This is a genomic window from Shewanella sp. GJ50-10 (assembly GCF_055808815.1).
This window is the reverse complement of the sequence record NZ_JBVVSS010000001.1, coordinates 922,745-980,415: the sequence shown is the minus strand read 5'-3', so window position 1 is coordinate 980,415 and position 57,671 is coordinate 922,745. Positions and strand designations below refer to the sequence as shown.

General features: G+C 40.8%; 53 protein-coding genes and 7 tRNA genes (2 of these 60 running past the window's edge). 32 read left to right on the top strand and 28 right to left on the bottom strand.

The genetic code is table 11. The features are described 5' to 3' along the window. A protein-coding gene (locus AC0L4E_RS04040; protein ID WP_473678112.1) for a ribose-phosphate pyrophosphokinase crosses the window boundary here: on the top strand, window positions 1-617 show its 3' portion. The gene continues 331 nt to the left of window position 1, outside the view; the window shows 617 of its 948 coding nt (coding positions 332-948); its start codon lies off the left edge, out of view; its stop codon occupies window positions 615-617. An 85-nt stretch (window positions 618-702) separates the two neighbouring features. Here the strand turns inward: AC0L4E_RS04040 and AC0L4E_RS04035 are convergent, their stop codons facing one another. The 11 genes from AC0L4E_RS04035 to AC0L4E_RS03985 all read right to left on the bottom strand — a co-directional run bounded on the left by AC0L4E_RS04035 (window position 703) and on the right by AC0L4E_RS03985 (window position 5,763). Then, entirely contained in the window at window positions 703-1,191 is a 489-nt protein-coding gene (locus tag AC0L4E_RS04035; RefSeq protein WP_473678111.1) for a GNAT family N-acetyltransferase, read from the bottom strand. A gap of 216 nt (window positions 1,192-1,407) precedes the next feature. After that, window positions 1,408-1,482, bottom strand: a tRNA-Gln gene (locus tag AC0L4E_RS04030). Window positions 1,483-1,539: 57 nt separating this feature from the next. Then, a tRNA-Leu gene (locus AC0L4E_RS04025) sits at window positions 1,540-1,624 on the bottom strand. A gap of 108 nt (window positions 1,625-1,732) precedes the next feature. Continuing rightward, a tRNA-Met gene (locus AC0L4E_RS04020) sits at window positions 1,733-1,809 on the bottom strand. Between the two features lie 5 nt (window positions 1,810-1,814). Next, window positions 1,815-1,889 (bottom strand) — tRNA-Gln (locus AC0L4E_RS04015). Between the two features lie 26 nt (window positions 1,890-1,915). Next, window positions 1,916-1,990: transfer RNA gene (locus tag AC0L4E_RS04010), tRNA-Gln, on the bottom strand. Window positions 1,991-2,037: 47 nt separating this feature from the next. Continuing rightward, a tRNA-Leu gene (locus AC0L4E_RS04005) sits at window positions 2,038-2,122 on the bottom strand. 124 nt (window positions 2,123-2,246) lie between these two features. Then, window positions 2,247-2,323: transfer RNA gene (locus tag AC0L4E_RS04000), tRNA-Met, on the bottom strand. Between the two features lie 215 nt (window positions 2,324-2,538). Beyond that, window positions 2,539-3,630 carry a redox-regulated ATPase YchF gene (gene ychF / locus AC0L4E_RS03995; protein ID WP_299568714.1) on the bottom strand — a complete coding sequence of 364 codons (1,092 nt, stop codon included), beginning with the start codon at window positions 3,628-3,630 and terminating at the stop codon, window positions 2,539-2,541. Between the two features lie 103 nt (window positions 3,631-3,733). Beyond that, a complete protein-coding gene (pth, locus tag AC0L4E_RS03990; RefSeq protein WP_473678110.1) occupies window positions 3,734-4,321 on the bottom strand; it encodes an aminoacyl-tRNA hydrolase in 588 nt (195 codons plus the stop codon). Between the two features lie 218 nt (window positions 4,322-4,539). Further along, window positions 4,540-5,763, bottom strand: a complete 1,224-nt coding sequence (locus tag AC0L4E_RS03985) for an FAD-dependent monooxygenase (protein WP_473678109.1) — start codon at window positions 5,761-5,763, stop codon at window positions 4,540-4,542. A 196-nt stretch (window positions 5,764-5,959) separates the two neighbouring features. Here AC0L4E_RS03985 and AC0L4E_RS03980 point away from each other — a divergent pair, with 196 nt between their 5' ends. From AC0L4E_RS03980 to AC0L4E_RS03950, 7 genes are all read left to right on the top strand, one after another. Continuing rightward, entirely contained in the window at window positions 5,960-6,511 is a 552-nt protein-coding gene (locus AC0L4E_RS03980; RefSeq protein ID WP_473678108.1) for a hypothetical protein, read from the top strand. 93 nt (window positions 6,512-6,604) lie between these two features. After that, the gene (gene miaB / locus AC0L4E_RS03975; RefSeq protein WP_220751407.1) at window positions 6,605-8,032 is read left to right on the top strand and encodes a tRNA (N6-isopentenyl adenosine(37)-C2)-methylthiotransferase MiaB; all 1,428 of its coding nucleotides are present in this window, start codon (window positions 6,605-6,607) and stop codon (window positions 8,030-8,032) included. A gap of 143 nt (window positions 8,033-8,175) precedes the next feature. Further along, complete coding sequence (locus AC0L4E_RS03970) at window positions 8,176-9,267, top strand: PhoH family protein (RefSeq protein WP_473678107.1); 1,092 nt, start codon at window positions 8,176-8,178, stop codon at window positions 9,265-9,267. Between the two features lie 7 nt (window positions 9,268-9,274). Next, entirely contained in the window at window positions 9,275-9,757 is a 483-nt protein-coding gene (gene ybeY, locus AC0L4E_RS03965; protein WP_473681506.1) for an rRNA maturation RNase YbeY, read from the top strand. A gap of 50 nt (window positions 9,758-9,807) precedes the next feature. Next, the gene (gene corC / locus AC0L4E_RS03960; protein ID WP_220751402.1) at window positions 9,808-10,686 is read left to right on the top strand and encodes a CNNM family magnesium/cobalt transport protein CorC; all 879 of its coding nucleotides are present in this window, start codon (window positions 9,808-9,810) and stop codon (window positions 10,684-10,686) included. A gap of 46 nt (window positions 10,687-10,732) precedes the next feature. Then, the gene (gene lnt / locus AC0L4E_RS03955) at window positions 10,733-12,262 is read left to right on the top strand and encodes an apolipoprotein N-acyltransferase (protein ID WP_473681504.1); all 1,530 of its coding nucleotides are present in this window, start codon (window positions 10,733-10,735) and stop codon (window positions 12,260-12,262) included. Beyond that, the gene (locus tag AC0L4E_RS03950) at window positions 12,259-12,753 is read left to right on the top strand and encodes a prepilin-type N-terminal cleavage/methylation domain-containing protein (RefSeq protein WP_473678106.1); all 495 of its coding nucleotides are present in this window, start codon (window positions 12,259-12,261) and stop codon (window positions 12,751-12,753) included. Before lnt ends, AC0L4E_RS03950 begins: the two co-directional genes overlap by 4 nt. Window positions 12,754-12,867: 114 nt before the next feature. On the opposite strand, the gene AC0L4E_RS03945 is transcribed toward AC0L4E_RS03950, so the two are convergent. Beyond that, window positions 12,868-13,368, bottom strand: a complete 501-nt coding sequence (locus tag AC0L4E_RS03945) for a zinc ribbon-containing protein (protein ID WP_220751398.1) — start codon at window positions 13,366-13,368, stop codon at window positions 12,868-12,870. A 120-nt stretch (window positions 13,369-13,488) separates the two neighbouring features. Here AC0L4E_RS03945 and leuS point away from each other — a divergent pair, with 120 nt between their 5' ends. The 14 genes from leuS (at window position 13,489) to lipA (ending at window position 28,054) form a co-directional block, all read left to right on the top strand. Beyond that, complete coding sequence (gene leuS, locus AC0L4E_RS03940; protein WP_473678105.1) at window positions 13,489-16,068, top strand: leucine--tRNA ligase; 2,580 nt, start codon at window positions 13,489-13,491, stop codon at window positions 16,066-16,068. Between the two features lie 182 nt (window positions 16,069-16,250). After that, window positions 16,251-16,745, top strand: a complete 495-nt coding sequence (locus tag AC0L4E_RS03935; protein WP_473681502.1) for an LPS-assembly lipoprotein LptE — start codon at window positions 16,251-16,253, stop codon at window positions 16,743-16,745. Beyond that, on the top strand, window positions 16,745-17,776 hold the full coding sequence (holA, locus tag AC0L4E_RS03930; protein ID WP_473678104.1) for a DNA polymerase III subunit delta: 1,032 nt from the start codon (window positions 16,745-16,747) through the stop codon (window positions 17,774-17,776). Before AC0L4E_RS03935 ends, holA begins: the two co-directional genes overlap by 1 nt. A 47-nt stretch (window positions 17,777-17,823) precedes the next feature. Next, window positions 17,824-18,531 (top strand): nicotinate (nicotinamide) nucleotide adenylyltransferase, encoded by a 708-nt coding sequence (gene nadD, locus AC0L4E_RS03925; RefSeq protein WP_473681500.1) that lies wholly within the window; start codon window positions 17,824-17,826, stop codon window positions 18,529-18,531. Between the two features lie 99 nt (window positions 18,532-18,630). Next, complete coding sequence (rsfS, locus tag AC0L4E_RS03920; protein ID WP_102528089.1) at window positions 18,631-18,960, top strand: ribosome silencing factor; 330 nt, start codon at window positions 18,631-18,633, stop codon at window positions 18,958-18,960. Then, window positions 18,960-19,430 (top strand): 23S rRNA (pseudouridine(1915)-N(3))-methyltransferase RlmH, encoded by a 471-nt coding sequence (gene rlmH, locus AC0L4E_RS03915; RefSeq protein WP_055025767.1) that lies wholly within the window; start codon window positions 18,960-18,962, stop codon window positions 19,428-19,430. Before rsfS ends, rlmH begins: the two co-directional genes overlap by 1 nt. Before the next feature lie 94 nt (window positions 19,431-19,524). After that, the gene (gene mrdA, locus AC0L4E_RS03910) at window positions 19,525-21,381 is read left to right on the top strand and encodes a penicillin-binding protein 2 (RefSeq protein WP_473678103.1); all 1,857 of its coding nucleotides are present in this window, start codon (window positions 19,525-19,527) and stop codon (window positions 21,379-21,381) included. After that, window positions 21,378-22,490 (top strand): rod shape-determining protein RodA, encoded by a 1,113-nt coding sequence (rodA, locus tag AC0L4E_RS03905; RefSeq protein ID WP_473678102.1) that lies wholly within the window; start codon window positions 21,378-21,380, stop codon window positions 22,488-22,490. The genes mrdA and rodA overlap by 4 nt, the downstream gene beginning before the upstream one ends. A 107-nt stretch (window positions 22,491-22,597) precedes the next feature. Next, on the top strand, window positions 22,598-23,608 hold the full coding sequence (gene mltB / locus AC0L4E_RS03900; protein ID WP_473678101.1) for a lytic murein transglycosylase B: 1,011 nt from the start codon (window positions 22,598-22,600) through the stop codon (window positions 23,606-23,608). A gap of 16 nt (window positions 23,609-23,624) precedes the next feature. Beyond that, window positions 23,625-24,449 (top strand): septal ring lytic transglycosylase RlpA family protein, encoded by an 825-nt coding sequence (locus tag AC0L4E_RS03895; RefSeq protein WP_473678100.1) that lies wholly within the window; start codon window positions 23,625-23,627, stop codon window positions 24,447-24,449. A gap of 280 nt (window positions 24,450-24,729) precedes the next feature. Continuing rightward, entirely contained in the window at window positions 24,730-25,914 is a 1,185-nt protein-coding gene (locus AC0L4E_RS03890) for a serine hydrolase (protein WP_473678099.1), read from the top strand. 162 nt (window positions 25,915-26,076) lie between these two features. Then, window positions 26,077-26,343, top strand: a complete 267-nt coding sequence (gene ybeD, locus AC0L4E_RS03885) for a DUF493 family protein YbeD (protein ID WP_220751381.1) — start codon at window positions 26,077-26,079, stop codon at window positions 26,341-26,343. 93 nt (window positions 26,344-26,436) lie between these two features. Then, window positions 26,437-27,087: a lipoyl(octanoyl) transferase LipB gene (lipB, locus tag AC0L4E_RS03880; RefSeq protein WP_473678098.1), complete on the top strand. Its 651-nt coding sequence runs from the start codon at window positions 26,437-26,439 to the stop codon at window positions 27,085-27,087. 1 nt (window position 27,088) lies between these two features. Continuing rightward, window positions 27,089-28,054, top strand: a complete 966-nt coding sequence (gene lipA / locus AC0L4E_RS03875) for a lipoyl synthase (protein WP_220751377.1) — start codon at window positions 27,089-27,091, stop codon at window positions 28,052-28,054. Between the two features lie 199 nt (window positions 28,055-28,253). Here lipA and rimI read toward each other — a convergent pair whose 3' ends face one another. The 9 genes from rimI to AC0L4E_RS03830 form a co-directional block, all read right to left on the bottom strand. Further along, window positions 28,254-28,673, bottom strand: coding sequence for a ribosomal protein S18-alanine N-acetyltransferase (gene rimI / locus AC0L4E_RS03870; protein ID WP_473681498.1), 420 nt, complete (start codon window positions 28,671-28,673; stop codon window positions 28,254-28,256). A gap of 59 nt (window positions 28,674-28,732) precedes the next feature. Further along, window positions 28,733-29,077, bottom strand: coding sequence for a hypothetical protein (locus tag AC0L4E_RS03865; protein WP_473678097.1), 345 nt, complete (start codon window positions 29,075-29,077; stop codon window positions 28,733-28,735). Between the two features lie 221 nt (window positions 29,078-29,298). After that, complete coding sequence (locus tag AC0L4E_RS03860; RefSeq protein WP_473678096.1) at window positions 29,299-30,987, bottom strand: tetratricopeptide repeat-containing diguanylate cyclase; 1,689 nt, start codon at window positions 30,985-30,987, stop codon at window positions 29,299-29,301. A 90-nt stretch (window positions 30,988-31,077) separates the two neighbouring features. Then, the gene (locus AC0L4E_RS03855) at window positions 31,078-31,338 is read right to left on the bottom strand and encodes a hypothetical protein (protein WP_473678095.1); all 261 of its coding nucleotides are present in this window, start codon (window positions 31,336-31,338) and stop codon (window positions 31,078-31,080) included. A 104-nt stretch (window positions 31,339-31,442) separates the two neighbouring features. Continuing rightward, window positions 31,443-32,228, bottom strand: coding sequence for an SAM-dependent methyltransferase (locus tag AC0L4E_RS03850; protein ID WP_473678094.1), 786 nt, complete (start codon window positions 32,226-32,228; stop codon window positions 31,443-31,445). 152 nt (window positions 32,229-32,380) lie between these two features. Continuing rightward, complete coding sequence (locus AC0L4E_RS03845; RefSeq protein ID WP_248983249.1) at window positions 32,381-32,878, bottom strand: GNAT family N-acetyltransferase; 498 nt, start codon at window positions 32,876-32,878, stop codon at window positions 32,381-32,383. Window positions 32,879-32,942: 64 nt separating this feature from the next. After that, complete coding sequence (locus AC0L4E_RS03840; RefSeq protein WP_473678093.1) at window positions 32,943-34,676, bottom strand: pepsin-like aspartic protease; 1,734 nt, start codon at window positions 34,674-34,676, stop codon at window positions 32,943-32,945. 312 nt (window positions 34,677-34,988) lie between these two features. Then, window positions 34,989-35,399 (bottom strand): TetR/AcrR family transcriptional regulator, encoded by a 411-nt coding sequence (locus AC0L4E_RS03835; RefSeq protein ID WP_473678092.1) that lies wholly within the window; start codon window positions 35,397-35,399, stop codon window positions 34,989-34,991. Window positions 35,400-35,542: 143 nt separating this feature from the next. Then, window positions 35,543-36,373: a diguanylate cyclase domain-containing protein gene (locus AC0L4E_RS03830; RefSeq protein ID WP_473678091.1), complete on the bottom strand. Its 831-nt coding sequence runs from the start codon at window positions 36,371-36,373 to the stop codon at window positions 35,543-35,545. Between the two features lie 281 nt (window positions 36,374-36,654). Here AC0L4E_RS03830 and AC0L4E_RS03825 point away from each other — a divergent pair, with 281 nt between their 5' ends. The 3 genes from AC0L4E_RS03825 to AC0L4E_RS03815 all read left to right on the top strand — a co-directional run bounded on the left by AC0L4E_RS03825 (window position 36,655) and on the right by AC0L4E_RS03815 (window position 40,415). After that, window positions 36,655-38,310 carry an amidohydrolase gene (locus AC0L4E_RS03825; RefSeq protein WP_473678090.1) on the top strand — a complete coding sequence of 552 codons (1,656 nt, stop codon included), beginning with the start codon at window positions 36,655-36,657 and terminating at the stop codon, window positions 38,308-38,310. A gap of 190 nt (window positions 38,311-38,500) precedes the next feature. After that, window positions 38,501-39,232 (top strand): oxidative stress defense protein, encoded by a 732-nt coding sequence (locus AC0L4E_RS03820; protein ID WP_473678089.1) that lies wholly within the window; start codon window positions 38,501-38,503, stop codon window positions 39,230-39,232. Between the two features lie 250 nt (window positions 39,233-39,482). Then, window positions 39,483-40,415 (top strand): dihydroorotate oxidase, encoded by a 933-nt coding sequence (locus AC0L4E_RS03815; protein WP_473678088.1) that lies wholly within the window; start codon window positions 39,483-39,485, stop codon window positions 40,413-40,415. A 102-nt stretch (window positions 40,416-40,517) separates the two neighbouring features. On the opposite strand, the gene AC0L4E_RS03810 is transcribed toward AC0L4E_RS03815, so the two are convergent. Next, the gene (locus tag AC0L4E_RS03810; protein ID WP_473678087.1) at window positions 40,518-41,714 is read right to left on the bottom strand and encodes a leucine-rich repeat domain-containing protein; all 1,197 of its coding nucleotides are present in this window, start codon (window positions 41,712-41,714) and stop codon (window positions 40,518-40,520) included. A 225-nt stretch (window positions 41,715-41,939) separates the two neighbouring features. Here AC0L4E_RS03810 and AC0L4E_RS03805 point away from each other — a divergent pair, with 225 nt between their 5' ends. The 3 genes from AC0L4E_RS03805 to AC0L4E_RS03795 all read left to right on the top strand — a co-directional run bounded on the left by AC0L4E_RS03805 (window position 41,940) and on the right by AC0L4E_RS03795 (window position 47,910). After that, window positions 41,940-44,108 carry a cation:dicarboxylate symporter family transporter gene (locus AC0L4E_RS03805; RefSeq protein WP_473678086.1) on the top strand — a complete coding sequence of 723 codons (2,169 nt, stop codon included), beginning with the start codon at window positions 41,940-41,942 and terminating at the stop codon, window positions 44,106-44,108. Between the two features lie 376 nt (window positions 44,109-44,484). Continuing rightward, window positions 44,485-45,642 carry an N-acetyl-alpha-D-glucosaminyl L-malate synthase BshA gene (bshA, locus tag AC0L4E_RS03800; protein WP_473678085.1) on the top strand — a complete coding sequence of 386 codons (1,158 nt, stop codon included), beginning with the start codon at window positions 44,485-44,487 and terminating at the stop codon, window positions 45,640-45,642. Between the two features lie 33 nt (window positions 45,643-45,675). After that, window positions 45,676-47,910 carry a cation:dicarboxylate symporter family transporter gene (locus tag AC0L4E_RS03795; RefSeq protein WP_473678084.1) on the top strand — a complete coding sequence of 745 codons (2,235 nt, stop codon included), beginning with the start codon at window positions 45,676-45,678 and terminating at the stop codon, window positions 47,908-47,910. 204 nt (window positions 47,911-48,114) lie between these two features. Here AC0L4E_RS03795 and AC0L4E_RS03790 read toward each other — a convergent pair whose 3' ends face one another. Genes AC0L4E_RS03790 through AC0L4E_RS03780 form a run of 3 tightly spaced genes read right to left on the bottom strand, consistent with a single transcriptional unit; the run spans window position 48,115 to window position 51,286 of the window. Further along, complete coding sequence (locus AC0L4E_RS03790) at window positions 48,115-48,609, bottom strand: GtrA family protein (RefSeq protein ID WP_473678083.1); 495 nt, start codon at window positions 48,607-48,609, stop codon at window positions 48,115-48,117. Then, the gene (locus AC0L4E_RS03785) at window positions 48,609-50,102 is read right to left on the bottom strand and encodes a phospholipid carrier-dependent glycosyltransferase (RefSeq protein ID WP_473678082.1); all 1,494 of its coding nucleotides are present in this window, start codon (window positions 50,100-50,102) and stop codon (window positions 48,609-48,611) included. The genes AC0L4E_RS03790 and AC0L4E_RS03785 overlap by 1 nt, the downstream gene beginning before the upstream one ends. Further along, a complete protein-coding gene (locus AC0L4E_RS03780) occupies window positions 50,099-51,286 on the bottom strand; it encodes a glycosyltransferase family 2 protein (protein WP_473678081.1) in 1,188 nt (395 codons plus the stop codon). The genes AC0L4E_RS03785 and AC0L4E_RS03780 overlap by 4 nt, the downstream gene beginning before the upstream one ends. Before the next feature lie 130 nt (window positions 51,287-51,416). Between AC0L4E_RS03780 and AC0L4E_RS03775 the strand changes: the two genes are divergently transcribed. Next, the gene (locus AC0L4E_RS03775; RefSeq protein ID WP_473678080.1) at window positions 51,417-52,091 is read left to right on the top strand and encodes a response regulator transcription factor; all 675 of its coding nucleotides are present in this window, start codon (window positions 51,417-51,419) and stop codon (window positions 52,089-52,091) included. A 2-nt stretch (window positions 52,092-52,093) separates the two neighbouring features. Continuing rightward, window positions 52,094-53,431, top strand: coding sequence for a sensor histidine kinase (locus tag AC0L4E_RS03770; RefSeq protein WP_473678079.1), 1,338 nt, complete (start codon window positions 52,094-52,096; stop codon window positions 53,429-53,431). Between the two features lie 298 nt (window positions 53,432-53,729). On the opposite strand, the gene AC0L4E_RS03765 is transcribed toward AC0L4E_RS03770, so the two are convergent. After that, window positions 53,730-55,019: a metal-dependent hydrolase family protein gene (locus AC0L4E_RS03765; RefSeq protein WP_473681496.1), complete on the bottom strand. Its 1,290-nt coding sequence runs from the start codon at window positions 55,017-55,019 to the stop codon at window positions 53,730-53,732. 330 nt (window positions 55,020-55,349) lie between these two features. On the opposite strand from AC0L4E_RS03765, the gene AC0L4E_RS03760 reads away from it, so the two are divergent. Both AC0L4E_RS03760 and AC0L4E_RS03755 read left to right on the top strand, forming a co-directional pair. After that, window positions 55,350-55,652 (top strand): NINE protein, encoded by a 303-nt coding sequence (locus AC0L4E_RS03760; RefSeq protein ID WP_473678078.1) that lies wholly within the window; start codon window positions 55,350-55,352, stop codon window positions 55,650-55,652. A 15-nt stretch (window positions 55,653-55,667) separates the two neighbouring features. Next, window positions 55,668-55,913, top strand: coding sequence for a TM2 domain-containing protein (locus AC0L4E_RS03755; RefSeq protein WP_473678077.1), 246 nt, complete (start codon window positions 55,668-55,670; stop codon window positions 55,911-55,913). Between the two features lie 96 nt (window positions 55,914-56,009). Here the strand turns inward: AC0L4E_RS03755 and AC0L4E_RS03750 are convergent, their stop codons facing one another. Both AC0L4E_RS03750 and AC0L4E_RS03745 read right to left on the bottom strand, forming a co-directional pair. Further along, a complete protein-coding gene (locus AC0L4E_RS03750; RefSeq protein ID WP_473678076.1) occupies window positions 56,010-56,579 on the bottom strand; it encodes a hypothetical protein in 570 nt (189 codons plus the stop codon). A gap of 274 nt (window positions 56,580-56,853) precedes the next feature. After that, a protein-coding gene (locus AC0L4E_RS03745) for an acyl-CoA dehydrogenase (RefSeq protein ID WP_473678075.1) crosses the window boundary here: on the bottom strand, window positions 56,854-57,671 show its end. The gene runs 1,420 nt beyond the window's last position; 818 of the gene's 2,238 nt are visible here — the last part of the coding sequence; its start codon lies off the right edge, out of view; its stop codon occupies window positions 56,854-56,856.

Here is a 57,671-nt window from a genome sequence, read left to right as displayed (position 1 = left end):
AAGTTGTTGCTGACTTCCTTTCAAGTGTTGGTGTTGACCGCGTACTGACTTGTGATTTACACGCAGAGCAAATTCAAGGTTTCTTTGATGTGCCTGTTGATAACGTGTTTGGTAGCCCAGTGCTACTAGAAGACATGTTAGGTAAAGAACTTGATAACCCAGTTGTGGTTTCTCCAGACATTGGTGGTGTAGTACGTGCTCGCGCCGTAGCTAAACTACTTGATGATTCTGACTTAGCCATTATCGATAAGCGTCGCCCACAAGCGAACGTTGCTCAGGTAATGCATATTATTGGTGACGTACAAGGCCGTGACTGTATCATCGTTGATGACATGATCGATACTGGCGGTACTTTATGTAAAGCTGCAGAAGCATTAAAAGAACATGGCGCAAACCGTGTTTTCGCTTACGCAACTCACCCAGTATTTTCAGGCAACGCAGCGGCTAACATTGCAGAATCAGTAATTGATGAAGTGATTGTTACTGACACTGTGCCATTAAGCCCAGAAATGCTTAAAATTGAAAAAGTGACCCAACTGACTATGTCAGCTGTACTTGCAGAAGCTATCCGTCGCGTAAGCAACGAAGAGTCTATCTCTGCAATGTTCCGCCACTAAGTGTTCCGTCACTAGAATCTGAATATACAGGCTTATTTATTGAGTCTGGATTAAAGATTAAAACGCACTCAATTGAGTGCGTTTTTTATTGTCTATTTTTAAATTCAAGCTTCATCACCTTGGCATTTAGGCCATAACTTTCATTAGCCACTTGCTCATCATCAATCTTAAAGCCCATTTTTTGCCAAAAAGGTACCGAACCTTGAATAGCAACCAACTGTATTTGCTGATAATGGTTTTGTTTAGCCACTAAAATTAACTGCTCAACCATTTGTTTACCCACGCCAGAGCCATTTAATGAAGCTGATACCGCTAAATCATGTAAAAACAGCTTGGTATTATATGTTTGCTTAAAAAGTGGCTGATAGAGCTTAGGGGGCGTTTTATCATCCCATGTATGCGCCAATAAGTACGCGCCGACATTATTATCCAAATAAACAAAACAGCAATGGGGCGAATGTAACCACTTACCTCTTAGCACTTCAAGTGACTCAGGTTCTATATCAACATAAGCACGAGACTGCAGCGTAAATATCTCAGGCCACAATGATTCAATAATGGGTTTAATTGGCATAAAACGCTTGCTCTTAAGGATGAATGGCATCGCCATCTTAAAATTATTAAAGTTAGTCTAACAGACTCATTTGATATTTAAGATCTAGTGACACACTAATATGACTGATTGGTATTGGGGTTTAATACTAAAGTACAGCTAGGTGGAAACGCTGGATTTCAGGCAACAAAAAGCCCGTCATAAGACGGGCTTTTGCTTTAACCGTGAGGCTAAATTTGGCTGGGATACCAGGATTCGAACCTGGGGATGCCGAGATCAAAACCCGGTGCCTTACCACTTGGCGATATCCCAAAATTTGGATATGTATAACTTAAACTAGGAAGATGTACATATTGAAGAAAAATTTGATGGTACGGGAAGAGAGACTTGAACTCTCACACCTTACGGCACCAGAACCTAAATCTGGCGTGTCTACCAATTCCACCACTCCCGCATCAAATTTTTACCAGAATAAACTCATTTACATCATGAGTAAACTCTGTTTCTTGCTCTTTTCTAACTAAGTAGTAAAAGGATGACCCTCTATTCTACCTTCAAAATATGGTAGCAATGGCGGGACTTGAACCTGCGACCCCAGCATTATGAGTGCTGTGCTCTAACCAGCTGAGCTACATTGCCGAAGATGGCTGGGATACCAGGATTCGAACCTGGGGATGCCGAGATCAAAACCCGGTGCCTTACCACTTGGCGATATCCCAATAATCTTTTACTACTTACTTTAAAATGGCTGGGATACCAGGATTCGAACCTGGGGATGCCGAGATCAAAACCCGGTGCCTTACCACTTGGCGATATCCCAATCTAAAGTTTTTTAGAAAACCCGCTATAAGCCAGCTTTCTTAATAATGGTACGGGAAGAGAGACTTGAACTCTCACACCTTACGGCACCAGAACCTAAATCTGGCGTGTCTACCAATTCCACCACTCCCGCACTGACTCTGTTTAACATCCAGAACACGATGCTCATTTAACCTTGAGAAGGTAGCTAGTCATATTTCTAAAATCAAATTGATTTTAACTAACTAGCAAATCTCATCTTTTACATCTTGAGAAGATGGTAGCAATGGCGGGACTTGAACCTGCGACCCCAGCATTATGAGTGCTGTGCTCTAACCAGCTGAGCTACATTGCCACTTCATTCTTACTTGCCCTCGTCGTGAGGACGGGGCGTATTATGCTTATTCAGAGTATCGAGGTCAACTGCTTTTTTTAGCTATTTTCATCAATTGTTGTTGTTCGGCTATAAGTTCACCAAACTGAGCGTCAAATCGACAAAATATCCCAATAAAGCTAACCTCAATACTCCATATCGGTGTTCTTCAGACTATTATAGTTTGAAAATACCGACTAAACGTTAAATAGGAAATGCATAACATCGCCATCTTTAACGATATAACCTTTACCTTCGACACGTAATTTACCCGCATCTTTAGCGCCGGCTTCACCTTTAAACTCGATAAAGTCATCATAGCTCATTACTTGAGCACGAATAAAGCCACGTTCAAAGTCAGTATGGATCACACCAGCAGCTTGTGGTGCACTCGCGCCTACTGAAACAGTCCAAGCGCGAACTTCTTTTACGCCTGCAGTAAAGTAGGTTTGTAAATCAAGTAAGTCGTAACCTGCGCGGATCACGCGATCAAGACCTGACTCTTCAAGGCCAAGGTCAGCCATAAACTCAACACGGTCATCTGCATCCATTTCTGCAAGTTCTGATTCAATTGCAGCACAAACTGCAACAACCACTGCATTTTCTGTCTCAGCAATCGCTTTAACAGCATCTAAATGCGGGTTATCTTCAAAACCATCTTCAGCAACGTTAGCAATGTACATAGTAGGCTTAAGCGTTAAGAAGTTAAGGTACGCAACTGCGGCGATTTCTTCTTTGCTTAACTCTAATGAACGCAACATTTGGCCTTCATCTAAAGTTGGACGCATTTTTTCTAATACTTCAACTTCAAACTTAGCTTCTTGGTCGCCACCTTTAGCACGCTTTTGTTGACGGAAAATAGCACGTTCTAAGCTATCTAAGTCAGCAAGGGCTAATTCAGTATTAATCACTTCGATATCGCCAGCAGGGTCAACCTTGTTAGCAACGTGAACGATGTTTGGATCTTCAAAACAACGAACCACATGGCCGATTGCATCAGTTTCACGGATGTTAGCAAGGAATTTGTTTCCTAAACCTTCACCTTTAGATGCACCAGCAACCAAACCTGCAATATCAACGAATTCCATCGTTGTTGGCAAAATACGCTCAGGGTTAACAATTGCTGCTAACTTATCTAAACGGGAATCCGGTACAGGAACAACGCCTGTGTTTGGCTCAATGGTACAAAACGGGAAGTTAGCTGCTTCAATTCCTGCTTCTGTTAATGCATTAAATAGTGTTGACTTACCTACGTTTGGCAAACCAACAATGCCGCATTTAAAACCCATATTTGTTACCTTTATATATGTTGAACTGCATCAAAACTGAGGCAGTGAATATCAATAGTTATTTTGAAACGAATAATGTTACTGCTTATATAAGTAGTAATCGTTAAACCGCTTTAAAAGTATGTAGCCTGTTCATGGCTTTCGCCATGTCTTGCTTAAATAATATTTCAGTTGAACGCACTGCTTCGTCGATCACTGCATCCATCTTTTCTTGTTCAATGGCAGGCGCTTTTCCAAGGACATAACCACTAACACGGTTTTTGTCGCCAGGATGGCCAATGCCTATACGCAAACGATGAAATCCTTTGTCATTGGCCATTTTCGCAATAATGTCTTTTAAACCATTATGACCACCATGACCGCCGCCGAGTTTAAACTTAGCCACGCCGGGTTCCATATCAAGCTCATCATGAGCAACTAATATTTCTTCCGGCGTAATTCGAAAGAAATTGGCCAGTGCCCCAACAGACTTACCGCTAAGGTTCATAAAAGTCGTTGGTATTAACAATCGCACGTCTTTACCGTCAATCGTCACCCTGGCAGTCAGGCCAAAGTATTTGCTGTCAGGTACTAGCGTTGCGCCGCATAAGCGCGCTAATTCCTGCACATACCATGCTCCAGCATTATGACGAGTTTGTGCGTATTCAGCACCAGGATTGGCAAGACCAACAATTAGTTTAATTTGACTCATTAGCACTCATTTTTAGCGAAAAATAGGACCGCGCTTAGCTCAATTCTTCGATAATACTCTTCGTTATAAAAGTACCGAATAAATACCGTAAATAAGTACTGTAATTAAGTACCATAAAAGTATCGATTTACGAATTGAAGGCGCTAAAGCGCGGCATTTTAACACTCAAATCTGAACTCAACAAATACCCTGCATCATTTATAGTCAGAATATCTATTTCACGCTAAGCCTAAGGCGTATTTGAGGACTTTCTTTTTGATGGGGTTGTCATGGTTTGCAAGCTTTAACATGCCATTACGCAGTAGTTTAATTGGCAGTAAGTCATTACTAAAACCAGCATAAAAAGCATCCATAGCAGACATCATTAATAGATTATCGCTGTAACGCTTACATTGGTATTGCTTTAGTGTCGTTTCTGTCCACCAAGGACGGTCGTTACCAACAGCATCTGCGATTGTGGCAATTAATACATCAACGTCTTTAAAGCCAATATTGACCCCCTGACCTGCAAGCGGGTTAATCGTGTGAGCAGCATCTCCTAATATCACCACGTTATCTTGGCAATAAGATTGAGCGTGGCGGCGAGTTAACGGAAAGCTGCCACGATCAATAACGGTAAAGTCACTGTCTAATCGCTGCGGGAAGTGTTGCCTGATTTGCTCAGCTAACTGTTGATAATTAAGCTGCATTAATTGTTTAATGCGGCTGCGGCTGTCGTACCAAACTAATGAAGCATTATTGCCAGGAAGCGGTAATAAAGAGCGCGGGCCTGCTGGAGTAAACTGTTGCCAAGTGACATCCTGCTGCTCAGTTGCCGTGGCCACATTAATCAGCATCGCTGATTGGGCATAATCCCAACCAGTAATGCCAATACCAGCCCACTGACGAACTTGCGAATTAGCACCGTCGGCACCAACAATTAATTGACTCTGAAGTTCAACACCAGATTGTAAAGTGACTTTTACTTGCTGCTGTTCATCGGCATTGATACGCTCGAAGTGGCTCACACTATCAGGGCAATAACGCTTGATATTGTCCATGGTGTCGATTTGCTGCCATAAACAAAGTTGGATCAGACGGTTTTCAAAAAAGTACCCTAGATGCGGTTCATCAATTTGCTCTGCATGGAATTGGGTGATGCAATCTTCCATTTCCCATGTTTCTAAGCCTTTATAAGCTACGTGGCGTAAAGAAAGTAACTCATCCATTACCCCAAGACGCTCGAGTAATTGCTCTGAAGCAACACTAATAGCAGAAACACGTAAATCTAAAGCTTGTTCTGGTTCATAGGGTTTTGGTTGATAGGCTTCTATCATGGCAACATCTAAACCCAGCTGACCCAAACCAACTGCAACCGCAGCACCAACCATACCTCCGCCCACAATCACTACATCGTGATGGATTAAATTATCTTGGCCTGCTTGATTTACTTCATCTTGCATTGTTGAACCCTTCTCATAGCACTTTGTACTTATTATTAGCAATTAGCCCTAACGGTTAAAATATGTACAAACGTGTCTGTAATCGCTTAATCGTGTCGATATGTTTCTAGATAATCTTTGAGCAACACTTGCTTACAATGGTGACATATTAACCAGTAAACCTCTTCTTATACTGAAACTGTCAAATGGAAACACCTTGCAGCAAATCCGCCATGCCAAGGTAAGAGAGGATACTATGTCTAGTCACAGCACGGTCGTAAATTCTACAAAAATTAGCACCACTAATTTGAGACTACCACTTGCTCATAAAGCCAAAAAGATCACTCAAGCATTTGTAACAGGTCTGTTGGCCACTGCCGCATTGTTTTCAGTTCCATCACAGGCACAGATTCAGCCAATGGAAACAGTCACAGTCATTTACCGTTCTTCGTTTGATTATGCCTTATATCAACAAACCACGGAAATGCTCACACGCTTTAATCGAGAGCTACCACAAAAAAATATTACCCAAGCTCGTCAAGATAATGTGGCAATGGCTCAAGAGTTTGGTTTTTATATCCAAGAGGCTAACGAATTAGTCTCATTTGATTATCATGCCAATGCACTGCAACAAAACTTGATTGCTAAAGCTCGTGCAGATAATCAACAGATGGCCAAACAATTTGGCTTTTTTACCAATCAATCAAACGAGTTAGCTAACGTAGATAAATACCCTGAAAAAATAAGGGTATTAAGCTTTTCAGAATAAAGCTCACTAGATGTGCACAAAGGCTAGCCAGCGAGCCTTTGTGCAGTTAAAATATGCGGCTATTTTTCTGTGGTATATAGAACGGCGTATCTGATGAGTAAAAAACTACACATAAAAACCTGGGGCTGTCAGATGAATGAATATGATTCATCTAAAATGGCTGACTTGCTGGACGATTATCAAGGTTACACCTTGACTGAGGATGCTGAAGAAGCAGACGTACTGCTGCTTAACACATGCTCTATTCGTGAAAAAGCACAGGAAAAAGTGTTTCATCAGCTTGGTCGCTGGAAAACCTTAAAAGATAAAAATCCTAATTTAATTATTGGTGTTGGTGGTTGTGTTGCTTCCCAAGAAGGTAAAGCAATTAAAGAGCGTGCCCAATGTGTCGATATCATTTTCGGCCCACAAACCTTGCACCGTTTACCTGAAATGATCACTCAAATTAATAACGGCGATAAAGCGGTTATCGATGTGAGTTTCCCTGAAATTGAAAAATTTGACCGCTTACCAGAGCCAAAAGCTGATGGTCCGACGGCGTTTGTGTCAATTATGGAAGGCTGCAGTAAATACTGTTCATTCTGTGTTGTACCTTATACTCGTGGTGAAGAAGTTAGCCGTCCGGTGGATGACGTAATTTTAGAAGTCGCGCAACTTGCTGAACAAGGTGTACGTGAAGTTAACTTGTTAGGTCAAAACGTTAACGCTTTCCGTGGCCCTACTCACGATGATGAAATCTGTACTTTTGCTGAGTTATTACGTTTGGTTGCCTCAATTGATGGCATCGACCGTATCCGCTTTACTACCAGTCATCCGATTGAATTTTCGCAAGACATCATTGATGTATATGAAGATACCCCAGAGCTTGTTAGCTTCTTACATCTTCCTGTTCAATCAGGCTCAGACCGAATTCTGACGAACATGAAGCGCGGACACATGGCGATTGAATATAAATCGATTATTCGTCGTTTACGCAAAGCTCGCCCAGATATCCATATCAGTTCTGACTTTATTATTGGTTTCCCTGGCGAAAGCCAAGCTGATTTTGAAGACACAATGAAGTTGATTGAAGATGTCAGCTTTGACCATAGTTTCAGCTTTATTTACAGCGCTCGTCCTGGTACGCCTGCAGCAGACTTACCTGATGATGTGACTATGGTTGAGAAAAAGCAGCGTCTGGCTATTTTACAAGACCGCATTACCCAGCAAGCGATGCGTTATAGCCGCCAAATGTTAGGTACTGTGCAACGTATTTTAGTAGAAGGTCCTTCTGTAAAGAATCCAATGGAGCTTCGTGGTCGTACTGAAAATAACCGCGTGGTGAATTTCGAAGGTAACCCTAAGAGCATCGGCGGATTTGTTGACGTTGAAATCGTTGACGTATACACCAACTCTCTTCGTGGCGTGTTTGTTCGCGCTGAAGATGAAATGGATTTACGTCGTAGTTTACGTCCGTCTGACATTTTAGCTAAACACAAAACTGATGATGATTTAGGCGTAACTCAGTTTACTCCTAACTAAAGATTAAAATCAGTCATAAATTTTAGTTAATAAAGGCGGCTATATGCCGCCTTTATTGTGCTTTTGCCCTAATAGCGTGGTATTTTAGGTGCAACACTCGTAGACTCATTGTTAATAAACATATCGTTTTTGGAGCATTATTTTTGTCCACTAAAGTTACAACCATGAATTTGTATCTCGAGCCTGCAGAGACTCGAAGAATCGCCTCATTATGTGGCCCTTATGATGACAACATTAAACAACTTGAACGCCGCCTAGGTGTTGAAATTGTACACAAGAATAACCACTTCAAAATTGTTGGTTTGCCTCGTAATGCCTTTAACGTTAATAATTTATTGAAACAGCTATACATTGAGACCCAAACCATTAAGGGCAGCACGCCTGATCTTGAGCCTGAAAGAGTCCACTTAGCTATTCAAGAAGTGATAAATCTAGAAGCTGAATCTTCGGCTGAAGACGATACTCTGCACATTAAAACCAAACGCGGCATTATCAAGCCACGAAATCCAAACCAAGCTAACTATGTAGCAAACATTGCTAAGCATGATATTACTTTTGGTATTGGGCCAGCAGGTACCGGCAAAACCTTTTTAGCCGTTGCAGCTGCAGTCGATGCATTAGAGCGCCAAGAAGTACGCCGTATATTGTTGACTCGCCCTGCTGTTGAAGCTGGCGAAAAACTTGGCTTCTTACCGGGTGATTTAAGTCAAAAAGTCGATCCGTATTTACGTCCGCTTTATGATGCATTATTTGAAATGCTCGGCTTTGAGAAAGTTGAAAAGCTGCTTGAGCGCAACATCATTGAAATCGCCCCACTAGCTTATATGCGCGGCCGTACATTAAACGATGCCTTTGTGATTTTAGATGAAAGCCAAAACACCACGGTTGAGCAAATGAAAATGTTCTTAACCCGTATTGGTTTTAACTCGCGCGCGGTTATTACTGGTGATATCACCCAAATCGATTTGCCTCGCAGTCAAAAATCAGGACTGCGTCAGGCGATTGAAGTGCTTAGTGAAGTGAATGACATCAGCTTTAACTTCTTTATGTCTCAAGATGTCGTGCGTCACCCTATTGTTGCCCGCATTGTTGAAGCTTATGAGGCTTTTGATTCAAAAGAAAGCGCCTTAAAAGCTGAAAAAGAGCGTCAATACAAACAGCGACAAAACGCATTTAATGAACAAATGACGAATGAAGACGTCAAAGCTGTGGGAGTCATTAACAATGACAGTTAAGCCCCCTATGGACGTTAAGTTAAGTTCAAATCTCGATTTAGATCTCGACTTACAAATTGCAGTGGATGACCCACAAGCTATTCCGACTCAACAAGAGTTTGAGCTATGGGTCAAAACAGCACTAGGTAACACTATGGAAACCGCTGAACTAACCATTCGAATCGTTGAGAATAGCGAAAGTCAGCAGTTAAACCATACTTACCGCGGTAAAGATAAACCGACCAACGTGTTATCTTTTCCTTTCGAGGCGCCTCCAGGTGTTGAATTACCACTTTTAGGTGATTTAATCATTGCAGCTGAAGTCGTAGAACTCGAAGCAAAACAACAGAATAAGCCCCTTGTTGCACATTGGGCCCACATGGTTATTCACGGCTGCTTGCATTTGCTGGGTTATGACCATATTATCGACAACGAAGCTGAAGAAATGGAGTCATTAGAGACTCAACTCATTGAAGGCTTAGGTTTTTCAAATCCGTATAAGGAAGCATAAATAAGTCAAAGGATTGCATGAAAGTGCCGCCAATGATTTAGTAAAATATTATGAGTGACGACATCCCACCGAGTACCAACGCCCGTAAAAAAAACTGGATTGACAAAATAGGTCAGTTGTTTCAGGGCGAACCTCAAAATCGCGAAGATCTTGTTGAAGTAATTGCGGGCGCTGAAGAGCGTGACTTAATTACTGAAGACACACGCGAAATGATGAATGGCGTATTAGAAGTATCAGGATTGCGGGTACGCGATATCATGATCCCTCGAAGCCAAATAGTCACACTACAAATCGATAGTACAGTTGATGAATTACTGGAAACAGTAATCGAGTCAGCTCACTCTCGTTTCCCTGTAGTAAACGAAGACAAAGACCATATCGAAGGCATTTTGCTTGCAAAAGATTTGCTTAAATATGGCTTCAAGCAATCAGACCAGCCTTTCTCGCTGCACCAAGTCATTAGGCCTGCTGTAGTGGTTCCTGAAAGCAAACGCGTCGATGTGCTACTCAAAGAATTCCGTTCCCAACGTTATCATATGGCCATTGTGGTCGATGAATATGGTGGGGTATCCGGTCTTGTTACTATTGAAGATATCTTGGAAGAAATCGTCGGTGAAATCGAAGATGAGTTCGACCATAGTTCAGTAGAAGATACGGAAATCAAAAAGATCAGTAACACCGTGTTTATGATTAAAGCACGCACCCCTATTGATGAATTTAACGAAGCTTGTGGTACTCAATTCAGCGATGAAGAATTTGATACTGTCGGCGGCCTTGTGTCACACGCCTTTGGTCATTTACCAGAGCGTAATGAAAGTGTCCTAATCGATAATATCGAATTTAAAGTCACTAACGCTGATACAAGACGGTTAATTCAACTGAGTGTTAAGTTACCTGATCCTAAACTTCAAGAAGATAACGACGACTAACACTGTGCTTAAAAAACTAAATATCTCTAAGTCATCACTGTTAAAGATGGTGACGGCTTTTGCTGCGGGCGCAAGTACCACTCTCGCTTTTGCTCCTTACGCAATATGGGCTTTCTACCCTGCGGCAATGATATTTGTGCTCTATCAAAGCCGACACTTAACCCCTAAAGAAAACTTCTTTCATTGGTTAAGTTTCGGTTTTGGTTGTTTTGCTTTCGGGATCAGTTGGGTTCACGTCAGCATCGACACTTTTGGCGGTTTACCGCTAATCGTCTCAATGGGCTTAATGGGCTTATTAGCACTGTATTTAGCGCTATATCCTGCATTAGCGGGGTATCTCACCGCCAAGCTCAGTCAATTCCCCCATTTTAAACATTGGCACCATCCATTTCAGTATCTCGGTTTATTCCCTGCTCTATGGGTATTAACTGAATGGATGCGTGGCTGGGTGCTAACAGGGTTCCCATGGTTATGGGCTGGTTACAGTCAAACTCAAGGACCCATTTCTGAACTTGGCAGCATTATTGGTGCGCTAGGGTTAAGTTATCTTATCGCTCTGTTTTGCGGCAGCATTGTTTTAGTCTTAAAGAAACGTTTTATCAGTGCTGCAGTAATCACCGCAGTCATTATCATCGCGACTCTCATTACGCCTTTGACTTCTGACATTAGCCCTCGCGGCGAAACCGTTAGAGTAGCGTTAGTGCAAGGTAATATCGAACAAAGCATGAAGTGGGAGCCAGATGCGCTATGGCCGACATTACTTAAGTACATGGACTTAAGCCGCCCAAACTTTGATGCCGATATTGTCGTATGGCCAGAAGCTGCAGTACCTGCACCAGAATCTATGGTGGGTGACTTTTTACATAACACCGACAAAGTCGCTAATATGAATAATAGCGCCATCATCACAGGTATTATTAGCTTACAACAGCAAGAATTTTACAATTCACTCATTGTACTCGGTAATGCTAATCAAACTGTCCAATCTCATGGTGATTATCAAGGCAATGGCACTAACGATTACAAAAAGCATCACTTACTGCCTATCGGTGAATTCGTCCCGTTTGAAAGCCTGTTAAGGCCATTAGCGCCGTTTTTCAATTTACCTATGTCCTCTTTTGCTCGCGGTACATACCAGCAGCAAAACTTGAATGCCGTGGGTTATCAAATAGCCCCAGCGCTGTGTTACGAAATCGTCTTTCCTGAGCAATTACGCGCTAATATCAATGAAGATACAGACTTGCTGTTAACCGTTTCAAATGATGCTTGGTTTGGCGACTCTATTGGGCCACTGCAACACATGGAAATTGCTCAAATGCGCTCGATTGAATTAGGTCGTCCTTTGGTTCGAGCGACCAACAATGGTGTCACCGCAGTTGTCGATATTCATGGTCGAATCACTCATCAAATTCCGCAATTTCAAGAAGGCGTATTAGTTGCAGATGTCCCCTTATATGACGGTGAAACTTGGTTTAAACGCATTGGTCAAACACCATTACTGTTACTCTGTGGTTTGTTGTTTTTAATTGGTTTAACTCAGCAAATAATTCTTTGGAAAAAAGGCCATCGCGATTGAGTTTGAAACGATTTAATCAAGGGTTTACCTTAATAGAGCTTGTGGTGGTCATTATTATTTTGGCCATACTGGCTATTATTGCTGCCCCAAAATTTATCAATATGTCCACTGAGGCTCGTATCAGCGGCTTGTCACAACTTAACGCCAGTGCGAAATCAGCAAATAACTTAGTCTATGCTCGCTCGCAGATGAGTAGCTTTTCAACTCAAACTGTAGGAAGCCGTGATGATTTGTTAGATATTGATTTAGAAGGTGACGGCAGTTTTAATACCCGCCTTAAGTGGGGCTATTTAGATAATACCGATATTGAAGATTGGCTTATTCTTGATGACGGTTTCACCATTGAGTATCGCGGTATTGCTGATACCTTTATCGGTTATGACCTTAGTGGTGACGGTGAAGTGCTAGATGACAACTGCTATTTTCACTACGTACAAGCCAATAGCGCGACAACCCCGCCTGAATATAATAATGTCACAACAGGTTGCTAGCTGCTATAACACAGCCAGCAAGACAGCACTCTTTCGAGAAAACCCAAATCACTTAATTCAAACAGCTCATTTAAGCAACTCATTCAAACGGCTCATTTAAACTGCTAGGCTTGTTTAAGGCGCTAAAGATTCTCGGGTAAACATTTCATTATCACATTGTGGGCAATCTGGAATTAAACTCGGAAACTCGATACTCATTTCATGATTACACTCAGTACAAATCACCTTACCCTGATTAATCACCTCACCCGCCATGTAAAAGCCCTTATGCTTAAAGTCTTGAGCAATTTCATGCCACTCAACTTGGCTGCGGTCAGTAATTTCGCCTAACCAATGCCAAAGGGTGTTTTCTAGGGTGATCACAGTCGGGCTATAACTGAGATTATCGGCATTTTCGTCCTTTAGGTAACTTGCAATGTCACGCTTTAAAAATTCTTCTACTAAAGCTAACTCTTCTGCTTCGGCTTCTGACTTCAATTGCAAATAATCTTTACACTGGGTAACTGATGCAAAAAGGCTCTTTGCAGTCAATGAGTTATCTTCATCATACCGTTGCTTAACTTGCTCGAAAAGCGTGTGATAAAGTGCTAATAACGCTGAACTTCGTCCACTCATAAAAAATACTCCTTCATCTGAACCTTTTTAATGCATCACTTCTAGTTTATTCTATGCAGATCTCACTCGCGCTTTTTAGCGTTAGATCAAACAATGGGCGGCATAGGCCGGAATAGATTGATGCAAGAGCAATATAATCCCTCAGAAATTGAAGCCCTAGTGCAAAAGCACTGGGAAGACAAAAAAACCTTCGAAGTAACAGAAGATGAAAACAAAGAGAAATTTTACTGTCTCTCTATGTTCCCTTATCCATCTGGCCGACTTCACATGGGACACGTCCGTAACTACACCATAGGTGATGTTGTTGCTCGTTACCAACGTTTGCAAGGTAAAAATGTATTACAACCTATTGGTTGGGACTCATTCGGCCTACCTGCTGAAAATGCGGCAATCAATAATAAGACTGCCCCAGCACCGTGGACATACGAAAATATCGACTACATGAAGAACCAACTTAAGTTATTAGGTTTTGGTTATGATTGGAGCCGTGAAATCGCCACATGTACGCCAGAGTACTACCAGTGGGAACAATGGTTCTTCACTCAGCTTTACGAAAAAGGCTTAGTCTACAAAAAGACTGCGTCAGTAAACTGGTGTCCAAACGATGAAACAGTACTCGCCAATGAGCAAGTACAAGACGGTTGCTGCTGGCGCTGTGACACTGAGGTGGTTCAAAAAGAAATTCCTCAGTGGTTCATCAAAATTACCGATTACGCTGAAGAGCTATTAAATGATATCGATCAGCTAGACGAATGGCCTGAGCAGGTTAAGTCTATGCAACGTAACTGGATTGGCCGCAGCGAAGGTATCGAAATGACCTTTAATGTTGCCGGTAGCGACGAAACATTCGATATCTATACCACTCGTCCTGATACTGTAATGGGCGTCACGTATGTTGCAATTGCAAGTGGCCACCCATTAGCTGAGCAAGCTGCCAAGAACAACCCTGAATTAGCGGCATTCATTGAAGAATGTAAAAACGTTGATACTACCGAAGCAGCTATGGCTGTGATGGAAAAGAAAGGTGTTGCTACAGGTCTTAATGCCGTTCACCCACTGACTGGCAAAGAAGTGCCAATCTGGGTAGGTAACTTTGTATTAATGAACTACGGTACTGGCGCGGTCATGTCTGTACCTGCTCATGATCAACGTGACTATGAGTTCGCAAAGAAATACAACTTAGCGATTGAAGCTGTGATTAAGCCAGCTGACAACGAAGTAGACATCAGTGAAGCAGCATATACCGAGAAAGGTGTGTTGTTTAACTCTGCTGAATTTGACGGTCTTGAATTCCAAGCAGCTTTTGATGCCATTGACGCTAAACTGACTGCAGAAGGCAAAGGTAAGCGCCAAGTTAACTTCCGTCTACGTGACTGGGGTGTATCCCGTCAGCGTTACTGGGGCGCGCCAATTCCAATGGTGACCCTTGAAGACGGTACAGTAATGCCAACACCAGCTGAACAACTTCCGGTTATTTTACCTGAAGATGTTGTGATGGATGGTATTCAAAGTCCAATCAAAGCAGACAAAGAGTGGGCTAAAACCGAAGTTAACGGTCAGCCTGCTCTTCGCGAAACAGATACTTTCGATACCTTTATGGAATCGTCTTGGTACTACGCGCGTTACTGTAGCCCACATGCAGATCAAATGCTTGATCCTGCTAAAGCAAACTACTGGTTGCCAGTGGATCAATACATCGGTGGTATCGAGCACGCTTGTATGCACCTATTGTACTTCCGCTTCTTCCACAAACTGTTACGTGATATTGGTTTAGTTGATTCAAATGAGCCAGCAAAACGCTTATTAACTCAAGGTATGGTACTAGCTGATGCTTATTACTATAACAACGAGAAAGGCGCACGTGTTTGGGTTTCACCTGCTGATGTGACTGTTCAAGAAACAGATGACAAAGGCCGTGTAGTCAAAGCAGTAGACAATGAAGGTCATGAAGTGGTTTACACTGGCATGAGCAAAATGTCTAAGTCTAAGAATAACGGTATTGACCCACAAGAAATGGTTGATAAATACGGTGCTGACACCGTACGTTTATTCATGATGTTTGCCGCGCCACCTGAGTTAACGCTTGAGTGGCAAGAATCAAGTGTTGAAGGTGCGCACCGTTTCATTAAGCGTTTCTGGAAAACAGCACATGATCATGTTGCTCAAGGCGAAGTGGTTGCATTAGACCCTAAAGCACTAGACAACAATCAAAAAGCACTACGTCGTGAATTACATAAGACGATTGCCAAAGTCAGCGATGACATTGAGCGCCGTCAAATGTTTAACACAGCCATTGCTGCAATCATGGAATTAATGAACAAATTGCAAAAAGCCCCGTCTGCCAACGAGCAAGATCGTGCCCTTATGCAAGAAGCATTAACTGCCGTGACCCGTTTACTTTACCCAATCATTCCGCACACTAGCTTTAGCTTGTGGACTGCATTAGGTAACACTACAGATATCGAAGATAGCTTATGGCCAACCGTTGATGAATCTGCATTGGTTGAAGATAGTAAGCTCATCATCGTTCAAGTAAACGGTAAACTTCGCGCTAAAATCACTGTCGCTGCAGACGCTTCTAAAGAAGAAGTTGAAGCGCTCGGTTTAGCCGATGAAAACGTACAAAAGTTTGTTGATGGTGTAACAGTACGTAAAGTGATTTACGTTCCTGGTAAGCTATTAAATATCGTTGCTAAATAAACGATAATGATGCAGTTATCGTTATTTTTTAGATGATGATAAGTGCTCAACAAATTGCTTAACTAGACAGTAAGGTTGCTATTAATTAGCAACCTTACTTATTTCCCTGTAATCTGACTTCAGGGTTGCTTTAGCAATTAATATCAATTTAAAACTTAAGTAAAAGGATGCCAATAACAGTGATGCTAATAAAACGCATTAGCTTGGCAATGATGGCGCTGGTTATTCTAACCACTGCAGGTTGCGGCTTTAAATTACAACGCAGTTATTCTATTCCAGCAGAGCTTGAAGAATTGCACTTAAGCACTAACGATCAATACAGCGAACTTTCTCGATTAGTGAATGACAGATTACGTATTCATGCTATTTCAACCGTTGCTGCATCTGATACCACCCCAACACTCAGACTTGTAAACGACTCCCTTGAGCGTGCAACACTGTCTTTGTACCCAACAGGTAATGTCGCTGAATATGAATTAATCTACTTGGTTAATTACTCGGTCACTCTGCCTGAATCTGAGCCACAAACATTCCAAACTGAGATCCGTCGCGATTACCAAGACGATCCCCGTACCGCTCTAGCAAAAAGCCGTGAAATGGATATGTTGGTAAAAGAAATGCGCATTCAAGCCGCTGACAATATCATTCAAACTCTGGCCTCTATTGAGGTGGATTAATGCGGGTTTATCCAGACCAAATAAGCCAACATCTAAAAAGCCCACAAGGCTGCTATTTACTTTTCGGCGATGACCCTTGGCTTATTGAAAACTGTAAAGGCCAAATCTTAGCGGCCGCTAAAAAACATGGCTTTGATGAACGTGTTCATTTAACCCAAGAAACTGGTTTTAGCTGGAACGACTTAATTCAAGAATGGCAATCAATGAGCTTGTTTGCCAGCCGTCGCATTATAGAACTGACCTTACCTCAAGCAAAACCTGGTACAGAAGGCTCGGCTGCATTTATTTCAATGATGCAAAACCCGAACCCTGACATCATTTTATTAATCCACGGTCCAAAGCTTTCAGCCGAAACCAAAAGTAAATGGTTTAAAACGCTTGATGCCGCGGGAATTTATTTGCCATGTACGACGCCTGAAGGTAAGCAATTCCAGCGCTGGTTAGACAATCGAATTCAGTATTACAAGTTACACGTACAGATGGACGCTAAGGCCATGCTGTTTAACTTGTTTGAAGGTAACTTGTTAGCTGCAGAGCAAGCATTGCAGTTATTACAATTATTAAGCCCCAATGAGCCCATTCATAGTGATCATTTAACCGATTACTTTGAAGACCAGTCACGCTTTACCGTTTTCCAACTCACCGATGCATTATTGGGCAATCATCAAAAACATGCACAACACATGATTGTGCAGCTTAATGGTGAAGGCACAGCCATGCCGATTTTGATGTGGGCATTGTTTAAAGAGCTCAACGTATTGTTGAATCTAAAAACGGCTGTTGAGCAAGGTGCTCAGTTAAATAGCTTATGGCAACAACATCGCATTTGGGATAAACGTAAACCTTTATATCAAGCGGCATTAACACGTTTAACTCTTAATCAAATCGAACACATGCTGGCATTTGCTTCGAAAATGGAAATGAATTTAAAACAGCACGGGATCGAAGATTGGACGGCCATGAGTCATTTATGTTTATTGTTTGACCCAAATGCACACCGACGCTTAGCCCACATAGAACTTCAGACATGAGTCCAATTGTGACCAATTCAGTAGTGATAGATAGCAAACAAACAGGCATGAAAATAGGATTATTAGGCGGCACTTTTGATCCTATTCACTTTGGTCATATTAAACCCGCTTTAGAGGTTTTAAAGCAACTTAGCCTTGATAAAGTTTGGTTAATGCCAAATCATATTCCGCCCCATAAACAAACAACTCAAGTCAGCAGCCAACATCGACTCGCCATGACGCAACTTGTCTGTCAGCAATATGAGCAATTTGAAGTCTGTGATATTGAGATAAATCGTGATACTCCTTCTTACAGCGCCACCACATTGCAACTGTTAGCAGAACAATTTCCACAGCATCAGTTCTACTTCATTATGGGAACCGACTCTTTTATCCAATTACCTTCATGGTATCAATGGCAATCGATATTCGACTTATGCAATATCGTCGTGTGTCAAAGGCCGGGGTGGCAACTAGATAAAAACAGTCAAATGGCAGAATTACTCGCAAAAAATGCTGTTATTCCAACAACAGCTAAAAAAGGCAAAATATTCCCAGTCGATGCAACCTTGCAAGACATCTCCTCTACTGAAATACGGCAACTTCTCAACGAGGTCGCTATTTGTCACTCTCATAACGAACCTAACAATGCCTCAGGTTTCGAATCAAATACTGCTCAAACAAGCAAATCCACATTCGATTCAACTGTCGCGGCTATGCTACCTAATGTGATCCAGCAATACATTTACCAACATCATCTGTACCAAAATAAGTAAAACCGATTTTAGATGCTTAATTGAACACGGCTTCAATTGCGCTAGCTAGGGTATTTTGCGTATAATGCTCCGTTATTTTTACATATTGAGGTGAGTGACGTGCAGAGCACGGAATTAAAAGATTTTGTTGTCGATAAGATTGACGACCTAAAAGCCAAAGACGTTGTGGTATTAGACGTGGCAAACCAATCGCACATTACTGATTACATGGTAATTTGTTCTGGTACATCAAAAACTCATGTTCGTGCAATCGCCGAAAACATGATTGTTGAAGCTAAAACTGCAGGCAACCAACCTTTAGGTGTTGAAGGCCGTGATAGCAGTGAATGGGTACTCGTTGATTTAGGTGGCGTAATTTTACACGTGATGCAGCAGCAAACACGCGAATTTTATGACCTAGAAAAGCTATGGACTGAAAACGACGCCTAATGAAGTTACAACTGATTGCTGTTGGCACTAAGATGCCAGATTGGGTCACCCGCGGGTTTGAAGAGTACCAACGCCGATTTCCTCGAGATATGGCGTTAGAACTAATAGAAATCCCAGCAGGAAAGCGCGGTAAAAATGCTGATATAGCACGCATTCTTCAAAAAGAAGGCGAACTCATGCTAGCAGCTGTACCCAAAGGCAATCACATTGTAAGCCTAGATTTGCCAGGCAAGAACTGGGAAACACCCCAGCTTGCTCAGCAACTCAGTAAATGGCAACTTGATGGCCGCGATGTCAGTTTATTGATTGGCGGTCCTGAAGGTCTTGCACCAGATTGCAAAGCCGCCGCTAGTCAAAGTTGGTGTTTATCAGCCCTTACGCTCCCCCATCCATTAGTAAGAGTTTTGGTTGCCGAAAGCCTTTATCGTGCTTGGAGCATAAATAACAACCATCCCTACCACAGAGAATAATCCTTAATGGTAAAGCTCTGGTAAAAGTGAAGTTAATTCAGCTAATATAGCTAAGCTGAATTTGTCAGCCTGAACCCTATCGGAGATCGCTTAAGTGTCGCCAAAAAAGCGCATTGCCATGCACGACCACGCTGCCGAGGCGTCGCTATTCAAACGTCGTGCTTTGTTTACTTTCCTGTGCGTGTTTGTCCTAATCAGTATCTTGCTTTCCAACTTGTATCAGTTGCAAGTCGTCTCGTTTCAAGATTATGAAACTCGCTCAAACGATAACCGTATCCGTGTTGTACCTGTCGCGCCAAGTCGTGGACTCATTTATGACCGTCACGGACAATTACTCGCAGAAAACCAGCCATTTTATACTCTTGAAGTTGTTCCTGAAAAAACTGAAGACATGAACGCGTCACTAGATAAACTTAACGAGTATATTGAGTTAAGTGCAGATGAGCGTGAAACCATTACCGAGAGACTTCGCTATCACCGCCGCTTCAAACCTTTGACGATTAAATCTCGCTTAACTGAAGAACAAGTCGCGACCTTTAGTGTAAATCAGCACCAATTCCCAGGTTTTAGAGTCGAAGCAGGCCTAAAACGACATTACCCTTACGAAGGCCTCATGACCCATGTGCTCGGTTATGTGGGTAAAATTAATGCCCGAGACAGAACCTCGCTTGAAAAGTCTGGTCAGTGGAAAAATTACGCCGCCACCAATGACATTGGTAAGCAGGGCATTGAAAAGTTTTATGAGTCCTTATTACTAGGTAAACCTGGCCACTTAGAAGAAGAGGTCAATAACCGTGGCCGTGTCATTCGCACGCTTAAAGCGACACCGCCAACGCCTGGGCAAGATATTTATCTCACCTTAGATTTAAAACTGCAGCAAAAAGCCATGGAACTACTTGATGGTCGCCGCGGCTCTGTTGTCGCAATCGATCCACAAGATGGTGGTGTATTAGCCATGGTATCGAGTCCGACTTACGACCCTAACCTCTTTGTTCATGGTATTAGCTCTAAAGCCTATAGCGCTTTATTAAATGACACATCTAGACCGCTAATTAACCGAGCAACACAAGGCCAATATTCGCCAGCATCCACCATTAAACCCCATGTTGCGTTACTAGGACTTGAAGAGGAAACCATTACCGAAAAGACTCGTATTTGGGATCCTGGTTTTTGGCAAATTCCTAATGTAGAACGTAAATACCGAGACTGGAAGCGTTGGGGACACGGCTGGGTTGATGTTTACAGCTCAATTATGGACTCCTGCGATACATTCTTTTACGACTTAGCTTATAAAGTCGGTGTTGATAAAATGGCAGCCTTTATGTCCAAGTTTGGTTTTGGTGAACCAACTGGTATCGACATTTATGAAGAAGCAAATGGCATCATGCCGTCCAAAGATTGGAAACGCATGCGTTACAACCAACCTTGGTATATTGGTGACACGATTTCAGTAGGTATTGGTCAAGGTTATTGGACCACAACGCCACTACAATTGACCAATGCAGCCACTATTTTAGCTAACCATGGTCAGCGCTTTACGCCGCATTTATTAAAATCATTCAAAGATGAAATCTCTAAAATAGAAACGCCAATCGACGAACGTGAGCCCATCACACTTAATGACGATAATAACTGGGAAATCATCAACGAAGCCATGCGCCGCACTGCCGACAAATCTCGCTTTACTGATGCATCTTATACTGCAGCAATGAAAACCGGTACTGCGCAGGTATTCAGTGTTGCTCAGGATGCAAAATATGACTCAGAAACCGTTGCCGAGCATTTACGAGATAACGCATTAATTATTGCTTACGCCCCATACGAAAATCCCAAAATTGTACTCGCAGTGGTATTAGAAAATGCGGGTTGGGGTGGCGTTAACGCAGGGCCTGTTGCCCGCGCTTTACTGGACGAATATATGTTACGTGACGAATGGTTGGTGGCAGAATGAATGCATCACACCACCCCCATAAAAAGAACATTTGGCAAAAGCTACACATAGACCTGCCGTTGCTATTAGGCTTACTGGCATTAATGGTATTTGGTCTGTTTGTCATTTATTCAGCCAGTGGCGAAGATGCCGCCATGATGGAAAGGCAGCTTGTTCGCTTAAGCTTATCGCTGTGTGTCATGTTTGTGTTTGCCCAAATTAACCCAGAAATACTGCGGCGATGGGCACTGCCCATCTATATTGCAGGCATCATTCTATTACTTGGGGTGCATTTTTTTGGCACCATCAATAAAGGGGCGCAGCGCTGGTTAAACCTTGGGTTTATGGAGTTTCAGCCATCGGAGTTGATTAAACTGGCATTCCCTATCACCATGGCGTGGTATATCAGTAAATTCCCACTGCCGCCTAAAAAACGCCATTTAGCAGGGGGATTAATTATCCTTTTAATCCCTACCCTATTAATTGCTAAACAACCCGATTTAGGTACATCTATTCTGGTTGCCGCATCTGGTGTTTTTGTGTTGTTTTTATCAGGCATGAGCTGGGTTATTGTCGGTTCCTGTGTTGCTGCAATTTTGGCATTGCTGCCGATATTATGGTTTTTCTTAATGCATGATTACCAACGAACGCGGGTAATGACCTTGTTCGATCCTGAGCGCGACCCGCTCGGTGCGGGTTATCATATTATTCAATCTAAAATCGCGATTGGTTCTGGCGGTTTATGGGGTAAAGGTTGGCTACAAGGCTCGCAATCTCAGTTAGAGTTTTTACCTGAAAGACACACCGACTTTATTTTTGCTGTGATTGGTGAAGAGTTCGGTTTGATTGGAAGCTTAATCCTACTGGCTCTATACATGTATATTATTGGTCGTGGTTTAGTGATTGCCTCGCGCGCGCAAACCAGTTTTGCACGTTTATTAGCTGGCAGTATTACCTTGACCTTCTTCGTTTATATTTTCGTGAACATTGGAATGGTCTCAGGCTTATTACCTGTTGTAGGTGTACCACTGCCATTAGTCAGTTATGGTGGTACGTCGATGATGACTCTGATGATAGGCTTTGGCATATTAATGAGTATTCATACTCATAGGCGTTTCATAGACCGTTAAGTATTGCCCTGTATATTCTGCATTGGCTCTTTCAACCAAGGGCCAATACAGTAAAGTTCTGGTTAAGAGCTCAGATAACGAAACCAAAGATAACAAAAGGATTGTTAATGCATTTAAAAACGACATTCGCTGCAGGTTTAGCCTTATTATTAAGTTGCTCAAGTATTCAAGCAGCCGAAACAAACTCAGCAGACAGCCCTGAAGTTACCGCGCTTAAACAAGCATTCATTACAGAACAAGTCGGCAAAGGCTTTTCAGAAAAAGAAGTCACAGATTTTCTGCAAACAGCTAACCATAATCAAGCGGTATTAGATGCGATTTCTAAACCATGGGAAGCCAAACCCTGGTACCAATATTACCCAATTTTTCTCACTGACAAACGCTTAGAAAAAGGCTTAGCTTTTTGGCATAAAAATGGGGAAACCATCAAGAAAGCCGCAGATGAATTCCAAGTAGATCCACAAATTATTGTTGCCATTATCGGCATCGAAACCTATTACGGTGGCTATATGGGTAACTACAAAGTTCAAGATGCTTTGTATACACTCGGATTTTATTACCCACCAAGAGCAACATTTTTCCGCAGTGAGTTTGGCAACTTAATGTCATTGGTGAAAGAAGAACAATTAGATAACGACAGCTTAAAAGGCTCATACGCCGGTGCTATGGGCTTTGGCCAATTTATTCCATCAAGTTACCGCCATTACGCTGTTGACTTCAGTGGTGACGGTCGCCGTGACTTACTCAATAACAAAGAAGATGCCATTGGCAGTGTCGCTAACTACTTCCACCAACATGGATGGCAACGCGGCGCACCCGTCACTTTAGAGTTAAATCACACAGTTGAAACAGCACCTAAAGCGAAAGTCTGGGTTAAAGGTAAACCAACTCAAACTGTTGCCGACATATTATCGCCGACATTGAGCTTGGCAAAAGCAAAAGACATTGATGCCTCTCAACGAGCCTTATTAGTTAAACTAGAACAACCAGAAGCCACTGAATACTGGTTAGGGTTAAATAACTTTTATGTCATTACCCGCTACAACCGCAGCCCGTTATATGCGATGGCGGTATATCAATTCAGCCAACAGTTAGAAGCGGCATATCATGCTAAATAATGTGATGAGTTCATCAATGCAACTGAAGCTGAAAAAAGTCACCATGGGTTTAACAGCTGTCAGTGTACTTGGGTTACTAAGTGCCTGTTCAAGTTCACCTTCATCCAGTCAAGATGACCGTTATCAGATGAAGAATGACCGTGCGCCGCAAAGTGCACCTGACGTCAGTAAGGTAGAAGACGCGCACCCTAAGTACGAGCCTTATAGCCGCCAAGGTAATAAGCGCACATACACGGTTCGTGGTAAATCTTATACCGTTATGCCAACGGCGAAAGACTTTAGCCAAAGTGGTTATGCATCATGGTATGGATCTAAGTTCCATGGCCACTTAACCTCAAATGGCGAAACCTACGACATGTACTCAATGTCAGCGGCGCACAAAACCTTGCCTTTGCCTAGTTACGTCAAAGTGACTAATGAAGCAAACAACAAACAAGTAATTGTTCGCGTGAATGACCGCGGCCCGTTTCATGAAGGCCGTATTATCGACTTATCTTATGCGGCAGCATATAAACTAGATATGCTTGGTAGTGGTACAGCAAAGGTGAACATTGAGACTATCCACATTGAATCACCTGAGTCGATGGCATTAGATGAACTCAAAGACGACAGTGTGCATATCATCCAAGTGGTAGCTTCTAAAGATCAAGTTCGGATCAATGTGCTAGCCAAAGAGTTTGAAGCAAAATATAACGTGCCAGCCATTGTAGAATCCGCTAATGGTTTTTATCGCTTGTTACTGGGTCCTATTGGCCAAAGTTACCTTGCTAACAAACTGTTACTGCAAATCAAACAAGATGGCTACCCACAAAGCTACTTAAGGACGCCAACTAAAAAGTAACCGCAAAATGATTACCTATGTTAATTGGGCAAGTTAAACTGACTTAACTTGCCCAATTAAAAGAATGTAAATATCCCTAGTCGACAGCTGTAAATAGCCAGTGTTAAGGAACCTTAATGCCAAATTGAGGTCGACTAATGATATAATCTTTTTAATTGTGTCGTTTAACTATGTAAATCAGCTGAAGTAGCTAGCTACTTTATATTTAACTCGCTGTAATATGATTAAATATTTATAAACGACTTACCTCTTTCATGACTAACCAGAGATGTGCAACTCAATGAAGAATATTGTTAACACTCCGCTTAAATCTTTGCTGCTGCTTTCCGCTGTATCTTTATCTTTTTCTTCTCAAGCAGCCAATGCACCCATGGTTATGCCAAATGCGCCAACAGTGGCTGCTAAAGCTTATGTTTTAATGGATTACAATTCAGGCCGCGTTATAGCTGAAAGCAATGCATACGAGTCTCTAAACCCTGCCAGCTTAACTAAAATGATGACCAGCTACGTGATTGGCCATGAAGTTAAGGTCGGTAACATTTCATTAGAAGATGAAGTGACCATCAGTAAAAAAGCTTGGTCTAAAAACTTCCCAGATTCTTCAAAAATGTTTATTGAAGTGGGTAAACAAGTGACGGTTGAAGATCTTAACCGTGGCATCATCATTCAATCAGGTAACGATGCCTGTGTCGCAATGGCTGAGCATATTGCCGGCACTGAAGACGGTTTCGTTGACTTAATGAACTCATGGTCAAAACAGCTTGGCATGACCCAAAGCTATTTTGAAAACTCACATGGTTTAGATTCAGATAATCACAAAACCACCGCTTACGACATGGCGTTATTAGGCGCTGCGCTGATCCGTGATGTGCCTGATGAATATCGTGTATATGCTGAAAAGTCATTTACCTTTAACGGCATCAAGCAATATAACCGTAACGGTTTATTATGGGATAACAGCCTAAACGTTGACGGTATTAAAACCGGTCATACATCAGGTGCAGGTTATAACCTAGTATCTTCAGCAACCAACGACGGCATGCGTTTAATTACTGTTGTTATGGGCACAAACAGTGAGTCAGCCCGTAAAGCAGAAAGTAAAAAACTCCTTAACTACGGATTCCGATTCTTTGAATCAATTACTCCTTATAAAGCTGGTGATACATTCGTAACCCAAAAAATCTGGTACGGCGATCGTGAAACAGTTGATTTAGGTGTGGTTACTGATACACCGATTACTATCAACCGTGGTCAAGCTAAAAATCTAGAAGCAAACTTTGAGTTAACTAAGCCGTTAACAGCACCTTTAGCAAAAGGCGAAACCGTTGGCCGCATCTTCTTCCAACTTAACGGAAAAGACATTGCTGAGTTCCCACTGGTTACGCTAAACGAAGTTAACGAAGGTAGCTGGTTCAGCAAATTAATGGATTACTTCAAGCAAATGTTTGAAGGCTGGTTTAGTTAAGCTATACCCGCAATTAATCAGATAATTAAAGCTACCTTTGGGTAGCTTTAATTTTTTGCGCTAAGGATAAATACACAGACACTGTGTTATAGGCCTTGTATTACAGTATAATTACCCCATATAGAACAGATAGCACATATTACAACTGCAGAGAGCAAACACATGTTAAATACAAACTTTGGCGAACTTATGGAATTTCCGAATTCTTGCCCATTCAAAGTCATTGGCGCAGCAGATGATACCCTTGCTGATCGCATTGTCGCTGTTGCTCAACAACTTGCTCCAGGTGATTATGCACCGACTGTAAAATCTTCAAGCAAAGGCACTTATTATGCGATTTCAATACGCATCACAGTGACAAGCAAAGAGCATATCGAAAAAGTTTATACCGACCTTGCTGCCATTGAAGGCGTTAATCGCGTACTTTAATCACTAATAAAATGTGATCCACCTAACGCTTTGATGTCATTTTGGTGTTAGGTGCGTATAATAAGCCAACTTTTTTGAGGGGAGAGGTTGCCCTTGCAAACTCAAGCGTTACATATCAGACATCTTGGCCGTCAAGATTACGAATCAGTGTGGCATGCCATGCAGGCTTATACCGATAATCGTGACAGCGACAGCAACGACGAATTATGGATTGTAGAACACTCGCCCGTATTCACCCAAGGCCAAGCAGGCAAAAGCGAGCACATCCTCAATCCTGGTGATATTCCCGTTATTCAAGTCGACCGTGGCGGACAAGTGACCTACCACGGACCAGGCCAGTTAGTTGTCTATCCACTTATCGACATAAAACGCGGTAAACTCGGTGTCAGACAATTAGTGAACAATATTGAACAAAGTATTGTTGATATGCTGGCAATCTATGATGTTAACGCTTACGCCAAAGCAGACGCACCCGGTGTGTATGTTGATGAGCGTAAAGTTGCCTCTCTAGGACTTCGTATTCGTAAAGGCTGCTCATTCCACGGCCTCGCACTCAATGTCGATATGGATTTAGCGCCATTTCAGCGCATTAACCCGTGCGGTTATGCAGGGCTTGAAATGGTGCAGTGCAAAGCACTAGGCGGCCCACAAACCGTTGAAGACGCTGGCGAAAAACTGATTCAAACATTAAGCAAAGTATTGGGCTACCAAGAACTTGTACATCATCAAGGATTAGCAGAATAATATGAATAGGCCTGAAAGATTACAACCTGGCGTAAAACTGCGTGATGCCGAAAAAGTCGCACGTATTCCAGTAAAAGTGGTTCCTTCTGAAAAAGAAACCATGCTGCGCAAACCAAATTGGTTACGCGTTAAGTTACCAGCATCAAACCAGCGTATAACTGAAATTAAGTCTGCTTTACGTAAAAACGGCTTACATTCAGTATGCGAAGAGGCATCTTGCCCTAACCTTGCAGAGTGCTTTAACCACGGTACAGCAACCTTCATGATTTTAGGTGCTATTTGTACTCGTCGTTGTCCTTTCTGTGACGTTGCCCATGGCCGCCCACTTAAGCCAGATGCTGCTGAACCTAAAAAACTCGCCCAAACCATCAAGGATATGAAACTTAAGTATGTGGTTATTACTTCTGTTGACCGTGATGATTTACGTGATGGCGGCGCACAGCATTTTGCTGATTGTATCCGTGAAATCCGTATTTTAAATCCGCATATCAAAATCGAGATTTTAGTGCCTGATTTCCGTGGCCGTATTGATGCAGCTCTAGACATTATTGCTACTGAACCACCTGATGTGTTCAACCATAACCTTGAGACTGCGCCTAAGCATTACCGTAAAGCGCGTCCAGGTGCGAACTATCAGTGGTCGTTAGATTTGTTGAAACGCTTTAAAGAACGTCACCCTGATGTACCAACGAAATCAGGCTTAATGATGGGCTTAGGTGAAACCAACGAAGAGATCGCTCAAGTACTACGTGACTTACGAACTCATGATGTTGAAATGCTGACTTTAGGCCAGTACTTACAACCGTCTAAATTCCATTTACCTGTTGAACGTTATGTACCGCCAGCAGAATTTGACGAATTAAAAGCACTCGCTGATGAACTAGGATTTACTCATGCAGCTTGTGGCCCACTAGTTCGTTCAAGCTACCATGCTGACTTACAAGCTCAGGGTAAGGAAGTTAAATAGGTTTTGATATTTAATGGGCTAAGGCTTTTAAATAAGGCAACCGTTTAGGTAACTTCTTCCAATAAAAAACAGCGCCTAGGCGCTGTTTTTTATTGTCTAAATATTGAAGTAATTAGGCTTATCATCAAGAAAAGAGTCAGCTTCTCTTCATAAAGTTAATCTTGCCAACGGCATTACATTACTCTCTAACAGCACTCCGTTAATCTTGCCAGCAATAGTCCATCAATATTGCATCTTCCTTACCAGCAGCGTTCACGCTCAGCTCACAAGGATAGTAATTTTTACGTCTGCCAGACTCTACAAAACCTAATGTTTCATATAGAGATTTAGCAGCGATATTTGACTCACGCACTTCAAGCATCATCACGACTGCATCACACGCTTTCGCTTCAACAAGCACTTGTAACAGGAGCTTTTTACCCAAGCCTTGCCCTTGTGATGTAGGTGAAACACAGATATCTAATAATGTCGCTTCATCCACTATCTGCTGCACGATTGCAAAACCTAGCAACTTGTTTTGCTGATGAATACCTAATACCCGATACAAGTGACCAAAACACCCTTCTAAGCTCACTAAACTCCATGGGTGAGTATGTGCTTGGTTTTCAACTGTAAACATCTCTTGAACGTTTTCAGGCGTCAGTGGTGAAATAGAAAATAGCGAATCGTTATCTGTCACTATGCCGCTACCTTGTCGTTATGCTGACAAATCTGCAGCCATAGCTCACGCTTAGCTTGATGACCCACTTCTAGCGCAGTTAAAGGCGCTGACACAAGCCAAGCGACACGTGGGCGGACTCGTAACTTACGCATATCCCAAACCACCTGCATACCTTTAACCATTTCAGTATCAAAATCGCAATCAGCGATATCGATATCCAGTAAGCCTAAAACGGCTAACACTAACTGATTCTGGCTAATGTCAGAGTCACTGTCATGAATGATTAAATAGGGTTTACCTTTCGCATCAGCACTACGCCAACGAGTTACACCCATTGCATCTAAATAAGCTGACTTTTCCAAAAGAATACTCCACAACGAAATGTTTGAATGATTGGCATCGAGAATCGAACAAGATATTTGAATGAGTAGAATAGCAGTTCATCAACAAGATTGTTAAGCAAAAATAAAGCGATTGACGCTTTTCAGCGTAATCGCTTTATCTATGAACAGTAGTCTAGGTCAAGGTTGATTTTACATAATCAAACTCTATACATAGTTTAATAGTGACTAAATTTGTATCGTTAAATAATCACTGAATTTGAATCATCAACTGCAACCACATCTCGGTAGTTACACACCTGATTACGCCCCGTATCTTTAGCAAGGTACATGGCATTATCAGCATGCCCTGTTAATGCTTCTAGGCTATAACCTGACTGGCGACTATCTGTCACCCCAAAGCTTGCAGTTATCGGGAATGTATTACCACTTGGCGTACTATCAATCGCTTCAATAGCTTTACGATAATCTTCTGCAATTTTCATCGCTGTATTGGCATCGCAACGTGACAGAATTACACAGAACTCTTCACCACCAAGACGGGCAAAAATGTCATTTTTACGGCCGATATCTTTACAGGTACTGGCCACATGTTTTAGTACCCAATCACCACATGCATGGCCATAGCTATCATTGATGGTTTTAAATTTATCTAAATCAAACAAGATACAACTGATGTCATCCCGATTGGTTTGGCACCCAACCATGGCATCTTGCGCAGCAGAGGTGAAATGACCACGATTATAAATCTGAGTGAGAGAATCATGCTCAGATAAATGTTTTAAGCGCTTCTGATTTCGATTTGAACGAATAGCTGCAATAGTAAGTAAGCTAATCACCATGATTAATAACGCCATAAACAGGCGATTATTCTCAGTTTCACTGTCGGCTAAACGCTGACTCGCCTTTAATAATTTGTTTTGTTTATTCAGCAGTTCAATTTGGACTTTTTGCTCAACCGCTTTGTGCTGCGCAAGTTGGAATGCGAGGTATTTGGTTTTTAAGTCATCAAAGTAAGTTTTATCTGCTTCTGCAAATTTTATATAATATTTTAATGCATCTTCAAAATCATTACTTTCTACTGCAACTTTATAAAGAGCCTCATAGGCAATCATTTCAGGCTCCATATTATTCATTCCAGAGCTCAATGCTATTGTCTTTAGCCCAAAATCTTTTGCTTTTGTATATTCACCCTCTTCAATATAACTACTCGCGAGTAATGAGTAATAATGTGAAAGCGTTGGAACATAGTTAATATCCTCAATTGGTGCTAGGTTATCTTGCAAAAGTTTAATGGCTAGATCACTATCCCCATTATCAAGATGTAAGCGTGCCATAAAAGTATAAATAACACTCAACCAAACTATTTCATTATCTATAGTACAGGCTGAAATAGCAGAATTTATTTCAGGGGAATTTAATTGAAGGGCATTTAAATAAAACTTTGACTCCAAGATTAGTTCTTCCGCAACACAACTTCCTTGTCCTTGAAGGTTAATAGCATTCAACTTCTGAGCGTATTGAAGAGCCAATTCATACTGACCAATTTTATTATAAAAGTATGAAATAACTGAAATTGCCATTTGACTGAGAGCAGGATCTTTAACCAAATGTAAATCAGCCAGTAATTTTTCTATATAAGTTAAACCTTTGCTCCATTGTTTTGATAACGCCATAGTATTTAAAAGTGAAACATTTGCTCTCAGTTTTACTTCTAAAGTAGTGTTCGACTCACTTAGGCTTTGCCAGATTTTTTGAGCCTCAACAAAATTACCTTTAAAAGCAATTTGATATGCTTTTAAATACTGAAAGTAATCACTTTGTTCTGGAGTAAAGCTAGGTTCGAGGTAGTCTAGATCGAGTAAAAGCTTATTAAATTGGATAGCATCTCGACTTCTTACGGAATCAGCTTGTGACAAAGCTTTATCCACATCAACCCTGCCATCAGCCCAACTTGGGGCTATGACAAGGAATAATAATGTAAAAATCAGATAAATAACTAATTTCATTTTTATATAAATTTATAGAGAAATTTCTGACTTATCTTCAGATGGAGTTTCCTCAGGCTCTTCGTTTTCATTTTCATCCGCAGGGAAAAGTAAGCAGTATATATCAGGGCAAACATCCATTTGTTTAATCACAGCATTTGTATCTTTGTTCATTAAAGCTGTTTTTAATTCAGAGCTTAAATTAGTTTCATTAATTGCTGAATGGAACTCTGTTAAGTTAGTTAAAATTGCATCATTTCCCATTCGTTCTAATAATTTAATAATTGTTGACATCTTGTCTCCTTAAGTTTGCTAAAGTGCCGATTTAACGACGTTTTTTTAGTTATAATGCAGCAATTGTCATATGCTAATACACTATTTAACTGCGTGATATCCTACTACGCTAATTCTTGTTCAATTTCAGCCAAACGTGCTACAAGCTTTTCATTTGGCAGCATTTTTTCACTAGGTGGAATAACTAGGGTTGTGTGCATATGAATATCTGCACCCACTAACTCTGAAAGCGAGATTGTTTCAATACGAATATTGTCAATTGGCAATACTGCAGCTTCATATAAAATAACTTGATGATCTAAAGGATATTTTTCAGATAGTAACTCTATCAATACCAGTCTGTAGGCAGCACCTGTAGAAAATTTTGTTAAAGATCTGTCACCCGCCGATCCAATTTGCCACAAAATCAGATAGCTTGAAGGATCATACTGGCGTTTATAAAACATAAACTGGCTTGCTTCGAATTGTTGACATCCAAAACGGCCAGGGTCGATACCTAAGTCAGCTATTAAACAATCTTCAGCGGAAATCCCCGGGATCATTTTTGCTGTAAACCCTTCAGCCTTTGCCATTGCAATTGACTTATGCGGCGCTTGTGCAAACACTCCTGGATGACCGTAAAAAGCACCGACAACTTTTTTGCCTGCCCTGACTTCGGTCATCATCGCAGTAACCATTTCGTTATAGGTTATTTGGCGTGATTTACCTTCTTGATAATACTTTTGTAAACTACGTACATCTGGATGCATTTCTTGCAACCATAACTCAGTAATACCATGAGATACAGCAGAGAAAACAACATCAGCTTGTTCTATATAGCTCTTACTCAGAGGACAAATGTGTGCACCAAGAGTCATACCGATACCTACACAAGCTAAACTTCCAGACATATTGAATCTCTTATTCAAGTAAGTGACATACCCAGCTCAACAAAAAAGACTAACCATTTACCAACAAAGTCACAACAAAAAAACTATCAGATTAAAACATAAATATATGTAAACATAAATGTTTAACTAATTTAAGTTTAAACTTTGAATAGTTATTTTTTCTGAACAGAATAAGTTAGATTATCGTCATCATTAATTACCAATTTCTTAAAACCAGATAGTCGCAATACTCTTTGTGGAGCGTAATTTTTGAGACTACACTTAGCATAGATAGTTTGTATGCTTAAATGGTTAAACCCATATTCGATAAGCCCAACTAATGCTTCAACAGCGTTGCCTTTTCCATGAGAAAGCCTATCTAATATCAAACCAGCTTCCGCTTCGCCCTCTTGATAGTATTGAAAATTCAAACTTTCAATACCTAAAAATTTATGTTCACTTTTTGAATATATTGCCCAAATCATCATTTCAAAATTTTTCTTTGAATACTTGACCAAAGTAGCTTCAAACATTCTATCTGAAAATTCAAATGTTAATGGTTCTGCAATATTTTTCATAATCTTAGGGTCAGTATATAACTTATTAAAACTAGCTCTATCTTTGTTATTTATAAGCCTGATAATCAAGTTTTCAGTTTCAAACTCATGCATAGAGAAATTACCTTCAGAAATTAATTGCTAATATGTTTGCTCTGCAAATCGAATTACGCCAGTTTCATGGGCCGATTCTATCAAAAATCACATAATAGTCATTCAATAATGGCGTCCCCAATAAGCATTGATTTGGCCATCTTGGTAATTGACTTAAAACTTTAAAACACGCCTTACCAGGTTTTGGGGAATTGAGCTGCCAGTAATGCTCTGGTTTGCAACTGATGGTTATCGCTTTATCAATCACTTCATTTTGTTTATCTGGACACTCATTAGTGATTTCACCATCAAAAGTAAAATGCAGTGTCGGCCAGTGGCTTAAATCATCTGGGTGGTGACCTGTCATGTCTCGGCCTTTAAATAGCTCGGCCATATCAATCCCCTCTTCTTGCAAGCGGATATTTTTAAATGGCGTGACTAAATCAACAAACTTATCGGACTCATTGGCAAAGCCTTTCAACATGGCTTCATACAATAAGTTGGTTAGCAAAATGCCTGAGACACCAGTATCAATGATGGCATTACTCTTATGAGAAGGAATGTATTTTTCTTGTAGTGCTGGGGCGGCTACAGGCTCTTGGTCACCAACACTCAAGGAATACAATTTAACGTTGTAATAGCGATTATGAATGACATCAATGGTCTTAAATTTACCTTGGTAAAGTTCTGTGTGCTCTTTACCACCACCCAATATTAACCAGCCTTTGTTAAGTGGGTCTGCTGCTATTTGCGCTTGGGTGTAATCATCTTTAGCAATATGAATACTTGAACGCTTGGAATGAAATGCAAAGCGATTATCCGTTAAGCCATTATTTTTCAAGCGGGTAAAATACGGCACCACTGTCTGTTGCGGCTGTTTTTTTAAAAACTTTCTAAAGCGCTTTAAATCCTCGCCACTAAAATGCTCTGACTTGTCAGTTTCATCACAGCTCTTCGCATCATGCTCACAATGTGCTGGACACACAGAGTTTGGCTCTGAAAAAGGCCATGGAAAGGTCGAGGCGGGTTCAATTTCATGTTCTTCGATGTAGGCTGTTAAGTCGTAGCTTTTGTTTAAACCATAATACGCCAACCCTAAAATACCGTCGGCGTCTGCAAAGGTTTTTTGGTGTTCCAATGATGGCACAATCGCTACAGGGCAGCCTTCTAAATCCAGTGGCTGATGAGCAAGATTCAAATGCGGTACATGGGTAGTCGTGTTTTGATTTAGCGAGTCTTGCGCGAGTAAATCATGTTTAAGTCCATCTTGGCTAACACTGACTTTAGTATGCACTAATGGTCCGTCCCAACCTCCAGCGCCATATATGACTTGCTGAGCAAACTTACTGGATTGTAAATCATCATCTTGATGGGGTTGATATACCTGCTTTTTAACCACTAGGGTGCTACTGCCAGTGTCTACAATTAAGTTCGCAGGACTTCCTTCACTCCCCAAGCGCATTTGTACGCAGTAACCGCCTTTGGCATACACATTTACTAAGGGTAATTTTACTGTGCGGGTTGCAGTTTTAGCGGGTTGAATGTCAGGAACTGTTTCTGGTTCAGCGCTGGTGTTGAGCATTGTGCCTACAGCATCAACAGCGCCTACATCATCAACAGCGCCTACAGCATCTCCAACATCTTGCTTAACATCATCTAGATGTTGTTGCATTTGATTATGGTGATGACAGTGACCTAATAAGTGTTGATGGTGATCGTCTTCAGATGCTTGAATAGCGGCTTGTTGATTTTGTGCTTGTTCTTCTAATATCGCCGTTTCTTCTGCTAAGTATTCACTACTTTTTACTTGGTCACTCATTAGATTTTGCTTCCTTGCTATTGATACACTTAGATTGGTATCGATAGGTGCACGGCCACAAAACAAGATTTACAGCATGCAATTCATTACGTTATGTTTTTTACTTTAAATTAACAACGTAACACTTGTCACGAAATAGATGAGTAAACACAGAATATTCATCATGAAATATTGTTTGAGACTGTAAATCTAATGAGCCATTTAGATTTACAGCAACGCTTCAAAACAAGAAGGCATAAAAAAGCCTTATCCTGATTTCAGGCTAAGGCTTTTCTCTGGCTAAGGCTTCTGATTTAGATACTTGAACAAAAGTTAACTAGGGTTCAACTTTCTTTCCATATCGATATATTCAATACCTCGTTTTAAAAATTTAAACTCTTCTGTTTCAGGTAATTGATTTACCAAAAGTAATAGTTCTGCAAAAATATGATCAAGTGCTAATTGGTCTTTTACTTTTAAATGATTAAAAACCAATGGCCTTAAAACCACACTAAAAGTGCCGGCTAAGTCTCGGTAACGCTGCTCTTTAATCGATTGAATATTCAATTGAATCTCTTCAATACATAACGCTGCCAGAATTTCATTTTTATCTCTGAAGTTTTGATAACAACAAGCCCGAGATAATCCGCAGGCCCTTGGCACGTCCGACATAGAAAAGTTGATTAAACCATGCTCTTTGATTAACTCTTTTGCTGCATTCAGTAGGCGCTGTTCTGTTGTCATAATTATCTCTGAATAGACTTGAGAACCGCATTGTATAACAACTGAATTAACGCTTGTATAGTTTCTTGTTAACCTCTATCTATTAACAGTCAATTTCATCTAATCAACTCATTCGCAAGCTGAATATTTTCTGCTGCAGCAAACTATAAGTGAGGTATTTGTAATGACGGTAAATTTACTTGGTAATATTGGTGGGCAATTTCACTTCGCTTAGCGTGATACATCGCAATATCAGCATTTTTCATTAATGACTTTCTGTCTTGGCCATCTTTCGGGTATTGTGCAATACCAATACTGGCACCAATAACAATCATATGTCCTGAACAAGGAATATCGATTAACAAAGATTGCTCTATGTCTTTAGCAATAAGGGAAATATTTTTATCTTTAAGATCAGGAATAATGATCGCAATTTCATCTCCGCCAATACGAGCCGCAAGCGCATCTTCCGGCAATACACTATCTATTCGTTCGGCGACTACCTGTAAAATTCTGTCACCTTCAGAATGACCAAAGGTGTCATTAATCATTTTAAAGTTATTAATATCGAGCATCAGACAGTAAAAACAATCCGGCTTTTGGGCAATAACTTTATCCATGTGGCGATAATATTGCTGCCTATTAGGAAGGCCTGTGAGTGAATCATGATTAGCTTGATGATTTTTCTCTTTCAGTAAAGAGTCCATATTTGAAATGGTTTGCTTACTCAAATGAGTGACCAAATACACAAACCAACCTCCAGCAAAAAATATCCCAGCAACCACCATTTGTATAAAGTTTATTGTTTCCTGACTTTTTAGTAGCAATGACAAGTAACTTAAATAACTCACAATAAACAGCACTATCAATAACAGTAAGGTTAGCCAGCCTTTGCTACTAAATTGAGAGTAAGCACAAATCAAGTAAGCAGGCTTTAAAGAAAGGCAGAGCCCAAGTAAGCCCAAGAGCACTAATATTGATGCCAGTATATCCATAGCCTCTCCAATTCAATTTTTTATAACAAAAGCATTTCTATTTTAAATAAGTATATGTTTACTTGAATAACAGCTTAATCTCACAAGTATTTAATGAATTTTAGTGTAGCAGTTATAAAGCTATTTGCTTTCGCTCTACTTGCTCGTAAGTTGTTCAACTCACGATTAATTAGCCTCTCGTTTTTATCAGCAAAACCAGTTAACATAAAATCAACAACAAAAATTAAATATTGTTCAACACAAGAAAGACAAAACAATAAGAACATGGATCGATTAAAAACATGATAAATACCTACAAAAAGCTGCTTATCACTTGTTTCTGTTTAGCTAGTTTCCCTGCATTTAGCCAAAGCCAATTAATCAGTAACATTCACGGCTATACCCTGCAGGATGGCAACTTAGTTCAATTCAGAGCGCTGCAGTTTAATGACGATACCATCGAAAAAATTTATACCGAGCAAGATAACCTCCCTTATAAAACCGAAGCCAACATTCAACATATTGATGGTCAAGGGCGCACTTTGTTACCTGGTTTAATTGATGCTCATGGACATGTATTAAGTTATGGCTTGAGCTTAATGCGAGCTCAACTTCGAGATAGTGAATCAGAGCAAGATGCTGTGCGAATCGTAGACGAATTTAGACAACAACAGTCGTCGCTTAATTGGGTACAAGGTCGAGGCTGGAACCAAGTGTTATGGCCAAGTAAGCAATTTCCAACAGCTGCAGCCTTAGACAAAGCTTTTCCGAATACCCCAGTTTGGTTGGTGCGAATAGATGGGCATGCAGGTTGGGCGAATACAGCCGCAATGGAAATAGCAGGCATTGATAGCAATTCAGTAAGCCCTGCAGGTGGCGAAATCCTACGTCATGCTGACGGTAAGCCTACGGGGGTATTCATCGATAATGCGATGAGTTTAATTACAAATAAAATCCCAAAGCTTTCAATTGAAGAGCAACAAACCGTATTAGAAACAGCATTAACTTCATTAGCCAAACTCGGCTTAACCAGCGTACATGATGCTGGGATCCAATCTGACACGATAGCCGCGTATCAAGCGTTGGATTTGCGCAGTAAATTACCAATCCGTGTTTATGCCATGATAGACGCCGAAGATGCAAAGTTTGATGAATTAATGGCTGCTGGGCCTTACCGCAATAATACCGACAAACTGCGTATTAGCAGTGTAAAAATATCTGCCGATGGAGCACTTGGTAGCCGAGGGGCTGCATTAATTGAGGATTATAGCGACTTAAAAGGCCATAAAGGGTTGCTGTTATATTCTAAAAAATCCTTAGGCGATACCATTGAAAAAGCCATGAAATCGGGATTTCAAGTCAATACTCACGCCATTGGCGATCATGCTAATCAAATTGTGCTCGACCATTATCAAACCTTAATAGCCAGCAGCAAAAGTCGTCATTTACGCCACCGTATTGAACATGCACAGGTACTGCAATTAAGCGATATTTCAAGATTTGCAGAGCTAAATATCATCGCATCAATGCAGGCGACACATGCCACCAGTGATAAAAATATGGCCGTTGACCGAATTGGTCATTCGCGTATCGAAGGAGCTTATGCTTGGCGAAAGCTTATCAATGCTGGCGCTGTAATCGCTGCTGGATCTGATTTTCCAATCGAGTCACCGAACCCTTTTTATGGATTGCATGCCTCGGTGACTAGGCAAGATCATGATAACCAACCTCTTAATGGCTGGTATCGCAAAGAAAGAATGACCCTAACCGAAGCTTTAGCCAGCTTTACTAGCAACGCAGCATTTGCAGCCCATCAAGAAAAAGATATTGGTCAGCTTACCCCTGGAATGAAAGCGGATTTTATCTTAGTCGAAACCGATATTTTTTCCGCGCCTGCTGAAGATATTTGGAAAACCCAAGTTAGCCAAACTTGGGTTAATGGCAAACGAGTTAATTAAGAGCTAATACTGTTACTTATCAATACTGTTACCTATATGAGCCGACAAGTTAAGTATGATGTCGGCTCATCCCTCTTTTATCTTCCATATAAAAAAGTTAAATAAAAATTCAATTTAAATAACCCTTTTTATATTTGCTCCCGTTTATAGCAATAACACCGAATCATTTTCAATTATTGCTGGAGCATTTATGACTCATTCATTTAAAGCCAACTCTTTTAAAAAAACTGTCTTAACCACCTTGCTGGCATCAGGGCTTCTTTTTGGCTTAACGACCCACTCTGCCGTTGCAGCTAACTATGATTTCCCACACTTAGAAACCGTTGGCACTAGCCAAGTCAATATCGCACCCGATATGGCAGAAATTTCGGTACAAGTGAGCTTAAGTAAAGATAATGCCAAAGAAGCTAAAACCGCAGTTGATCAAGCTGTGGTTAAATTTATTAAGCGCTTAGAACAAGCTGGGGTAAATAAGAAAGATATTCAAAGTGCTAACCTAAATATTCAGCCGCAATATCATTACCCGTCGAACCAACCTAAACAGTTAACAGGCTATAACGCGAGTAGGCAGATCACCGTCAACGTTAAAGACTTAGCCAAGTTAAACGACATTCTTGATTCCGCCTTGGAAGAAGGGATTAATCGAGTGCAAAATATTGCCTTGAAGTCATCGGATGAAACCCAAGCTATTAAACAAGCAAGGCAAGCTGCAATTAAGGATGCTAAACAAAAAGCGCAATCTTTAGCCCAAGGCTTTGAACGTGAACTTGATGGCGTATGGGAAATCCGCTACCTAACCCAACAACCTGTACAACCTGTGATGATGCGAATGAGTGCCATGAAAAGCGATATGGCTGAAAGTTATCAATACGGAGAGGTCAGCGTACAAGAGCGTGTTGAGGTTATTTATCGTTTAAAGTAAGTAGCGCTAAATGAGTGGCCTAGCTTTTGTAGGTCACTTTGTTTGCTCTAGTTAACACTATTACAAATTTATTATCTCTTTTGCTTTTTTCTTGTTTCTAATCAAAGTCTCTATTGTCTTGCTGAATAAACTATGGCGCAATTTGGCGGTGAATAATTTTATTCGTTCATACGTAAGAACTTATTAAGCAAACTCACCACAAAGCGGTCGTATTGTTTTATCCATACTAATTCAGTCAAGAGGACGCTTCATGAAAATCGATTTATCCACTCAAATCGCTGGAATACAGCTAGACAGTTATTTGATGAATGCCTCTGGCCCTAAATGTACCACTTGGGATGAATTACACACTATTGCCCAGTCACGCTCTGCGACTGTGGTCACTAAATCTTGTACTATTGAATCGCGCGAAGGTAATCCAGAGCCTAGATACCAGAACTTACCTTTAGGCTCTATTCAATCAATGGGACTACCAAATTTAGGCTACAAAGCTTATTTAGAAATGGTGCCTCAATTAAAAGCCTTAGGTAAACCTGTTGTGGTGAGTGTTTCAGGTTTTAGCATTGAAGATAATATTGAAATGGTCACTGCTTTTCAAAACAGTGATGTTGATTTAATTGAAGTTAACTTTTCATGCCCTAACATCCCAGGTAAAGCCCAAGTTGCCTATGATTTTGAGCAAACGGATAAAGCCCTTGCGGCCATTACTGCACTTGGCAATAAGCCAATAGGGATTAAGTTAGCCCCCTACTTTGATATGTCACATTTTATTGCTGCGGCCAATATCATCAAAAAGTATCCAGTAAAATTCATTACCTGCATTAACTCTATCGGTAATACCTTAGTGATTGACCCACACACTGAGCAACCAATAATCAAACCTAAGGGTGGTTTTGGTGGTTTATGCGGTGATTACATTAAGCCTATTGGTTTAGCCAATGTTCGCGCCTTTCGTGAGTTACTCGATGATGATGTGCAAATCATTGGTGTAGGCGGGATTAAAACCGGTATCGATGCCTTTGAATACCTACTCGCTGGCGCAGATGCAGTGCAAATTGCCACCTGTTTTGAAAAAGAAGGCGAAAGCTGTTTTGAGCGAATTGAAACAGAGCTTGCAGACTTTATGCAAACGAAAAACTATCAATGTATTGCTGATGCAAAAGGCAAACTAAAGCCACTGTAGGTTTGGAAGACTTGATAGAACGCTAAAATAAATAAAACAGGAACTGCCGTCATCAAAGGGAGTTCCTGTTATTGATTATAGTGAGAGTTAACTTATGCCACTTTACTCATCACACATAGTTTGTCCTCTCACTTTGGCTTCACTGCTCAGCAACCCTCTTAGCTTGTGGATTTGATCGCAGCTTACTCTGCCTTTTCCTTTTACAGATACCTGAAGTAAACGTGAATTATTATATAGCGCACTAATATCACTTACCCGATTATCAACAATTGATAACTTAACTAAATTATTCTTATTAGCCAGAGCTGAAATTTTATGAATCTCATTGTAACTTAGATTGATATCCTCAAGGTTATTGAGATTTTCTAGTGGGTTAATGTCATTGATTTTACTCATCATACTAGAAAATATTCGCAAATTAGTTAAAGCCTCTATACCACTGAGATCTTTTAATCCTGTTTTGTTAGCCTGCAATTCTTCTAAACCCGTTAATGATTCAATTCCCTTTAACGAAGTGAGTGATTTGATTCCTGCAATAGAGATGACTTTAACATGGGGTAACAATGGCAAATCCGTTAATGTCGTTAAACCTGAGTTTTGAAGGTAAATTTCCTCTACATTCTCAAGTTGCTCTAATCCACCCAAGTGGGTGAGTTTATTCATTTGGCATATTAATTTTGTGACTTGCTGAGGTTCGGTCACCTTTTGTTTATTTATAGCCGAACGAATACATACGTCCAACGCTAGGTTACGCTGCTGCCGAGGCTTATCACTACTGTTTTCTGCTAATGTGCTAGATTGATTGAGCTCTTTAAACGAACCGCCTAAAATGATAAAAAAGAGGACAAAACAGATTACTTGAGAGCCTCCTTTTGAAAATAGTCCCACTAAAAATGAAAGTGGTAACACTACAATTAATAGGCTTACCATCCAGAATTGAATAAAACTAAATATATGCTTGGGCGCGTCCAGTTGGGAGGGAATCAAAATCTGAGTGTCTCGGCCAATCAGTTTTTCACAAAATGCCTGAGATAACATCGGAACTTGCCCAGTAGCAAGCTGTTCAGAGTTTGTTTCTGCGACAGGATAATATTGAACCTGCTGGCGAAGTTTTGAGCTTGCATGGTTATCGGTCACGCTGACCCATTTACCACTACACTGAGTAAAAGTGGCAGGCCTCAATTCAGATTCAAGTAACATTTTCATTCTATCGCCAGCAACATAGACACATATGAATAAACACATAAATGTGACTACACGACGGATATTATTAGACTTTATCCAATGGTTATTATCCATAATACTTCCCTAACGTCCTTATTTTTCATTTCACCTTTGATAAATAATATTTTCTATAGCCCCTGCCTAATCAGTGACAAGGCTGGTAATATCAACCAGATACAACACTAGCGTTACATTAAATACAAAACAACCTCAACAAAACAACAATAGACAGCCAGCTGACATTGCAGTTGTTTAACGAGACATTACCGCTTCAGGTTTAACATAAAATGGAAGACTACCGTGGTTAAGAAATTACTTGCGATGACCAGTTCGACCCAAATGCTAATAGCCATGTTTGTTGGCTTTGCTGTGGGCATTTTTTTTGGTGAATCCGTTGGCTGGCTTAGCACCATAGGTAATGGTGTCATCTTGTTGATGCAGATGACCGTGTTGCCTTACATTGTGGTATCGCTGATTGGCGGTATTGGTAAACTGCAAAAAAGCACTGCAATCCTCATTTTTAGTCGCGCAGGGTTTATTATGTTGCTGCTATGGCTTGTGGGCTTAGTCGTCACCGCATTAATGCCATTATCCTTCCCGTTTGTAGAATCTGCCTCATTTTTCAGTACCAGTATTATTGAGCCTGTCGAGCCAATTAATTACTTTAAGCTGTATATTCCTTCTAACCCATTTGAATCTATGGCAGCAGGTTATGTGCCTGCGATGGTGGTGTTTAGTATTGCGATGGGCTTAGCGTTAATTGGTATGGAGGGCGATAATAAAGCCCAAGTATTGTCCTTCATGCATACCATTACAGAAACATTTTCACGCATCACACAAGGCTTAGTGAAAGTCTTACCTATTGGTATTTTCGCCATGTCAGCCGCTGCAGCGGGTACTATGGGCGTTGATGAATTTGCCAGTATGCAAGTGTATTTAATCAGTTACTTTGTACTGTGTTTATTGCTCACCTTTATTATTCTGCCTTGGATTGTTTGTTCACTAACGCCAATTACTTACGCGCAAACGGTCAGCATTACCAAAGCGAGTTTAGTCACCGCCTTTGCCACAGGTAACATCTTTATTGTTATTCCTGTGATTATTGAAGAGTGTAAGCAGATTATGCGCGAGCATAATAACCTCAGCGAAGACGGCTTAACCTTAATCGAAATCTTAGTTCCCATTGCCTTTACCTTCCCTAATATCGGTAAACTTACCGTTATTTTGTTTGTCTATTTTGCAGGTTGGTTTAACGGCACACCTGTCGATTTAAGCGCTATACCTTCATTGTCAGTCAGTGGATTATTATCGCTGTTTGGCAGCGTTTATGTCGCCATCCCCTTTATGCTCGACTTGGTTCATTTACCTTCTGATTTATTCCAGCTGTTTGTTATGTCGGGCTTCATTACCGGTAAATTTAATTCTATCGCTGCGGTCATGAACCTATTCGCACTGACATTACTCACCGTTTGCCTATTTCAAGGCAGCCTCAAGATCCGTGCTCCACAGTTAATTAAAATGTTTGGCGGCCTATTAGCCAGTACTGTAGTCACTATTTTGGTATGTCGAATTGGAATGGGGTTATTTATTACCAGCCCTGAGATCACCAGTGGCGTGATAGCTAATATGAAAGTGGCAGATAAAGTCCCTACAAAAGTGACTCGCCAATTTCCTGAAGTCGGTAAAACACCTTCACAACCTATTGCTGATGTGCAAAGCATTCGCAAACGTGGCGTGCTAAGGGTTGGCTACATCCCAAGTAACGTGCCGTTTAGCTATTACAATAATTCAGGTCAATTGGTCGGTTTTGACTCTGCAATGGCGACCAAACTGGCAGAAGATTTAAAGGTTGATATTGAGTTTATTCCTTTTCATAAAGATAAACTGGCCGTGTCATTACAGGCTGGCTTTTTTGATGTGGCAATGTCTGGACTCGCAATGGATATCAAGCAAATGGATCGCTTAAGTTACAGCGACCCCGTGCTTGAGCTTAATATTGCGATTGCCACGAAAGATCATCGTGTCAACAGCTTTAAATCAAATGAATCGTTAATGGCAATGGAAAATACCACTGTTGCGTATGTTGAGCATGATGACAAAATCATTGAAGCGAAAAAGCAATTACCTCATCTCACCTTTGTCAAAATTGAAGGTTACAAAGACTTCTTCAGGCAGAAAAAAGATAAATACGATGCGGTGGTGATTAGCGCTGAAGCAGGCTCTGCTTGGACGTTATTTTTCCCAGGTTATGGCATAGCGATTCTAGAAGGAAAAAATCGTTACCCTGTGGCGTATGCGGTCGCTCAGTCAAACCAGTCATTACTGAACTATATTAATAACTGGCAAAAATTGCGTAAAGTCGATGGCCACCAGCAAGAGTTTTATGATTATTGGATGCTGGGTAAAGGCGCAACAACGCCTCAGCCACGCTGGTCAATTATTCGAGACGTTTTGCATTGGGTTGATTAAAGCTTTGGGTTGATTTAGCCCTCGCTCTAATAAAAAGCTCTTATACAAAGCCTTTATAACAAACCATCTATAAGCCTAATGAAATTAACTTCATTAGGCTTTTTTATATCCCTATTTATATCCCTGCCATAGCGACGTTTCACGTTAAGTTAAATTGTCATAATGCCTGTTTACAGTACAAAGTGATGACTTTCAGCTCAAAAGGCACATTTATTATCATTCTGTTTCATGAACACGACTAATTGATAACGATAAAAGTTTGCAAAACTCATTAACTTAGCCTAAAAATAACTAGTTAAGTTCATATTTTATAAGCTCAATTTCGTCAATATAAGTTCATGTTTTGCCCTCGAATTAGTAAGGATACTAGTTAGTAATGATGAATAAGTTATGTATCGGAATAGTTTGCCATCCAAGTATTGGTGGCTCAGGATTGGTGGCAACGCAGTTAGGCATTGGTCTGGCAAAGCTTGGTCACGAAGTGCATTTCATTGCCCATAAACGTCCTTTTAAGCTGATAGAACAGCATGAGAACATCTACTTTCATAAAGTCGATGAAGTTAACTATCCGCTATTTGAAGGACCATTACATACCTATTCTTTAACCGCTAAAATTGTCGAAGTCGTAGAGCAATATAAATTAGACTTGGTACATGCCCATTACTCAATTCCGCATTCTTTATGTGCTTTTTTAGCCAGTAATATCTGCAAATACTCTTTCCCAATCGTCACCACCATTCACGGCACAGATGTCACGATTGTCGGGCAGGATGATGCGATTAAAAGACTTAACACCTTCAGTATGAACCAAAGTACCTTGCTCACCACGGTATCGAATTTTCAGCGCCAATATATTCAACAAGAGTTTGAAGTTAATCAGCCCATCAATGTGGTACACAATTTTATTGATACCGATGATTTCACTCCCGATCTAGTAGACAGCACATTGAGACAATCACTGGCTGCTGATGATGAAAAAATCCTGATGCATGTGTCAAACTTCAGAGCGTTGAAAAATACTCAAACGGTGGTAAACGCCTTTAGCCAATTAAGTTGTAATGAAAAGGTCAGGCTTGTTTTGGTGGGAAGCGGGCCTGATATCGATAAAATTAGAACTCAATGTCAGCAGCTAAATATACTCGATAAAGTCACTTTTACTGGCTCAGTTAAAAACGTCGAACGCTTCATTGCCAATGCAGATTGCTTAATCCAACCAAGTTACCGCGAATCGTTCTGTATGGTCATTCTAGAAGCAATGGCTTGTGGTGTGCCAACAGTCAGCAGCGATGTTGATGGCATACCTGAGGTGGTAAATGAAGGAGTGACTGGCTTTATGTTCCCGCCAGAGGATGCCGATAATATGGCAATGGCGATCAGTCATATTCTTGCCGACTCCGATTACCAACATCAATTAGGCCAAGCTGGTAGAGAACGAGCAATGAGCCAATTCAATACTGACGTTAAAATTAATCAATACCTTGATTGTTACCATCAAACTCTGGCGATTCACGGACAAAGCGCAACTGCTTGTTAGATAAAGTTCAAAAACAAATATAAAGGGATTCATATGGCAACGGCCAATGCAGGGACAGAAGAACCGAAAGACGTAAACCAACAAGCAAACACACAACCACCGCAAACGGAGCCAAAAAAGAAAAAACTCAGCATGTCGAGTTGGGTATTAATCTCTTTTGCTGGCGGGATTATTGCTGGGTTATTTTTCGGTGAAATGCTGGCTTGGATGTCTGTGATAGGCGATGCTTTTATCAAGTTGCTACAGATGACCATTATCCCTTATATCATCGTATCGCTAATCTCCAGTTTAGGCAGTTTAACCTTAGAACAAGCCAAATCATTAGGGGTTAAAGTTGGTAAATTGATGTTGGTGATTTGGCTATTTGGCCTGCTTAGCATGTATTTGATTAAATACACCTTCCCTGACTGGCAAGCCGGCGAGTTTTTCAGTTTAACCGCGCTTCAAGATCCAAACTCAGTAAACTTACTCGACTTATATATTCCTTCTAACCCATTCTTTTCGCTATCAAATAGCTACATTCCAGCTATTGTTTTATTTTGTGTCGCAACTGGTATTGCGCTTATTTCGATTAAAGACAAAGAATCGCTAATGCGTCCATTACAATTACTCGGGGAGTCTTTTAATAAGGTTACTCAGAGTATTGTGATGCTAATGCCTATTGGTATTTTTGCTATGACAGCGGCAACTGCGGGCACCATGGATTTTGATGAGTTTCAAAAACTGCAGGTCTACTTTGTTGCCCATGTGGTGATGACTATAATTTTAACCTATTGGGTACTGCCGGCCATCATCATGGTTATTACTCCGTTCTCCTATCGAGATATTACTGGCATCGCCAAAGATGCGATGATCACCGCCTTTGCGGCAGGTAATATATTCATTGTTTTACCGCTACTGATTCAGCGCACTAAAGAGCTATTCCACAAATATAATATCGGTGATTCGCAAACCGATGACTACGCCAATATCATCATTCCTGTGGTGTTTAGCTTCCCGAATTTAGGTAAGTTACTCACGATTGTATTCGTGCTTTTCGCCGCATGGTTTTCAGGTAAAGAGCTCGACTTTCTCAGTTACTTCCCGATGTCTGTGAACGGGTTAATTAGTTTATTTGGCAGTGTTTATTTAACGATTCCAATGCTACTGGACTCGTTAGAGCTATCATCAGATCTGTTTCAGCTTTATATGGTTTCTAGCTTATTCACCAGTCGCTTTACTTCACTGCTAGCGGCAATGAATATCTTTATTTTAGCCATTGGCGGCACGGCTATGCTGGCAGGTATTGCCAAAGTCAGCATGAAACGTCTTATTTTATGCAGCGCTATCACGCCTGTGGCTTTTGGTATCACGCTGCTAGCCACCAGTTGGCTGCTAAATAACATCGTCGACACTGAATACAACATGGATAAAGTGGTCGCTCACATGAGTTCTGCCGCAGAAGTCCCTGAAGAAGTGACCACCTTTAATTGGTCTGAAGAATTAGAAGTAAATGGACCGCGAACCATAGAACAAATTAAACAAAGTGGCATGCTGCGTGTGGGCTACAACACAGTGCAAGTTCCCTTCTCGTTTTTTAACGCCCAAAAGCAATTAGTCGGCTTTGATATTGAGTTAATGAAAAAACTCGCAGCTGAACTTGGACTTAAAATCGCCTTTATCCCCTACACTAGCGAGAATGTATTAGAGTCCATTAACAGCGGGTTATTTGATATTACGGTTTCTGGTTTACAGATGACCACCACCCGCATTGGCTTTGTCGACTTTACCAACCCAGTATTGAACCTACATTACTCATTTGTAGTAAAAGATTATCGAGCGGACGAGTTCCAAAACGATGAGTTAATCCATCAAGCAGAAAAGATTCGAGTCGCTTCAGTAGGTGATTATTCGATTATCCCCCACCTAGAAGAGAAGTTCGATAATCTCGAATTTACCTCAATTGACTCAGATAAAATCTTCTTTGAAGATGATGGTAAGTCATGGGATGGTTTATTGATCAGTTTAGAAGCCGGACAAACCTGGACCATTTTATACCCTGAATACACCACCCTTTATAACCGTGAAGAGATTAAATCCTTCCCAGCATCATATGCCGTCGCCAAAGGGAATCACTCTCTGCATATCTTTTTAAACAGCTGGTTATCGATTCAACAGTCCTCTGGTTATATTGATACTTTGTATAGTTATTGGATATTAGGCGAAAATGCCCAACCGAAAAAACCGCGCTGGTCAGTGGCTAAAGATGTACTGCACTGGGTTGAGTAATACTTGGAGAGTTAACCAATAAAGACTTAAAACCTTACTCAGTGAGTAAGGTTTTTTTATGCCAAATTGTTGTGATTAGCTAGAGCTAAGTCAGGGAATAGTCCCCTAAACGGCTATTTTATTAACGAATAATAGTGAACCAATGCTGTGTTATGAATTAATTGCTGTAAATAACAATGGTATTGAATATATATCATTTCATCCTCACTGAGATTGTGCTTTAAAAGTAAAATAATTCGAGCCTAACCAGTTCACAACTAATCCAATTAATACACCAAACGATAGACTTAACACTTCAGCAGTGACTGACTGAACTAGTGTAGAAAATGATGCTAAAGGCGTAACAGTAAGCAGCCAGCCTCTAGCAATTTGAAACCCCATTAAGTTAGCTATAGCAGCAATACCTGCTATCAAGATAACCCATAACATTTGTTCTTGAGTTCGACGTTGCTTTCGGTGGCGAAAGGTAAACTTTCGATGCCCTAACCAAGTTAAACTCAACCCCACAGTAAAAGCCGCACCCCGTGCAAACATCGCGTCCCATTGAGCCCAATTTAATAGTGCTAAATACACTGTTAAATCCACCACAAAACTGGCTCCTCCAACCATTAAAAAACAGCCAAAGGTATTAAGACGAAGATGTTGAATTAGCAGATATTGCAGCCTCTCAGTTCGCCTTAATAAACTCACTTGCTGCATCAGTTTTCACCACACAACATTAGCACTTTACTGCGGGTTTCAGACTCAAGAAAACAACTACCAAAGTTTCCTTGTTCAGTGAGTTGTCGCTTGCTGACAACGATATAATAAGGCTGTTGGTTTAACTGATCTAATTGCTGCTCATCATTGACAATAACTGCCTTACCTTCACTGTAATACCGTGAAGAAAATGGCTGTTTATGCCAATAATAAACTGGCAAATCAAACACCCTTTGGTTCAATAACCACTTATCACTTTTATCTTTGCTCACTCCAGAATTAAGCACCACTATTGCAATAACCAACAATAGAGGAACACTACTCGCAATTACCATAAAACGGTTAATCGATGCATTTCGCCATGCATAGGCGATTAATAAAGCGAGTGCGGGCGATGCAGGTAATACGTAAGCAGGTAAAATGTTGCCTGCAAAAGTAAATAGAATCAGTGGCGCAGCCATCCAACACAGTAAAAACTTAGTGAAATCATCAAACCCTTTATTTTCACTATTTGTTTGTTCTTCGTTTGCAAAAGTCTCTTTAACGCAGGCTGCTTTAGTAAAAGCCTCTTTAGCAACAGCCACTTTGGTTGAATTGGTATTTTGATAAATACGATACAAACCGCGAGGAATAAATAACGACCAAGGTACGCAAGCTACAGCAAAGTAAATCCAAATTGTGCCGCGGATTTCATCATGTGCAGTGCCATATAAATCCCCTTTCCAACCACTGTCCACAAAGCGAGACCAATGCTCACCCACAATAAAGTATTGGATAAAACCTGGGGTCGCTTGCTCAGCCATGACATACCAAGGCAGAGTTAGCGCCAGTAATAACATTAATCCAGATAACAATGGTATCCGCTGCCATAATTGACGCCACATTTTGACTGGGCCAACGGCCCAAACCATCCATAGATAAGTGGCAATACCAAATATTGCTACAGCGACAGGCCCTTTGGCCATTAAGCCAATAGCAAGGCCAACAAAGCCTGCATAACCCCACAAATATTGCCCTTGCCAAGCTAAGTAAAAACCCACCAAAGCTAGCGTTAATCCCAGTAATAACCCCATGTCGGTCATCACTGTCCCCATACAAACGTAAAAAACGGTGGTAGTGGTCAGAATTGTGGCAACCGTTATGCCATTAATAGCGAATTGCTTAGCCAGTTTGACCACTAGCCATAAAACCAACAGACCCACTAAAAAATGCGGCAACCTTAAAAAGAATTCATTATTAGCAAACAGCTCTATAAAGCTTGCACTTAACCAATTTTGTAAAGGAGGTTTGCCCCAAAAAGGCACACCGTAATCAAATTGCGGCGTGAGCCAGTTACCTGTCTCTGACATCAATCGCGCCATTTCACCATAGCGGGCTTCGGTCGTATCCATCAATGGATACAAAGCCAATGAAGCCAAGCGAATCAACAATGCGCTTACAAGTAGCATTAACATTTGTGGATAATACTGCGCTGAAAATAACTTTGACTTCATTTGACGTTTTCCAAACTAAACTGATATTGATTAAAGCTTTTTGGTTGAACAAATTGATTTTGCCGACTAATTAAAATGCCTTGCTCTACGACTGTTTTTTGCTGCTGATATACAGCTTGTTTGACTGTTATTGCTGACTTCTTATTATTAAATGACTGTTTACTTTTGGCTGATTTTTTAGCTTTATGTGGCTGCTTAAAATTCACTACGGTATGCGGCACACTTTGCTGGTGATAAACGTCTTCAACAATAAATACAGGTCGCTGTTTTACCTCCATAAAAACCCGCCCTAAATATTCACCAATCAAACCTAATGCCAGTAATTGAATACCCGCTAAAAACAGTTGCACCACCATCATTGATGCATAACCAGCTACAGCTTCGCCATAAACTAAGGTTTTAATCACTACCCAAATGCCATAAACAAACGCGCTCATGCCAATGCTGACGCCAAACCAGGTTGCTAAGCGCAGTGGTTTAAAGCTAAATGAAGTAATCCCATCCATCGCCAAGCCCACTAACTTGCCGTAATTCCACTTGGTTTCACCGACACAACGAGGGTCGCGATCAAACTCTATGATGGTTTGTGTAAAACCTGGCCAACTTAAAATGCCTTTCATAAATCGGTTACGTTCAGGCATGGCATTGATATGGTCGACTACTTGTCTGCTTAACAGTCTAAAGTCGCCGACATTCTCAGGAACCGGTGAATCAGACATCCAGTTCATTAAGCGATAAAAACTGGCTGCAGAAAAACGTTTAAACCAGGTTTCTCCAAGGCGTTTTTTACGACGCATATTGACCACTTCAAAACCTGAGCGCCAAGCTTGCAACATTTGTGGGATAAGCTCTGGCGGATCTTGTAAGTCCGCATCAAGCAAGATAACGGCTAATCCGCGCGCTTGAGCAAGCCCTGCTGACATTGCCGCTTCTTTACCAAAATTTCGGCTTAGTTTTATGCATTGATGCTCGCAATAGCTTAAGCTCAGTTGTTGCAGTAAATCCCATGTATTGTCTGTGCTGCCATCATCAACAAATACCAGTTCACAATGATCATTAATTGTTGACAGCACAGAGTTAAGCCTCGACATCAGCACATCGATACTTTGTGATTCATTGAACATTGGAATAATTATCGAAAGACAAATTTCTGTTCGTTGGTTAAGGTTATTTGAATGACGCATCCACTATTCCTTCAGAATAAAATATGCCAACATCCTGAAGGGTAAGTGGTGTAAGAAATGTCATTGACATTTTTTCGACAAAAAAATTGCGACAATATAGGCATTAACACACAAGGAATAAACGCAGCACATGAAATTACTTATCATCGAAGATAACCACGATGTTGCAGGTATTTTAGGAGACTTTTTTGAGGCTCAAGATGCTGACCTTGATTACGCCGCTAATGGTGAGCTTGGGTTAAGCCTCGCACTTGCAGAAGACTTTGACGCTATTATTTTAGACCTCATGCTGCCTAAATTAGATGGTTTAAGCTTATGCCGCGCGTTGCGAGAGCAAGGGTGCACCACCCCAGTATTAATGCTGACAGCGTTAGATAATAAAGCCGACTTAATGACAGGTTTTGACAGCGGTGCAGATGACTACCTAGGCAAACCTTTTGATTTAGATGAACTGGATGTCCGCATTAAAGCGTTGATAAAAAGACATCGCGGTAAAGTGGCGCAAGCGACATTGCGCTTTGGTGAGCTTGAGTTAGACATTGCCCGTCATCAAGTGAAGCGCCGAGGTATGAAACTCCCCTTAACACCAACGACTTATCAAATTTTATTAATGTTAATCAAAAATGCGCCAAACGTGGTCACTCGTGAACAACTGATTGAAGAAATCTGGGGCCAACACCCACCAGGACAAGACATTCTTCGAAGTCATGTTTATCAATTGAGGAACCAGCTTGATAAGCCATTTGAGCAACCTATGTTAGTAACGATCCCTAAAGTGGGTTTACGTTTAGAGCAAGGAGAATAGCATTGGCCGCAGACAGATTAACGACGCAAGTACCCCATGCTGCAACAAGTAATAGAACTGCTCACTCTTTTGTTGGGCGACTGACACTCTACTTTGTATTAATCGGTGTGTTGGCATCAGGCTTAATTTACCTGATGATGATCTTCATGCTGCAATGGGTTGAAGATGAAGTAAGTTTGAATAACCTGCGAGACAGCGCCCCATACGTCATCAAACAGTTTCGTAAGGGTTCGCCTGAGCCATTAGTCTTGCCGCCCAACATTACCGCATTTCACAGTACTGACTTTATTCCATCAAATTACGGTCAATTACAAAATTACCCGCTTGGTTTTAATGGTGAGATTAATGATGACTTAAATGAGATATTTTTATATCGCTCAGAATTTGTTTTAAATGGTCGCATGACGCAACTATTTATCACTATGCCTGCTGAAAATATTGAATTAAACAAAGACCAATGGAATGGGATCAGTGGATTTATAATCGTTTTTACGATTGGATTAATTCTGTTATTTAGCTTTGCTATTTTTAAACTTTTTAGGCGTTTAATCGCGCCAATTAATCAATTAAGTATGCAACTTGGACAAGCTACACCGCCAACAGAGTTTACTGTTAGCCAAAGCGCTGCCAAGGAGTTCGGTATTCTCACTGATAGTCTGAACCATTATCGTCAGCAAAACGAAACCTTAATTAAACAAGAGCAAGCATTTGCAAGATATGCCAGCCATGAGTTACGTACGCCACTGAGTATCGTTTTAGGTTCGGCAAAATTACTTGCCCAAAAGCCCGATGCAGATTTTCAGCATCGTCAAAGAGAGCGTATAACCCGCGCAGCTCAAGACATGCAAAACACGGTCGAGGCGTTACTTAATATCGTTAAACAAGAAAAGTCAGCTAATGCTAATCCACCTAGACAACTAACAGAGCAAGAGTTGGTTCAAACACTTGAGACAACGATTAATCAGGCTAAACAACAAGACATTGACGTTATTATGAATTGGTTTGGCACGCCGATAGTGCAGCCTAATTCAGCGGTGATAAAGATGCTGTTAACCAATCTAATTAACAATGCCGTTAATGCCCGCTGTGAAAACTTAGCTACTGAGGAAGTAAGTTGGATTAAGATTAGTATTTTCGACGATAGAATTGTGGTTGAAGATAATGGCCAAGGATTGTCTGAAGTAGAAAAAGGCCATCAAGGGAGTGAGTTAGCAGGTCATGGCTTGGGACTGGTGATCATCGACACCTTATGCCAGCGCTACAATTGGAAGTTTAACCTTGAGGAAAATCAGCCCAAAGGCTGCATTGCTACACTCAAATTGCCTAAACTAACTAGTTAGATTAAGCACTTAGATTTAATCCTTAGATTTAATCCTTAGATTTAATCCTTAGATTTAATCCTTAGATTTAATCCTTAGATTTAATCCTTAGATTTAATCCTTAGATTTAATCCTTAGATTTAATCCTTAGATTGAGCGCCTAAATAAAGTACTTAAATGAATTACCTAAACTGAGCGCTTAAACTAAACCCTTATACTACCTGCACCAAAATCTGAAAAGGCTGACTCAATCTAGAGCTTAATGATTGAATCAGCCTTTTTAAATGCTTTTAAATGAATGAACGCTATAAACGGGCGTTTAACGTTTATGAATAGCGCCTGATTTCATCACAAATTGCACATCAAGTAGTGCATCGATTTGGGTTAATGGACTGGTCTTCATCGCAATCACATCAGCTTGCTTACCTTGCTCGAGTGTACCTAAACTATCTGACATGCCGATTAAGTCAGCGCCATTAATGGTGGCAGAAATTAAAATATCTTTATTCGACATTCCTGCTTGATGCATCAAAACAGCCTCTTTGGCATTATCACCGTGACGAGACACACCACTATCGGTACCAAAAGCGATTTTCACCCCTTGTTTGTACGCATTACCAAAGTTATTTTGCATGTCGTTACCCACACGAATCGCTTTCGCTTTAATCGCATCCGACATGAAGTTACCTTTTGAGTTAGCCATTTGCACCACAGTGTCACCCGCAAGTAATGTCGGCACTAAATAGGCACCCGATTTTTTAAACAACTTAATCGACTCTTTGTTGGCGTAACTGCCGTGCTCAATGCTGTCGACTCCAGCTCGAAGCGCTGCATTGATACCTTCTGCAGCATGGGCATGACTGGCAACCTTTCTACCTAAAGCATGGGCGGCATCAATCACTTCTTTCAATTCATCATTGGCCATTTGCTGCCCTGTACCGGTATTGGTATCAGACAATACACCACCTGTAGAAGTAATTTTAATAACATCTGCGCCGTATTTGATCGCGCGACGAGTCGCACGGCGACAATCATAAGGGCCATCACAAATAGTTTTTGATGTGAGCATATCTAATAAATCTGGGCTTTTACCATCGACATCGCCGTGGCCGCCTGTCACTGAAACACCGCCAGAAGCAATAACACGTGGGCCACTGAGCCAACCTTTATTAATCGCATCACGCAGTGCATAAATTTGCTCAGGTTTTGCGCCTAAATCTCGCACTGTGGTAAAGCCTGCCATTAAGGTTTTATTGGCAAAGTAGGCACTTCTCATCGCCACATCTGCATCTGACATGCGCAGTGCTTCACTGTCGTTTTTAGGACCAATTTCACCTTGTAGATGTACATGCATATCCATCAACCCAGCCATGACAAAATGATCTTTTAAGTCAATATACTCAACAGTATCTGTAGATAATGTTTGCTGTTCAGGCAAGGTTAGGTAACCTTTTTTAACCTCTGAAATTTTGTCATCAATAATCACTAACGAATATTCTCGTAACGGTTTTGCGCTGGCATCAGTTAACAGTTCACCTGCATGAATAACCTTATAATCAGCGCTGTTTACCGCTAATGATGTCAAGGTGCATGTAGTTGATAATGCCATGATTAAGGCGAGTTTGGTTTTAGATAATACCGATGAAGTGCGCATGAGTTTCCCTATTTATATACTGATGTCCATAGTTAATAACATGCCTAAATTTTTAGATAGTTACAATAAAGTAGTAAGTCAGGTTTGCATTAGGCATTTTTTAAATAAAAGTAATAGCCTTATTTTTATCACTCTATGTTATGTCATTAGTTGCTTTTTAGTTGTCAGAGTTAAATGCATCGCACGATCTAAAACACATTCTCACCCCTAAATTAACATTTGTAATTGATTAAGCTAACTCTTTGCTATATAAAAGGTTTAAGATTTTCATCAAGGAGGACGAAAGTGTCAGAGTCGGTCAAATCAGAAAAAAACTACGCAACAGCAGTTATCTTATCGGGAATATTCGGGATCTTTGGTATCCATCATTTCTATTGTGGAAGAGTGCTCCACGGATTTTTCGATCTGTCGTTAGCGATAGTTGGGCTTACGCTAATGCAATTTGATGACACGACACTCACCATGCTCGGTGTTGGTCTTATTCTAATTGATGTCATTCACACCGTTGTGGTGACATTTATGCTTCTAGTCGGAAGCTACAGAGACGGAAAAGGCAAATTAATTGCTTATCCGGGACAAAAAATATAATTAAGGGATTTATTTATGTCAGAAGTTCAAACAGCAGAAGCACCTGTTCAGGTAAGCGAAAAAGGATTCGTTCCTACTCTACTTTTATGTTTCTTTTTAGGGGCATTTGGGGTTCACCGTTTTTACACAGGTAAAATCGGTACTGGTATTTTAATGCTACTAACTCTAGGTGGCTTAGGGATTTGGACGCTTATCGATTTCATTATTATTGCTGTCGGTAACTTTAAAGATTCACAAGGTAACGTTATTAAAGCAGCTTAATTGCAGCTTTAATCGCATAAACAATAAGGCTGCCTAATGTTTTTTGGCAGCCTTTTATTTATCTATAACTCATATAAATACTGAAACTCAATCAGCTTAAAAAGTAAAATCTATTCCCCAATATATTTGCTCAGCATCATTCACTGATAACGAAGTCGCATTAATGCCTTTATCTGCTGAAGTAAAATTATGCTTTAAATAACGAAAGCCTAACTCTGATGTCAATGTGTTGCCAAAATCGAACATCAAACCCGTTTGTCCGCCAAACACATAACAACTGCTCGAGTCTCGATAGATTTGGTCAATGTCATTGAATTGAAACTCATGATCACTTAACCCTGCAGAGCCGCCAATAAACCAACTCACTTGTTTAGCCTCATCCAACGAAAACAATCGGTCATAAGACACGAGTAGCCCTTGATGATGATTCATATCATCAGAGTTAAATGAGTAAGTGCCATACAAACGACTGGTATCGCTAATTTTTAAGCCATTTTTAATTTGATAATTAATACCGCGTTCTTGGTTACTAGATAACTCTGAAGCAGAGGAACTAGCATGGTGTTGGTAACCCACTGTTCCGCCTACAATTGTGTCAGCAGCATAGGAAATACCGGGAAGTAAACACATCACGATTACGTTTTTGAGTAAGCTAAATCGAGCCATTTATCCTCCGGCTTTAGCAATAACTACTTTATTATTTACCGAAGTAAGGTAGAAAAAATGCCGTTTAGCTCAAACTTCCAATTGATAAAATACCCAAAAGGTAACATTGATCAAAATTTGTGATCCGCTTAAAATTTAATCTTCACCGCTGGGAATCGACATCGCACGAGTTCAATTTCCTGCAGGCACAAAAAAGCCGCTCGAAGCGGCTTTTATTATCAATACGATATGAGCAATATTTGTGCTCAATTCAGTTTCAAACCATCACTATAGTTTAATTAGCGATTTTTAAATTGGCTTTATCTGAAATTAAGTTTAAATCGAAATCGAACTCATCCACGCGGATAGCGCGTTCACGCTTCAAATTATAGTCTTGCAGCAACTTGTGCTCATCAGCGCTAACAACTTGGGCTTCAAGTGCATTATCCAGTGTAATTGAGAAACGAACACCTGCTTTAAATACACGCTGTTTAAGTGCTTTTTTGACTTTAGAAAGCAGTGGTAAACACGCCATTTTAGCTAAATAAGCTTGCTCATTGATGTAGTTACCGTCACCTGCAACTGGCTTGATTAAGTGAGTTAACTGCTTTTTAAATGCTGTATCTAGCTGAGCTTGCTCGGCTAATTCACGCACTAAGTCATCATTCACTTTGACCATTTTACCTGAGTAAGTCATGGTAATTAAACGCATGAACTGACGCGTAGGTGCTGATGGGAAGTTCTCTAAAAATGCCAATATTGCTTCTTCAGCTTTACATAAAGACCAACGTGTTGCGTATTCAAAGTATGGCTTAGCTTGGCTGCGTTCACCCGCTGTCACTTTTTGCTCGTAGAAACGAATCGATGCCATGGCTGCATATAAGTAACTCATTACATCACCTAAACGGGCCGAAAGCATTTCAGCTTGCTTAAGCTTGCCACCTAATACTAGAAGCGAGAAATCAGCATATACCGCCAGTTTTGATGCCAATTTATGTACAGACTTTTCGTAACCAACCACTTCAGGAAGAGTCGACTGAGCTGGCGCAGTAAATGGCAACAAGCCTAATTTAAATGCACGTAAGCTATTACCTACGCTGTAACCAATAGTTT

What these genes read in the sequence shown, in the direction of transcription:
- AC0L4E_RS04035 (WP_473678111.1), bottom strand. Translation starts at nt 1,191, where the DNA reads ATGCCAATTAAACCCATTATTGAATCATTGTGGCCTGAGATATTTACG.
- ychF (WP_299568714.1), bottom strand. Translation starts at nt 3,630, where the DNA reads ATGGGTTTTAAATGCGGCATTGTTGGTTTGCCAAACGTAGGTAAGTCA.
- pth (WP_473678110.1), bottom strand. Translation starts at nt 4,321, where the DNA reads ATGAGTCAAATTAAACTAATTGTTGGTCTTGCCAATCCTGGTGCTGAA.
- AC0L4E_RS03985 (WP_473678109.1), bottom strand. Translation starts at nt 5,763, where the DNA reads ATGCAAGATGAAGTAAATCAAGCAGGCCAAGATAATTTAATCCATCAC.
- miaB (WP_220751407.1), top strand. Translation starts at nt 6,605, where the DNA reads ATGAGTAAAAAACTACACATAAAAACCTGGGGCTGTCAGATGAATGAA.
- ybeY (WP_473681506.1), top strand. Translation starts at nt 9,275, where the DNA reads ATGGACGTTAAGTTAAGTTCAAATCTCGATTTAGATCTCGACTTACAA.
- corC (WP_220751402.1), top strand. Translation starts at nt 9,808, where the DNA reads ATGAGTGACGACATCCCACCGAGTACCAACGCCCGTAAAAAAAACTGG.
- lnt (WP_473681504.1), top strand. Translation starts at nt 10,733, where the DNA reads ATGGTGACGGCTTTTGCTGCGGGCGCAAGTACCACTCTCGCTTTTGCT.
- AC0L4E_RS03945 (WP_220751398.1), bottom strand. Translation starts at nt 13,368, where the DNA reads ATGAGTGGACGAAGTTCAGCGTTATTAGCACTTTATCACACGCTTTTC.
- leuS (WP_473678105.1), top strand. Translation starts at nt 13,489, where the DNA reads ATGCAAGAGCAATATAATCCCTCAGAAATTGAAGCCCTAGTGCAAAAG.
- AC0L4E_RS03935 (WP_473681502.1), top strand. Translation starts at nt 16,251, where the DNA reads ATGCTAATAAAACGCATTAGCTTGGCAATGATGGCGCTGGTTATTCTA.
- holA (WP_473678104.1), top strand. Translation starts at nt 16,745, where the DNA reads ATGCGGGTTTATCCAGACCAAATAAGCCAACATCTAAAAAGCCCACAA.
- nadD (WP_473681500.1), top strand. Translation starts at nt 17,824, where the DNA reads ATGAAAATAGGATTATTAGGCGGCACTTTTGATCCTATTCACTTTGGT.
- rlmH (WP_055025767.1), top strand. Translation starts at nt 18,960, where the DNA reads ATGAAGTTACAACTGATTGCTGTTGGCACTAAGATGCCAGATTGGGTC.
- rodA (WP_473678102.1), top strand. Translation starts at nt 21,378, where the DNA reads ATGAATGCATCACACCACCCCCATAAAAAGAACATTTGGCAAAAGCTA.
- mltB (WP_473678101.1), top strand. Translation starts at nt 22,598, where the DNA reads ATGCATTTAAAAACGACATTCGCTGCAGGTTTAGCCTTATTATTAAGT.
- AC0L4E_RS03895 (WP_473678100.1), top strand. Translation starts at nt 23,625, where the DNA reads ATGCAACTGAAGCTGAAAAAAGTCACCATGGGTTTAACAGCTGTCAGT.
- AC0L4E_RS03890 (WP_473678099.1), top strand. Translation starts at nt 24,730, where the DNA reads ATGAAGAATATTGTTAACACTCCGCTTAAATCTTTGCTGCTGCTTTCC.
- ybeD (WP_220751381.1), top strand. Translation starts at nt 26,077, where the DNA reads ATGTTAAATACAAACTTTGGCGAACTTATGGAATTTCCGAATTCTTGC.
- lipA (WP_220751377.1), top strand. Translation starts at nt 27,089, where the DNA reads ATGAATAGGCCTGAAAGATTACAACCTGGCGTAAAACTGCGTGATGCC.
- rimI (WP_473681498.1), bottom strand. Translation starts at nt 28,673, where the DNA reads ATGTTTACAGTTGAAAACCAAGCACATACTCACCCATGGAGTTTAGTG.
- AC0L4E_RS03855 (WP_473678095.1), bottom strand. Translation starts at nt 31,338, where the DNA reads ATGTCAACAATTATTAAATTATTAGAACGAATGGGAAATGATGCAATT.
- AC0L4E_RS03850 (WP_473678094.1), bottom strand. Translation starts at nt 32,228, where the DNA reads ATGTCTGGAAGTTTAGCTTGTGTAGGTATCGGTATGACTCTTGGTGCA.
- AC0L4E_RS03845 (WP_248983249.1), bottom strand. Translation starts at nt 32,878, where the DNA reads ATGCATGAGTTTGAAACTGAAAACTTGATTATCAGGCTTATAAATAAC.
- AC0L4E_RS03840 (WP_473678093.1), bottom strand. Translation starts at nt 34,676, where the DNA reads ATGAGTGACCAAGTAAAAAGTAGTGAATACTTAGCAGAAGAAACGGCG.
- AC0L4E_RS03835 (WP_473678092.1), bottom strand. Translation starts at nt 35,399, where the DNA reads ATGACAACAGAACAGCGCCTACTGAATGCAGCAAAAGAGTTAATCAAA.
- AC0L4E_RS03830 (WP_473678091.1), bottom strand. Translation starts at nt 36,373, where the DNA reads ATGGATATACTGGCATCAATATTAGTGCTCTTGGGCTTACTTGGGCTC.
- AC0L4E_RS03825 (WP_473678090.1), top strand. Translation starts at nt 36,655, where the DNA reads ATGATAAATACCTACAAAAAGCTGCTTATCACTTGTTTCTGTTTAGCT.
- AC0L4E_RS03820 (WP_473678089.1), top strand. Translation starts at nt 38,501, where the DNA reads ATGACTCATTCATTTAAAGCCAACTCTTTTAAAAAAACTGTCTTAACC.
- AC0L4E_RS03815 (WP_473678088.1), top strand. Translation starts at nt 39,483, where the DNA reads ATGAAAATCGATTTATCCACTCAAATCGCTGGAATACAGCTAGACAGT.
- AC0L4E_RS03810 (WP_473678087.1), bottom strand. Translation starts at nt 41,714, where the DNA reads ATGGATAATAACCATTGGATAAAGTCTAATAATATCCGTCGTGTAGTC.
- bshA (WP_473678085.1), top strand. Translation starts at nt 44,485, where the DNA reads ATGATGAATAAGTTATGTATCGGAATAGTTTGCCATCCAAGTATTGGT.
- AC0L4E_RS03795 (WP_473678084.1), top strand. Translation starts at nt 45,676, where the DNA reads ATGGCAACGGCCAATGCAGGGACAGAAGAACCGAAAGACGTAAACCAA.
- AC0L4E_RS03790 (WP_473678083.1), bottom strand. Translation starts at nt 48,609, where the DNA reads ATGCAGCAAGTGAGTTTATTAAGGCGAACTGAGAGGCTGCAATATCTG.
- AC0L4E_RS03785 (WP_473678082.1), bottom strand. Translation starts at nt 50,102, where the DNA reads ATGAAGTCAAAGTTATTTTCAGCGCAGTATTATCCACAAATGTTAATG.
- AC0L4E_RS03780 (WP_473678081.1), bottom strand. Translation starts at nt 51,286, where the DNA reads ATGCGTCATTCAAATAACCTTAACCAACGAACAGAAATTTGTCTTTCG.
- AC0L4E_RS03775 (WP_473678080.1), top strand. Translation starts at nt 51,417, where the DNA reads ATGAAATTACTTATCATCGAAGATAACCACGATGTTGCAGGTATTTTA.
- AC0L4E_RS03765 (WP_473681496.1), bottom strand. Translation starts at nt 55,019, where the DNA reads ATGGCATTATCAACTACATGCACCTTGACATCATTAGCGGTAAACAGC.
- AC0L4E_RS03755 (WP_473678077.1), top strand. Translation starts at nt 55,668, where the DNA reads ATGTCAGAAGTTCAAACAGCAGAAGCACCTGTTCAGGTAAGCGAAAAA.
- AC0L4E_RS03750 (WP_473678076.1), bottom strand. Translation starts at nt 56,579, where the DNA reads ATGGCTCGATTTAGCTTACTCAAAAACGTAATCGTGATGTGTTTACTT.